Source organism: Micromonospora maritima (assembly GCF_902825405.1).
GTDB classification, from domain to species: Bacteria; Actinomycetota; Actinomycetes; order Mycobacteriales; family Micromonosporaceae; genus Micromonospora; species Micromonospora maritima.
Genome location: NZ_CADEAU010000001.1, coordinates 1 through 53,804, shown reverse-complemented (window position 1 = coordinate 53,804; position 53,804 = coordinate 1). Strand labels below are relative to the sequence as shown.

General features: G+C 71.5%; 57 protein-coding genes, 19 tRNA genes and 2 pseudogenes (1 of these 78 running past the window's edge). 57 read left to right on the top strand and 21 right to left on the bottom strand.

Annotated elements, in window-relative coordinates; genetic code table 11:
• Positions 1–911, bottom strand: partial view of a GlxA family transcriptional regulator gene (locus tag HUW36_RS00375; protein WP_174526210.1) — the 5' portion only. Its footprint begins 64 nt before the window's first position; the window shows 911 of its 975 coding nt (coding positions 1–911); it begins with the start codon at positions 909–911; its stop codon lies off the left edge, out of view.
• Positions 912–1,184: 273 nt separating this feature from the next.
• Between HUW36_RS00375 and HUW36_RS00370 the strand changes: the two genes are divergently transcribed.
• The 3 genes from HUW36_RS00370 to HUW36_RS00360 all read left to right on the top strand — a co-directional run bounded on the left by HUW36_RS00370 (position 1,185) and on the right by HUW36_RS00360 (position 3,752).
• On the top strand, positions 1,185–1,823 hold the full coding sequence (locus tag HUW36_RS00370) for an HD domain-containing protein (protein ID WP_174526209.1): 639 nt from the start codon (positions 1,185–1,187) through the stop codon (positions 1,821–1,823).
• A 50-nt stretch (positions 1,824–1,873) separates the two neighbouring features.
• Positions 1,874–2,812, top strand: a complete 939-nt coding sequence (locus HUW36_RS00365) for an NADP-dependent oxidoreductase (RefSeq protein WP_174526208.1) — start codon at positions 1,874–1,876, stop codon at positions 2,810–2,812.
• 106 nt (positions 2,813–2,918) lie between these two features.
• A complete protein-coding gene (locus tag HUW36_RS00360; RefSeq protein ID WP_174526207.1) occupies positions 2,919–3,752 on the top strand; it encodes an SDR family NAD(P)-dependent oxidoreductase in 834 nt (277 codons plus the stop codon).
• A gap of 110 nt (positions 3,753–3,862) precedes the next feature.
• On the opposite strand, the pseudogene HUW36_RS35410 reads toward HUW36_RS00360, so the two are convergent.
• Positions 3,863–4,029, bottom strand: a pseudogene (locus tag HUW36_RS35410) (site-specific integrase); the annotation flags it as partial.
• A gap of 83 nt (positions 4,030–4,112) precedes the next feature.
• Here HUW36_RS35410 and HUW36_RS00355 point away from each other — a divergent pair.
• Entirely contained in the window at positions 4,113–4,997 is an 885-nt protein-coding gene (locus tag HUW36_RS00355) for a hypothetical protein (RefSeq protein WP_174526206.1), read from the top strand.
• Positions 4,994–5,365 (top strand): GntR family transcriptional regulator, encoded by a 372-nt coding sequence (locus HUW36_RS00350; protein WP_174526205.1) that lies wholly within the window; start codon positions 4,994–4,996, stop codon positions 5,363–5,365. Before HUW36_RS00355 ends, HUW36_RS00350 begins: the two co-directional genes overlap by 4 nt.
• A gap of 391 nt (positions 5,366–5,756) precedes the next feature.
• Here HUW36_RS00350 and HUW36_RS00345 read toward each other — a convergent pair whose 3' ends face one another.
• Complete coding sequence (locus HUW36_RS00345) at positions 5,757–6,062, bottom strand: hypothetical protein (RefSeq protein ID WP_174526204.1); 306 nt, start codon at positions 6,060–6,062, stop codon at positions 5,757–5,759.
• 223 nt (positions 6,063–6,285) lie between these two features.
• On the opposite strand from HUW36_RS00345, the gene HUW36_RS00340 reads away from it, so the two are divergent.
• The 3 genes from HUW36_RS00340 (at position 6,286) to HUW36_RS00330 (ending at position 8,157) form a co-directional block, all read left to right on the top strand.
• Complete coding sequence (locus HUW36_RS00340) at positions 6,286–6,651, top strand: hypothetical protein (RefSeq protein ID WP_174526203.1); 366 nt, start codon at positions 6,286–6,288, stop codon at positions 6,649–6,651.
• Between the two features lie 161 nt (positions 6,652–6,812).
• Entirely contained in the window at positions 6,813–7,055 is a 243-nt protein-coding gene (locus tag HUW36_RS00335; RefSeq protein ID WP_174526202.1) for a hypothetical protein, read from the top strand.
• A gap of 196 nt (positions 7,056–7,251) precedes the next feature.
• Positions 7,252–8,157 (top strand): alpha/beta fold hydrolase, encoded by a 906-nt coding sequence (locus HUW36_RS00330; protein WP_174526201.1) that lies wholly within the window; start codon positions 7,252–7,254, stop codon positions 8,155–8,157.
• 43 nt (positions 8,158–8,200) lie between these two features.
• On the opposite strand, the gene HUW36_RS00325 is transcribed toward HUW36_RS00330, so the two are convergent.
• Positions 8,201–8,875 carry an HAD family hydrolase gene (locus tag HUW36_RS00325; RefSeq protein WP_174526200.1) on the bottom strand — a complete coding sequence of 225 codons (675 nt, stop codon included), beginning with the start codon at positions 8,873–8,875 and terminating at the stop codon, positions 8,201–8,203.
• Between the two features lie 141 nt (positions 8,876–9,016).
• Here HUW36_RS00325 and HUW36_RS00320 point away from each other — a divergent pair, with 141 nt between their 5' ends.
• The 7 genes from HUW36_RS00320 (at position 9,017) to HUW36_RS00290 (ending at position 16,327) form a co-directional block, all read left to right on the top strand.
• On the top strand, positions 9,017–9,556 hold the full coding sequence (locus tag HUW36_RS00320) for a DinB family protein (protein ID WP_246247744.1): 540 nt from the start codon (positions 9,017–9,019) through the stop codon (positions 9,554–9,556).
• A gap of 232 nt (positions 9,557–9,788) precedes the next feature.
• Positions 9,789–10,883 carry a hypothetical protein gene (locus HUW36_RS00315; protein ID WP_174526199.1) on the top strand — a complete coding sequence of 365 codons (1,095 nt, stop codon included), beginning with the start codon at positions 9,789–9,791 and terminating at the stop codon, positions 10,881–10,883.
• Between the two features lie 161 nt (positions 10,884–11,044).
• Entirely contained in the window at positions 11,045–11,344 is a 300-nt protein-coding gene (locus HUW36_RS00310) for a hypothetical protein (RefSeq protein ID WP_174526198.1), read from the top strand.
• 124 nt (positions 11,345–11,468) lie between these two features.
• Positions 11,469–14,321: a DUF2510 domain-containing protein gene (locus HUW36_RS00305; protein WP_174526197.1), complete on the top strand. Its 2,853-nt coding sequence runs from the start codon at positions 11,469–11,471 to the stop codon at positions 14,319–14,321.
• 695 nt (positions 14,322–15,016) lie between these two features.
• Positions 15,017–15,517, top strand: coding sequence for an SRPBCC family protein (locus HUW36_RS00300; protein WP_174526196.1), 501 nt, complete (start codon positions 15,017–15,019; stop codon positions 15,515–15,517).
• Between the two features lie 136 nt (positions 15,518–15,653).
• Positions 15,654–15,920 carry a hypothetical protein gene (locus tag HUW36_RS00295; protein ID WP_174526195.1) on the top strand — a complete coding sequence of 89 codons (267 nt, stop codon included), beginning with the start codon at positions 15,654–15,656 and terminating at the stop codon, positions 15,918–15,920.
• A gap of 41 nt (positions 15,921–15,961) precedes the next feature.
• Entirely contained in the window at positions 15,962–16,327 is a 366-nt protein-coding gene (locus tag HUW36_RS00290; protein ID WP_425487211.1) for a cyclic-phosphate processing receiver domain-containing protein, read from the top strand.
• Between the two features lie 29 nt (positions 16,328–16,356).
• Here HUW36_RS00290 and HUW36_RS00285 read toward each other — a convergent pair whose 3' ends face one another.
• Positions 16,357–16,923 carry a hypothetical protein gene (locus tag HUW36_RS00285; protein WP_174526193.1) on the bottom strand — a complete coding sequence of 189 codons (567 nt, stop codon included), beginning with the start codon at positions 16,921–16,923 and terminating at the stop codon, positions 16,357–16,359.
• 48 nt (positions 16,924–16,971) lie between these two features.
• Complete coding sequence (locus tag HUW36_RS00280) at positions 16,972–17,895, bottom strand: AEC family transporter (protein ID WP_174526192.1); 924 nt, start codon at positions 17,893–17,895, stop codon at positions 16,972–16,974.
• Positions 17,896–18,051: 156 nt separating this feature from the next.
• Here HUW36_RS00280 and HUW36_RS00275 point away from each other — a divergent pair, with 156 nt between their 5' ends.
• A complete protein-coding gene (locus tag HUW36_RS00275; RefSeq protein ID WP_174526191.1) occupies positions 18,052–19,002 on the top strand; it encodes a DUF7710 domain-containing protein in 951 nt (316 codons plus the stop codon).
• An 11-nt stretch (positions 19,003–19,013) separates the two neighbouring features.
• On the opposite strand, the gene HUW36_RS00270 is transcribed toward HUW36_RS00275, so the two are convergent.
• The 6 genes from HUW36_RS00270 to HUW36_RS00245 form a co-directional block, all read right to left on the bottom strand.
• Positions 19,014–19,898, bottom strand: a complete 885-nt coding sequence (locus HUW36_RS00270) for a class I SAM-dependent methyltransferase (RefSeq protein ID WP_174526190.1) — start codon at positions 19,896–19,898, stop codon at positions 19,014–19,016.
• A gap of 87 nt (positions 19,899–19,985) precedes the next feature.
• Complete coding sequence (locus HUW36_RS00265; protein WP_174526189.1) at positions 19,986–20,426, bottom strand: YybH family protein; 441 nt, start codon at positions 20,424–20,426, stop codon at positions 19,986–19,988.
• 135 nt (positions 20,427–20,561) lie between these two features.
• Positions 20,562–22,838 (bottom strand): glycoside hydrolase family 44 protein, encoded by a 2,277-nt coding sequence (locus HUW36_RS00260; protein ID WP_174526188.1) that lies wholly within the window; start codon positions 22,836–22,838, stop codon positions 20,562–20,564.
• Positions 22,839–22,949: 111 nt separating this feature from the next.
• The gene (locus tag HUW36_RS00255; RefSeq protein ID WP_174526187.1) at positions 22,950–24,053 is read right to left on the bottom strand and encodes an FUSC family protein; all 1,104 of its coding nucleotides are present in this window, start codon (positions 24,051–24,053) and stop codon (positions 22,950–22,952) included.
• A gap of 292 nt (positions 24,054–24,345) precedes the next feature.
• On the bottom strand, positions 24,346–25,029 hold the full coding sequence (locus HUW36_RS00250; protein ID WP_174526186.1) for a DUF4304 domain-containing protein: 684 nt from the start codon (positions 25,027–25,029) through the stop codon (positions 24,346–24,348).
• A 76-nt stretch (positions 25,030–25,105) separates the two neighbouring features.
• On the bottom strand, positions 25,106–25,294 hold the full coding sequence (locus tag HUW36_RS00245) for a hypothetical protein (protein ID WP_174526185.1): 189 nt from the start codon (positions 25,292–25,294) through the stop codon (positions 25,106–25,108).
• A gap of 322 nt (positions 25,295–25,616) precedes the next feature.
• On the opposite strand from HUW36_RS00245, the gene HUW36_RS00240 reads away from it, so the two are divergent.
• Together HUW36_RS00240 and HUW36_RS00235 are read left to right on the top strand one after the other, a co-directional pair.
• Positions 25,617–27,044 carry a hypothetical protein gene (locus HUW36_RS00240; protein ID WP_174526184.1) on the top strand — a complete coding sequence of 476 codons (1,428 nt, stop codon included), beginning with the start codon at positions 25,617–25,619 and terminating at the stop codon, positions 27,042–27,044.
• A complete protein-coding gene (locus tag HUW36_RS00235) occupies positions 27,041–28,192 on the top strand; it encodes an ARPP-2 domain-containing protein (protein ID WP_174526183.1) in 1,152 nt (383 codons plus the stop codon). Before HUW36_RS00240 ends, HUW36_RS00235 begins: the two co-directional genes overlap by 4 nt.
• Positions 28,193–28,218: 26 nt before the next feature.
• Here HUW36_RS00235 and HUW36_RS00230 read toward each other — a convergent pair whose 3' ends face one another.
• Positions 28,219–29,061 carry a hypothetical protein gene (locus tag HUW36_RS00230; protein WP_174526182.1) on the bottom strand — a complete coding sequence of 281 codons (843 nt, stop codon included), beginning with the start codon at positions 29,059–29,061 and terminating at the stop codon, positions 28,219–28,221.
• Positions 29,062–29,242: 181 nt separating this feature from the next.
• Here HUW36_RS00230 and HUW36_RS00225 point away from each other — a divergent pair, with 181 nt between their 5' ends.
• From HUW36_RS00225 to HUW36_RS00210, 5 genes are all read left to right on the top strand, one after another.
• Complete coding sequence (locus HUW36_RS00225) at positions 29,243–29,788, top strand: GNAT family N-acetyltransferase (protein ID WP_246247742.1); 546 nt, start codon at positions 29,243–29,245, stop codon at positions 29,786–29,788.
• Between the two features lie 195 nt (positions 29,789–29,983).
• Positions 29,984–31,180: a helix-turn-helix domain-containing protein gene (locus tag HUW36_RS00220; RefSeq protein WP_174526180.1), complete on the top strand. Its 1,197-nt coding sequence runs from the start codon at positions 29,984–29,986 to the stop codon at positions 31,178–31,180.
• A gap of 123 nt (positions 31,181–31,303) precedes the next feature.
• A complete protein-coding gene (locus HUW36_RS35055; RefSeq protein WP_246247740.1) occupies positions 31,304–31,672 on the top strand; it encodes a hypothetical protein in 369 nt (122 codons plus the stop codon).
• A complete protein-coding gene (locus HUW36_RS35050) occupies positions 31,669–31,845 on the top strand; it encodes a hypothetical protein (protein WP_246247738.1) in 177 nt (58 codons plus the stop codon). The genes HUW36_RS35055 and HUW36_RS35050 overlap by 4 nt, the downstream gene beginning before the upstream one ends.
• Positions 31,842–32,060 (top strand): hypothetical protein, encoded by a 219-nt coding sequence (locus HUW36_RS00210; RefSeq protein WP_174526179.1) that lies wholly within the window; start codon positions 31,842–31,844, stop codon positions 32,058–32,060. Before HUW36_RS35050 ends, HUW36_RS00210 begins: the two co-directional genes overlap by 4 nt.
• 19 nt (positions 32,061–32,079) lie before the next feature.
• Here the strand turns inward: HUW36_RS00210 and HUW36_RS34225 are convergent.
• Positions 32,080–32,409 (bottom strand): annotated as a pseudogene (locus tag HUW36_RS34225) (glycoside hydrolase family 15 protein); the annotation flags it as partial.
• Positions 32,410–32,570: 161 nt separating this feature from the next.
• Here HUW36_RS34225 and HUW36_RS00200 point away from each other — a divergent pair.
• Positions 32,571–33,122: a mycothiol transferase gene (locus HUW36_RS00200; protein WP_246247736.1), complete on the top strand. Its 552-nt coding sequence runs from the start codon at positions 32,571–32,573 to the stop codon at positions 33,120–33,122.
• Positions 33,123–33,127: 5 nt separating this feature from the next.
• On the opposite strand, the gene HUW36_RS00195 is transcribed toward HUW36_RS00200, so the two are convergent.
• Entirely contained in the window at positions 33,128–33,994 is an 867-nt protein-coding gene (locus HUW36_RS00195) for a DNA-3-methyladenine glycosylase family protein (RefSeq protein ID WP_174526176.1), read from the bottom strand.
• A gap of 10 nt (positions 33,995–34,004) precedes the next feature.
• Complete coding sequence (locus HUW36_RS00190; RefSeq protein ID WP_174526175.1) at positions 34,005–34,376, bottom strand: VOC family protein; 372 nt, start codon at positions 34,374–34,376, stop codon at positions 34,005–34,007.
• Positions 34,377–34,437: 61 nt separating this feature from the next.
• On the opposite strand from HUW36_RS00190, the gene HUW36_RS00185 reads away from it, so the two are divergent.
• From HUW36_RS00185 to HUW36_RS00080, 23 genes are all read left to right on the top strand, one after another.
• Positions 34,438–34,890, top strand: a complete 453-nt coding sequence (locus HUW36_RS00185; protein WP_217428725.1) for a MarR family winged helix-turn-helix transcriptional regulator — start codon at positions 34,438–34,440, stop codon at positions 34,888–34,890.
• A 94-nt stretch (positions 34,891–34,984) separates the two neighbouring features.
• Positions 34,985–35,722 carry an alpha/beta hydrolase gene (locus HUW36_RS00180; RefSeq protein WP_174526173.1) on the top strand — a complete coding sequence of 246 codons (738 nt, stop codon included), beginning with the start codon at positions 34,985–34,987 and terminating at the stop codon, positions 35,720–35,722.
• Between the two features lie 149 nt (positions 35,723–35,871).
• A complete protein-coding gene (locus HUW36_RS00175; protein ID WP_174526172.1) occupies positions 35,872–36,897 on the top strand; it encodes a hypothetical protein in 1,026 nt (341 codons plus the stop codon).
• A gap of 117 nt (positions 36,898–37,014) precedes the next feature.
• Complete coding sequence (locus HUW36_RS34810) at positions 37,015–37,146, top strand: hypothetical protein (protein WP_281357476.1); 132 nt, start codon at positions 37,015–37,017, stop codon at positions 37,144–37,146.
• Positions 37,147–37,214: 68 nt separating this feature from the next.
• Positions 37,215–37,287: transfer RNA gene (locus HUW36_RS00170), tRNA-Trp, on the top strand.
• 186 nt (positions 37,288–37,473) lie between these two features.
• Positions 37,474–37,546, top strand: a tRNA-Ala gene (locus HUW36_RS00165).
• Positions 37,547–37,589: 43 nt separating this feature from the next.
• Positions 37,590–37,662, top strand: a tRNA-Glu gene (locus HUW36_RS00160).
• A 15-nt stretch (positions 37,663–37,677) separates the two neighbouring features.
• A tRNA-Gly gene (locus tag HUW36_RS00155) sits at positions 37,678–37,750 on the top strand.
• 2 nt (positions 37,751–37,752) lie between these two features.
• Positions 37,753–37,825 (top strand) — tRNA-Gln (locus HUW36_RS00150).
• Between the two features lie 6 nt (positions 37,826–37,831).
• A tRNA-Leu gene (locus HUW36_RS00145) sits at positions 37,832–37,904 on the top strand.
• 4 nt (positions 37,905–37,908) lie between these two features.
• Positions 37,909–37,982, top strand: a tRNA-Met gene (locus HUW36_RS00140).
• A gap of 10 nt (positions 37,983–37,992) precedes the next feature.
• Positions 37,993–38,066 (top strand) — tRNA-Leu (locus tag HUW36_RS00135).
• A gap of 5 nt (positions 38,067–38,071) precedes the next feature.
• A tRNA-Ala gene (locus tag HUW36_RS00130) sits at positions 38,072–38,148 on the top strand.
• 1 nt (position 38,149) lies between these two features.
• Positions 38,150–38,221: transfer RNA gene (locus tag HUW36_RS00125), tRNA-Asp, on the top strand.
• A 5-nt stretch (positions 38,222–38,226) separates the two neighbouring features.
• A tRNA-Ser gene (locus HUW36_RS00120) sits at positions 38,227–38,313 on the top strand.
• Between the two features lies 1 nt (position 38,314).
• A tRNA-Ile gene (locus tag HUW36_RS00115) sits at positions 38,315–38,388 on the top strand.
• A 3-nt stretch (positions 38,389–38,391) separates the two neighbouring features.
• Positions 38,392–38,464, top strand: a tRNA-Arg gene (locus tag HUW36_RS00110).
• A 58-nt stretch (positions 38,465–38,522) separates the two neighbouring features.
• Positions 38,523–38,608, top strand: a tRNA-Ser gene (locus HUW36_RS00105).
• 4 nt (positions 38,609–38,612) lie between these two features.
• Positions 38,613–38,684 (top strand) — tRNA-Val (locus HUW36_RS00100).
• A 5-nt stretch (positions 38,685–38,689) separates the two neighbouring features.
• A tRNA-Glu gene (locus tag HUW36_RS00095) sits at positions 38,690–38,763 on the top strand.
• A gap of 38 nt (positions 38,764–38,801) precedes the next feature.
• Positions 38,802–38,873 (top strand) — tRNA-Val (locus tag HUW36_RS00090).
• Positions 38,874–38,890: 17 nt separating this feature from the next.
• Positions 38,891–38,974: transfer RNA gene (locus tag HUW36_RS00085), tRNA-Tyr, on the top strand.
• Between the two features lie 18 nt (positions 38,975–38,992).
• Positions 38,993–39,063: transfer RNA gene (locus tag HUW36_RS00080), tRNA-Cys, on the top strand.
• 20 nt (positions 39,064–39,083) lie between these two features.
• Here the strand turns inward: HUW36_RS00080 and HUW36_RS00075 are convergent.
• Positions 39,084–40,352, bottom strand: coding sequence for a DUF6357 family protein (locus HUW36_RS00075; protein ID WP_281357475.1), 1,269 nt, complete (start codon positions 40,350–40,352; stop codon positions 39,084–39,086).
• Positions 40,334–40,987 carry a DUF6357 family protein gene (locus HUW36_RS00070; protein ID WP_174526170.1) on the bottom strand — a complete coding sequence of 218 codons (654 nt, stop codon included), beginning with the start codon at positions 40,985–40,987 and terminating at the stop codon, positions 40,334–40,336. Before HUW36_RS00070 ends, HUW36_RS00075 begins: the two co-directional genes overlap by 19 nt.
• Positions 40,988–41,109: 122 nt before the next feature.
• On the opposite strand from HUW36_RS00070, the gene HUW36_RS00065 reads away from it, so the two are divergent.
• Positions 41,110–41,949 carry a helix-turn-helix domain-containing protein gene (locus tag HUW36_RS00065; RefSeq protein WP_246247734.1) on the top strand — a complete coding sequence of 280 codons (840 nt, stop codon included), beginning with the start codon at positions 41,110–41,112 and terminating at the stop codon, positions 41,947–41,949.
• A 66-nt stretch (positions 41,950–42,015) separates the two neighbouring features.
• Positions 42,016–42,606: a dihydrofolate reductase family protein gene (locus tag HUW36_RS00060; protein ID WP_174526169.1), complete on the top strand. Its 591-nt coding sequence runs from the start codon at positions 42,016–42,018 to the stop codon at positions 42,604–42,606.
• Here the strand turns inward: HUW36_RS00060 and HUW36_RS00055 are convergent.
• The gene (locus HUW36_RS00055; RefSeq protein ID WP_174526168.1) at positions 42,592–43,773 is read right to left on the bottom strand and encodes a low temperature requirement protein A; all 1,182 of its coding nucleotides are present in this window, start codon (positions 43,771–43,773) and stop codon (positions 42,592–42,594) included. The two genes, HUW36_RS00060 and HUW36_RS00055, sit on opposite strands and share 15 nt — an antisense overlap.
• 62 nt (positions 43,774–43,835) lie before the next feature.
• Here HUW36_RS00055 and HUW36_RS00050 point away from each other — a divergent pair, with 62 nt between their 5' ends.
• Positions 43,836–44,474 carry a hypothetical protein gene (locus tag HUW36_RS00050; RefSeq protein WP_174526167.1) on the top strand — a complete coding sequence of 213 codons (639 nt, stop codon included), beginning with the start codon at positions 43,836–43,838 and terminating at the stop codon, positions 44,472–44,474.
• Positions 44,475–44,493: 19 nt separating this feature from the next.
• On the opposite strand, the gene HUW36_RS00045 is transcribed toward HUW36_RS00050, so the two are convergent.
• Both HUW36_RS00045 and HUW36_RS00040 read right to left on the bottom strand, forming a co-directional pair.
• Positions 44,494–45,279 (bottom strand): DUF5984 family protein, encoded by a 786-nt coding sequence (locus HUW36_RS00045; protein ID WP_174526166.1) that lies wholly within the window; start codon positions 45,277–45,279, stop codon positions 44,494–44,496.
• Positions 45,280–45,308: 29 nt separating this feature from the next.
• Positions 45,309–45,890 (bottom strand): TetR/AcrR family transcriptional regulator, encoded by a 582-nt coding sequence (locus HUW36_RS00040; RefSeq protein WP_174526165.1) that lies wholly within the window; start codon positions 45,888–45,890, stop codon positions 45,309–45,311.
• A gap of 63 nt (positions 45,891–45,953) precedes the next feature.
• Between HUW36_RS00040 and HUW36_RS00035 the strand changes: the two genes are divergently transcribed.
• The 7 genes from HUW36_RS00035 to HUW36_RS00005 form a co-directional block, all read left to right on the top strand.
• The gene (locus tag HUW36_RS00035; RefSeq protein WP_174526164.1) at positions 45,954–46,955 is read left to right on the top strand and encodes a glycoside hydrolase family 113 protein; all 1,002 of its coding nucleotides are present in this window, start codon (positions 45,954–45,956) and stop codon (positions 46,953–46,955) included.
• A 244-nt stretch (positions 46,956–47,199) separates the two neighbouring features.
• A complete protein-coding gene (locus tag HUW36_RS00030) occupies positions 47,200–48,528 on the top strand; it encodes an ABC transporter substrate-binding protein (protein WP_174526163.1) in 1,329 nt (442 codons plus the stop codon).
• On the top strand, positions 48,525–49,487 hold the full coding sequence (locus HUW36_RS00025; protein WP_217428724.1) for a carbohydrate ABC transporter permease: 963 nt from the start codon (positions 48,525–48,527) through the stop codon (positions 49,485–49,487). Before HUW36_RS00030 ends, HUW36_RS00025 begins: the two co-directional genes overlap by 4 nt.
• Entirely contained in the window at positions 49,487–50,323 is an 837-nt protein-coding gene (locus HUW36_RS00020) for a carbohydrate ABC transporter permease (protein WP_174526162.1), read from the top strand. The genes HUW36_RS00025 and HUW36_RS00020 overlap by 1 nt, the downstream gene beginning before the upstream one ends.
• 31 nt (positions 50,324–50,354) lie before the next feature.
• Positions 50,355–51,482 carry a glycoside hydrolase family 172 protein gene (locus HUW36_RS00015; RefSeq protein WP_174526161.1) on the top strand — a complete coding sequence of 376 codons (1,128 nt, stop codon included), beginning with the start codon at positions 50,355–50,357 and terminating at the stop codon, positions 51,480–51,482.
• 72 nt (positions 51,483–51,554) lie between these two features.
• Positions 51,555–52,589 carry a LacI family DNA-binding transcriptional regulator gene (locus tag HUW36_RS00010; protein ID WP_174526160.1) on the top strand — a complete coding sequence of 345 codons (1,035 nt, stop codon included), beginning with the start codon at positions 51,555–51,557 and terminating at the stop codon, positions 52,587–52,589.
• A gap of 141 nt (positions 52,590–52,730) precedes the next feature.
• On the top strand, positions 52,731–53,804 hold a 1,074-nt coding region (locus HUW36_RS00005; RefSeq protein WP_174526159.1), incomplete at its 3' end, for a glycoside hydrolase family protein.

The following is a 53,804-nucleotide window of genomic DNA, read 5'->3' as shown; positions in this document are numbered from 1 at the left end:
AGTTTCCGTGCGAAGACCCGTCGCATGCTCTCGTAGCTGGGAAACCCGGCGAGGGTCGCGGCCTGCGTCGCGTTGTGCCCCTGGTCGAGCAGTGCTCTGGCCATGTCGAACCGAATGTTCTCCACGTAGCGGGCCGGTGTCGTCGACAGCTCGTCCTGAAAGAGCCGGGTGAGGTGCCGGGTGCTCACGTGGAGATGTTTCGCCAGTTCGTCGAGCGAGTGGCTCCCGCGGGGGTTTGCCGTCACCAGGTCGGTGATCGTGCGCAGAGCCGGCGACCGGGGAGGCGGTCCCTGCAGCGGTGCGGAGAACTGGGACTGGCCGCCCGCACGCTGCATGTAGACCACGAGGGCGCGGGCGACGTCGCGTGCCACGTCGGGCCCGTGGTCCTCTTCGACGAGGGCGAGCGCCAGGTCGATCCCGGCCGTGACGCCTGCCGAGGTGTACGTCGTGCCGTCCCGGACGTAGATCGCGTCAGGGTCGACGCGAGTTGTCGGATACCGCGCCGCGAGTTCGTGCGCGACCTTCCAGTGCGTGGTCGCATGTTTGCCGTCGAGGAGGCCGGCGGCAGCGAGGACGAAAGCCCCGGTGCAGATCGACGCGACCCGACCGGCAGCGACCGCCGGTGCCCGTACGGCCTCCGCCAGGTCCGTCGGCACCTGGGCGCGCGGATAGCGATCGGACCCGGGCACCAGCAAGGTGTGGACGGCCGGCGACCGCGCGAGGGAACCGTCGGCCGCCATCCGGACTCCGAGGTTCGTGGTGACGTCCGCGCCGCTGGGCGACAGCAACAGGATGCCGTAGTCGGCGCCGAACCGGTTCGCCTCCTTGAACACCTCCGCGGGACCGGCGACGTCCAGCAACGTCACCCCGTCGTAGACGAGGATCGCCACCCGGTGGGTGCCGGCGGTCACCACTGCGGCTCCTCCGGAGCCGGATGGGCTCGGTGCGGGCCGGACGCCGGCGGCGCCGACCGCCGTCGGGTCGGCGTGACGGGAGGCTCGGACACCGCTCCTTCGTAACACGCGCCACCACCGGAGATCGCGGGATCCTCGGGGCCGGGCGGGTCACGTCATGTCCGGATCTGAGGGATTCCTGGCCGGACGAGGGCGGCGTCGTACGACGATCGGTGGGCAGCATGGGACCCGGACAGCAGCGGGCGGACATATCCGGGAAGGTTGAGGATCATGCCAGAGGTCATAGCGGGGTTGGCGATTCCGGAGACAGCAGCCGTCGCCGAGGCGACCGAGCGCATCCGGGAGACGACCAGCCCGCTCATCTACCACCACTCGCGGCGGGTCTTTCTCTTCGGCCTCATCCACGCAGACCGGCTCGGCGTGAAACCTGATCCGGAGCTGCTCTACCTGGCGGCCATGTTCCACGACACCGGCCTGCTGAGGCCCTTCTCCGACGCCGAACAGCGCTTCGAAGTCGACGGGGCCGACCACGCCCGCGCATTCCTCCTGGACCGGGGTTTCTCTACGGCCGCCGCGGAGACCGTATGGACGGCGATCGCGCTGCACACGACGCCGGGCATCCCCGACCGGATGGGCCCGGAGATCGCGACCACGTACCTCGGTGTCCTCACCGACGTGCTCGGCCTCGGCCTGGACGAACTGGACCGCGACCGGCTGGACGAGATCCTCGCCGTCCACCCGCGGGGCGACTTCAAGAACGAGTTCTTGCGGACCTACGTCGAGGGGCTGAAGAACCGGCCCGAGACCACGAACGGCACCGTGAACTCCGACGTGCTCGAACACTTCGTCCCCGGCTTTCGCCGGGTGACGACTGTTGAACGCATGCTCGGTTCTCCCTGGCCGAGCTGATCGGACCCATGACCACCCGACAATGACGAAGCCCCAGAAAGGATCCGGGCATGCGAGCAATCACCGTACGCGACCGTGCGGCAGGCGTCAGTGGACTCACCCTGACCGACCTGCCCTACCCGCAGGCTGCGGTGAACGACGTCATCGTGCGCGTACACGCCGCGGGCTTCACCCCCGGCGAGCTCGACTGGCCGACGACGTGGGCCGACCGCGCCGGTCGCGACCGCACGCCCAGCGTCCCCGGGCACGAGCTGTCCGGGGTCGTGGTCGAACTCGGCTACGGCACCACCGGCCTCACCGTCGGCCAGCGCGTGTTCGGACCGACCGACTGGGCCCGCGACGGCTCCCTGGCCGAGTACACCGCGGTGGAGGCGCGCAACCTCGCCCCCCTCCCGGCCGACATCGACCACACCATGGCCGCCGCGCTGCCCATCTCCGGACTGACCGCGTGGCAGGGGCTGTTCGATCACGGCCAGCTCACGACCGGCCAGACCGTCCTCATCCACGGTGCGGCGGGCGGGGTCGGCTCGCTCGCCGTCCAGCTCGCGCGGGAGGCGGGTGCCCGCGTGATCGGCACCGGCCGGGCCGGCGACCGTGACCTCGCGCTCGACCTCGGCGCGCACACCTTCCTCGACCTGGATGCCGGCGAGCTGCGGCTCGCCGGCGAGGTGGACCTGGTGCTCGACGTCATCGGCGGCGACGTCCTCGCGCGCTCGACCGAACTGGTACGCCCGGGCGGCACCGTCGTCACCATCGCCGCGCCGCCCGCCGTACAGCCGACAGGCGGGCGAGCCGTCTTCTTCGTCGTCGAGCCCGATCGCGTCCGGCTGGCCGACCTTGCCCGGCGGGTGCGGGCCGGACGGCTCAAGCCCGTCATCGGCGCCGTGCGCCCGCTGTCCGAGGCGACCTCCGCGTTCGCCCGCGGCCGCCGCGCGCCGGGCAAGACGATCATCCAGGTGGCGGACGAGCAGGGTGCGGCGCAGTCGTGACCGGCCCGCGGACGCCAGCGGCCCGCCGATCGCCGGCATCTTCTCGCGTCCGGTCGCGGGCCGGAGCCGGACGCCCGCGATCTTCTCGATTGGAACGGAGCCTCCGATGAGTTCTCCCCGCCTCGACCTTCAGGGACGCCGCATCCTCATCACCGGGGCCGGCAGCGGGATCGGTCGCTCCCTGGCCCTCGCGCTGGCCTCCCGCCACAGCACACTGGCCCTGGCCGGCCGGCGGCCCGAACCACTCGCCGAGACCGCCGCACTGGTCGTCGAGCGCGGCGGCACCGCGTGCACGGTCACCACCGACCTCACCGCCGACGGGGAGCCCGAACGGGTGGTCACAGCGGCCGTCGCCGAACTCGGCGGCCTCGACATATTGATCAACAACGCCGGAAACGTACGGGCCTCGGCGCTCGAAGACATCGACGTCGTCGACATCCAGGCCATGATCCAGCTCAACCTGCTCGCACCCATCCTCCTGACCCGGGCGGCGCTGCCGTACCTGCGCGCCGCCGGCGCCCGACACGGTCACGCCGCCCTGGTCGGCATCGCCTCGGCCTCCGCCCTGGTCGGCACGCCCTACTACGCCACCTACGCGGCCACCAAGGCCGGCCTCGCCCGCTTCGACGAAGCGCTACGTCGCGAGCTGTACGGCAGCGGCATCCACGTGGCCACCGTCTTCCCCGGCCCGGTCGACACGCCCATGATGGCAACCACTCAGGCCGGCCCGGACCTGGGCTACGGACTGCGTCCCGTCGACGACGTGGTCGCCGAGATCGTGGCCGGCCTCGAGAACCGTCAGATCGACATCAACACCCAGCTGCCCGAGCGCCGCGCGATGGAGGACCTCAACGTACGCGATCCGCTCGCCGTCGACGCAGCCCTCGCGCCGAAGCTCGCCGAGCTGCGAGCCGCCATCAGCAGTCACCGCAGCATCTGACCCCACGGCGGCGGCCGGGACGACATCTCCGGCCGCACGGCGCTGTCACCTGTCGTGCCCGGGCCGACCGCACCTCCGCTCCACGCCACTCGCCGGACTGCCGCACTACCGCGGGCCCGCGACGTGCCCTGGGCGCAGCACTGGCAGGTCCGGACCACCTGGTTGATCCAGGTCTGCACGTCCCGGGACTGGAGCCGGTCGAGCCGCTTGGTCCCTGGGCTGGGGCGATGTAGCGGCGGACGAACGTCTCGTAGGTGGCGTAAGGCGTGGCGGCTCGGATGTGTACCAACCTCTTGACACAAACTCACGGGCGTAGAGACCATCATTGTGTCAAGCAAGCGGTACAAGCCGGAGGTCTCCATGGGCGGAATTCCGATCACCGTGACCGTGCTGTATCTCGTCGTCGCCGCGGTCGCCCTCACCGTGGCGTGGCTGCGGGCGCGCCCGTCCCGCCGGCCGCCGGACGACCCGCGCCAGCGGGCGATCCGGCGTACGACGAGGTGGCGATGGGCCGGGGTGGCCGTCGGGGCGACGCTCGGCGTCGCGGTGGCCGCCGCCGATCCCCTCGACCTGGGCGCGCTGCTGGCTGCCCCGGTGTTCGGGATCTGCGTGCTGGTGGGTGTGCTGATCGGCGAGATCAGCGTCGCCCCGCCGGGCGGCCCGACGCGGACGGCGGCCCTGGAGGTCCGCACCGTTCGGGACTACCTGCCACGCCGGATGAGTCGGGCGGTCGCGGTCGCGGCGGTCGGGTTGCTGGCTCTGCTGGTCGTCACCTCGGCCAACAGCGGCCCCGACGATGCCGGGAATCCCGGCCGGGCCCTGGATCTGCGTTGCCCACCCACCACCGCCGAGGAGCACGGCCCGTGGCCAGGGACGTTCTACTCGGTGCCGCTGGCAGTCGTCGTGCTGCTCGGTCTGGTCGTCGCCTACGTCGTACTCCGCAACATCGTTCGGCGGCCACGGCCGGGCGGCACCCCCGACCTGATCGCCGTCGACGACGCGTCGCGGCGGCGGACCGCCCGTGCCGTGACCGGCGCCGTCGGGATCCTGGTCGGCCTACCACTGGCCGGAGTCGCCGCGACGGCGTCCTGGGCGCTGCTCTCCACCGCCTGCGGCCCCGCCTGGGGCCGGCCGGTGGGCTGGTTCCTGCTGGCCGCGTGGCCGGTGGTGATCGCCCTGACCGTCTGGTGGACCACGGCGGTCCTCGTTCCGAAGCGGGCCACCGCGGCGGGAGTCGCGTCGTGACCGACCGGCCGACCCTCACCGTCGACACCGACGACCCGACCCCGCCGTACGAGCAACTGCGCCGGCAACTCACGGACCTGATCGAGTACGGGGTGCTCGCGCCGGACGACCGCCTGCCGCCGCTGCGCCAACTCGCCGCCGACCTGGGCCTGGCGGTCGGCACCGTGGCCCGGACGTACCGTGAACTGGAGTCGGCCGGCTTGATCGTCTCGCGGCGGGGTGGGGGCACCCGGGTGGCCGCCGCCCGGGCCCGCCCACCCGCCGCCGTCCTGCACGAGCGGGCCGCCGCCTTCGTCCGCGACGCCCGGCTGCTCGGCGCGGACGACGAGCAGATCCGCGCGGCCGTCGCGGCGGCACTGGGCCCCTGACCTACCGAGCCGGGCGGACGACGAGTAGATCCATCCGCTCGGCCACCGCGGCGGCGCTGGGCCCTCGGTCCCACCTGACCGATGTCCTGGTCCGCGAGTCCACGCCACCGTCCGAACCTGCCGCTGCCATGACGGGTATCCCTCGAGTGTGGTCGGGGCGGCGAGGCGTGGGGTCAGGTCGGGAGCGCCTGAGGGTAACGGGCCGCGGGCCCCGCGTCGGCGCTGGCCAGGGCCAATCGGGCCCGCCACCACGGCGAGCACCCTGCGGGACAGTTCATGTCAGCGTGCCAGCAGCGGCCAGATCACGAAGCCCGGGGTCCGGCGAGCAGGTTGGGAGCAACAGGGTGCACTGGACGGCGTTCAACCGCACCGAATGGCAACCGACGGCGTGTCACTGCACCCACCACACCGATTCGCGGTTCATGAGCGAACTCCCCTCGCGTAGGCGACGTCGCTCGTCCGCGACGGCCTCCACGAATGCTGTCAGTATCGGCAACGGCAGGCCACACTCGGTCAGCAGAGCGTCGTCCTCATCGGCATCGGCATCGGCATCGGCGAGCAGGACCGTGACGAGAGCCGGACCCAGTTCGCCGTTCACCAGTTCGGCAAGTTCAAGTGCCGGACCGTCGTGCCGTATCGCGTCGTGGTAGGCCATGACGTGGAACTGTCGGCCGCCGTGTTCCAGCAGGAGCGTCACTGGCGGATCCTTGCACGGACAGGGGCAGCCCGCCGCCGTGCGGCCGCGGAGATTCGCGATCGGATTCCGGGACCCGTGCACCGCCGGTCGATCGAGGGACGACCGCTGGCCCGCCTGTCCTTTGTCGGCTGATCTGCGACACGCGTCCGCCAACTGATCGGCGACACCTGACGCGCTGATCGCGACCGACGAGGGCAGGCCCGCCGTCCCTATAGTGCAGGCCATGGGGATGTACGCGTCGGTCCGAGGCTGGATTGAGATCGACTTCCAGCAGCGTGTCGCCGCTGAGCAGATAATCGCGCAACACCGTCACGAGCTGTACTCGGGTGGCTGGGCATTCCCGTCGGCGCCGTTCAACTGGACGCTGTACCTGTTCTACGGTGGCGACGTCCGGCAGAGCCACCTGCAGTGGCTACGGGGCCAGGTCGAGCAGCTGGCGGTGATGTCGCCCGTCGACGACGACAACGACTTTCCGAGAGGCCTGTTCCTCGTCACGACCGACGAGCGCGAGGGAGCGGAGTGGTGGCAGATCCGCGAGGGACGCCTGGATGAGTCGCCCGCTCCGGACCTGTCCTGGCTCGGCGAGTAGGCCGCCACAGAGAGGTGCCGCGAAGCCCGCTGCCCGGGGGGCACTTGACCGCGCTGGAGTTCGGTGACTCCTTTTGCCCGGCAGGCTGCGCTGGATCACCACGACATGGCGGTGTTGCATCAGGGTTTCCGCAGACGGCGACGGCGCCCGCAGTTCGGGCCGTGACCGCGCTGCTCGCCGAGGGGCGAGCCCACCCGGACACCGTCGAATCATTTCTGGAGTTCCTCGGCGATGCGGCTACGAGCGTGAGCGACCTCGCTGACGATCTCTACTTCACCGAAATACCGCGGATCCCGTCGATGCCGTGGCTGATCCTGGCCGCGCCGGCGGAGCCACCATCGCCGGGAGGGCGCCAGTTCGCGCTCCTCGCCGCGGCGATCACCGGCGATCCGCGTCGCCGCTGACTTCGACGAGATCGCCACGGCTGCCGTCAGGGGGCCGGTCGGGGCAGTTGGGCCGGCTTCGATGACGGCTGGGGTACGTCGGTGCGGAACCGAGCCACTACGGTGCCTCTTGTATCGATGGCTGCTGGCGTGCTCGTGTGCCGAAGATGAATCTCGGGCGACGTTCCGTCAGGCAGTAGGCCGGGGGAGGCAAGAGGTGCGGGATCTCGTCATCGAGGCGCTGACCGAACTCGTTCCAGTTCGCGTCAGCCGGCAGGAACTGATGCGTGGCAGCCGTCGGCTGCGTTGGGCAGAAGCCGGCGTGGGTTGGCCGACCATCGTCCTGGTGGCTGGCTGCGGTGAGGTGGCACTGGATTGGGCGAGCATCATGCCGAAATTGGCGGAATGCTCCCGGGTCATCGCCTATGACCGGGCGGGACTCGGCGAGAGCGAGCCGGCCGTATCGCTCACCCTCGAAACCCAGATCGAGGACTTGGCGGCGTTGCTCGATGAGGTGGGCCCCGCCGTGGTGGTCGGACATAGTTGGGGAGGGTTGCTCGCCCAGTTGGTGGCCTTCAGCCACCCCCATCGGATCGCCGGTCTGGTGCTGATCGATCCGAGCCACGAGGACCTTGAGACCTGGTGGGCCACGGCGGCCGAGGTGGCGATGGCGACCGGGGTCGTGTCGCTGAAGTCGGTTGGGCTCTTCGGCAAGGCGGCCAGAGGAATGGGGCGAAGTCTGGCAGCGCGCTGCACCGATGACGATCGGCTCCGCGGCTTGATCGCTGACGCCTACGTGGCGTCGTATGCGAGTCGACAGCAGGTGCGAATGATCCGCACGGAAGCACTGCTGGCAGCCAGGAGTGCGCCAGTCGCGCGTGAGGCACGAGGTCGTTCGGTGTTGCCCGACGTGCCGGTCGTCATACTGAGCGCAGCTCGGGGAAAACCACGTAGCCTCCAGGAGCGCTCTGCTTCCCTGATGCGAGAAATCGCGGCTTCCACGCCCCGGGGGCGTCACTCCGTCGTCGACGACGCCGGGCACTATATCCACCATGATCGACCCGAGGTGGTCATCGAGGCGATCGTCGACCTCGTCGCGGTGATCCGGACCGAGTCCGAGTGAGCCCTTCCGCGCGACGTGGTGATCACGGGGTGTGACGGACCTGTCAGGGCGGCACCTGGGCAAGCCTGAGCACGTGTTCGAAGCCGCGTTTCTGCGCGGGCGAATCCACCATGGGCAGGATCAGCGCCGGTATGCCGGCGGAAACCGATCCGCCGTCGCCGGCGGGATGATCACCGACCATCAGGGTCTGGTCCGGTGCGGCGTGGAGGGCTTCGAGGGCGACGCCCCAGATCCGAGGGTCCGGTTTGACGAAGCCGACCTCGTAGGACAGGACGAACGCGTCGACATGGACCTCGAGTCCGTGCCGCGCGAAGCATGTGCGGATGTCCCAGCCGACGTTGCTGACGACGCCGATGCGGACACCGCTGTCATGCAATGCGGACAGGGTACCGACGGTGTCGGCGTACGGCTCGATCGCTTCGGCGTGTGTGTCGTGCAAGACCGATGCCAGCGCCTGGTCCACCCCGGGAATCTGTTCCAGCACGGCGAGGATCGCCCGATCCCAGACTCGCGGATCCAGATCTCGGGCGATGTGGGCCGGGTCCGTGGCCGTCTCCCGCAACAGATCCGCGAAGTCGCCAGCAACACGGTGCGCCTCGCCGGCAGCCAGTGTCCGGTCGATCGATGCCGCCGCGTTGCCCACCCAGCGCTCCGAGTTCCTGGCGAACAGAGTCCAGGCGAAGTCGAACAGTACCGTCGTCACGGGCTTGGCGGTCATCGCGTCACCCTAGATCAACACGACGAGTTCTGTGGGCCCGTCCGATAGGCGAGTGGCGATCGAATTGCTTGTGGTGGTCGTCGAAGTTGGGGCGCTGCAACTCACTTGACCGGTGTAGTCAGACCGCGATTGGGTGTCGTCGTGAGTAAACTGTGGACCGCCCCCGAGGACGATCCCAGGACTTTCGGTGAGCCCGTCGGCGAGAAGGCGACCTACCGGGAGTACCTCGGCAACTACCGTCTGACCATTGAGATGAAGTGCGACGGACTGGACGCCGAGCAGCTCGGTCGTCGCTCGGTGCCGCCCAGCACCCTGAGCTTGCTCGGCCTGGTCCGCCACTTGGCTCAGATGGAGAACCACTGGTTCCAGCGTGTGCTGCAGGGGCGGACCGACGCACCGTGCCTTTACCCCCACGAGGACGACCCAGACTGGGACTTCGGGGGCGCAGACCCCGACCCAGCGGTGGTGCAGGACGCCTTTGCGACCTGGAAGGCCGAGATCGCCAAGGCGGATGAATGGCTCGACGCCCTCGAGGAGGCCGACCTGGGCCGCGAGGTGCCGGCCGACGGTGGCAGCCACGCCACGCGCGACGTACTTGTCCACGTGATCGAGGAGTATGCGCGGCACGCGGGCCACGCCGACCTCCTGCGCGAGTGCATCGATGGGCGAACCGGCCTGTGAACCACCGGCACGGTGGGTCAGCCGGGGACCGCCGTCAGGAGCCGGCTTCACCGTGAGGATCGGCGGTGATGCAGAGCCGGGGCATCGCATGCTCGGAGGCCATCTGGCGCCTGCGTCGGAGAGGCGGACGCCCGGCTGCCCCGGACAGCAGCGGCGACCAGGACGCGTCTCACTCCGCGCGGGACGCCGGCTGGCCACCAGCGGGCGGAACGTCTTCCCCTAGCCTGGTCACGTGCCTGAGCGGTGGTCCGTCCTGACGGAGTCCGAGGTGCTGTCGTACGCCGGCGCGCAAGCGCACGTGCTGCCAGCCGGCGATGTCAGCTACGTGGTCGGGCCGTCGGCGACGCTGGTCGTCGTTCGTGCCGGGGACCGGCCCGACGGCAGCGCGGTGCGGAACTTCGACGACCTGACGCTGCACGAGCCCTTCCCCGAAGGTGTGGAAGCGCGGTTGGTCGACTCCGAACCTCCGAAGCTCGGATTCGTCCGCCTTCCGGAGGGATTCATGCCGCTGGGCAGACTGCGGCAGGCGGTCAGCCGCCACGCCCCGGGCGCCCTGGCAGAGGACAGCCCGTTTCCGTACCGCCTGCCCGGCAGGCTCACCCTCTGCCGGCTGCACCTCGCCGACCGTCTGCCGTTTCACGTTCTCGACCGGGTGCGGCCCACACCTCAGTATCCGCTTGCCGGCCTCGACTGGCTCCGGACCCTGCCCCACGACCGTGTCGCCGCGATGCGGGAGTTCGTGGCCGGTTGGTATGCCGACCTCCCACGAGGCGACGACGCGCCCGCCGACGTGGACCGCCCTCTTCCCGGACCGCTGCTTGCCTTCTACCGGGCGGCTGCCGGCCGTGCAGAGGTGTACGGGTTGCACAACCAGCTTTACACCGCCGACGAGCTGGAGGACAAGGACGACGGGCTGGTGGAGTTCGGGGCGGAGAACCAGGGCGTCTTCGGGATGTTGCTGGATCCGACCGAGGCAGACCCGACAGTGCGGTACCGCGGGCTTCACGCGGACCACGAGCGAGAGCCCTTGAGTGCCTTTCTGCTGCAGTTCCTACTTGGCGAGGCGTCGTACAGCAGTCCCTTCGGCGGCTTTGCCACCGTTGCTGGCGAGCAGGCGCGCCGGCTGGTCGAACCGCTGCATCAGGTACCTCTGCGACCCCTGCGATGGCCGGGCGACCCCACCCGGCACTACGTGGCACCCGGCCTCGTCGTCACGACCGCAGCCTCCCCCGACGGCTCGCTGGAGGTGTACGCCGGCAGCCGGCACCGGGTGGCGCTCCGCCCGCTGCGCGATCCGGATTTCACCTGGGAACGCTTCGACGGCTAGCCTCGCCCACACTCCCGCCCAAGAGGTCGCTGCCCACGGTCCACGCGGCCAGCACCATCGACGTGCCCGAAGCTGAGGCGGCAGAGAAGCGAGAGTGATGACAAGATCGGCATGTCGCTCGATGCTGCCTCCTGCAGCCGAGCAAACCTCCGGGAGGTCTCGTGTCGGGCGCGCTGAACTGGCTGGCGGGTCTGGGCTGCCTCGGATTCGGTGTGCTGTTGGCGCTGCACGGGTTGCGGCGTCTGCGGGCAGAGCGACGCCAGGGCCAGCAGCCGCTGCGCAGTGAGCTGATCAGCGGGCGCGAGTTTGTCTGGGAAGGGCTCGCCGCGGCCCTGTTGGGGACCGCCAACATGCTCGGAAAGCCCTGGACGCTCCTGTCCATTCCGGCCGTGATCGTATTCGCCGTGCTCGGCGTGCGCATCTTCCTGCGCTTGATCCGTGAACGGCGGAGCACTGGCTGAACAAGCGGTCCGTTGGACATGACCAAGGCAAGGGAGACCTCTCTGTTGTCCTCGGTCTGTCACGTGGAGGGGCCGTGAGATCCACAGGCCCGCGTTAGCATGTGGACACGCGGGGGGACGATCGATGGCAGAGCAGGCTCAGGGCTGGTATCAGTGCCCCTCGGAGCTGCCGCTGGAGCGGTACTTCGATGGCCGCTGCTGGACCGATCGCACTCGTGTGGCTCGCCGAGCCGGCCATGCGGGATGGCATTCGGTCGCGGCAGCCTTCCAGAAAATGGACAGGGACCGGACGGCCGGTGAACCCGGCCGAGTGCCGCGTCAGACCTCGGGAACGAGGCTCTACGTACCGGTTCGGGCCGGCGAACCTCCGCCTGCGCTGACGGCGGGCGAGGACGAGGCGCACGGCGCTGGTTTCCTCGCCTCCCGGGTCCGGGCCACGAACGTGGTCGCCCAGGTCCTGCTGGTGTCCGCCGTGGCTGCCTGTTCCTTGCTGGTCTCGGCGATGGTCGCCTACCTCGTGGCTGTCAGCATGCGCCCGACCTGGGGGCTGCTGGTGCTGGCGGCATGGCCGGCTGCTGCCGTCCTACAGTTCGCGTGGTGGAAGCTCGGGGAGTGGGACTGGCTGCCGGAGAGCCGCCTCCCGACGGAGCGTGAAGATGCCGTCCTTCGGCCGGCGTGGGCCCTCGTGGCGGCGCGCGCAGCCAAGGATCTGCGGCGTTGTCAGGTCCGGATCGCCGATGACGACGGTATCGATGCCTACTCGCGGCCGGGTCGCATGGTCGTCGTCACCCGGGGGGCGCTGGAGCAGCTCCCTCAGTCGGAACTGGCGGCTCTGCTGGGGCGGGGTGTCGGCTTCCATCTCACCGGTCAAGTGCGACTGCGAATGCTCCGATCGATGCTGCGGCTCCCCTGCACAGCGGCGATCGCCCTGTTTCACGCAGCCGGATGGGTCGAGCGCGCGATCGTCAACACAGTCAATGTTGTCTGGAAGATCATTGCGGGGGAGGGCGACGGGTTCGAATTCATCGACTTTGTCTTCCGGGGCATTGTCTCGTTTGCTCGCATCATTTTCTACGGGACGTTGTTCCTCTTTCTCGGCCCTCCGCTCCTGGTGGCACTCGTCGGCCGGAAGGCGGCCGATCTCGCCGAACAGAGCAGCGCGTACCAGGCCGACAGGGCGGTTGCCACGATGGGAATGGGCGAGGACCTCTTGTCCATCCTCCGCCGGGCGGGCGACGCGGGTCAGCCTCGCTACGATCGTCTCGTCATGCAGGTGGCGGGGCCCACGGTCGACGTCGAACCGCGTTTCGAGCAGGAGGGGGACGGGGGTGTCCCTCTTGAGGGGCCGGTCGGCGGGCTCCGCGGCGAACTGCTCGCCTGCCTGAACCGGGTGCGGGATCGTCAGCTGCTGAGCGACGTCGACTACGTACGCATCGGCGCTTCACTTCGTGACCGGCCCGACGATCGGCTGAACGCGGCTCTGTACAAGTTGATGCAGCAGGGATCGGCCGCGTACTGCCACCCGTCCGGCCAACGCGACCTCGAGCCGCGCGTCGCCCACCACCGGCTCGCGCGCGGCGAAGTCCTGCTCGGCCGGGTGGCAGGGGATCCTCACAACATCGCAGCCATGCCCGATTCGCCCTTCGTGCTGGACGTCTCCATGCTGCGCACCAGCATGCTGGTGGTCGGGCCGCCGGGAGCGGGTAAGACGCGAAGCGTCGCCACACCGATCGTGGAACATCTCGCACTGCAGGCACTGGCCGGCCAGGCCTCCGTGGTCGTCATCGACCCCAAGGGCGACGACTTCGGCCAGCCCGGTCACTTCGACGTCGACATCGACCTGTCGAACCCCGACGGGTCATTCAGCTTCGACCTGTACGGCGGCGCCGCCGACCCCGAGGAAGCGGCAGACCGACTCGCGGCAGCGCTCCTGCCCGTCGGGGTCAGCGCCGACAAGACCTACTTCATGGACGCGTCGAAGAACTCGTTGTACTGGGCGCTCGCGTGCTTCCACGCCGCACACGACGAGTACCCGACGGTCCGCCAGCTCCTCGACGTGCTCGCCGGCGCCGAGACCGCCCATCAGTCGCTGCGGGACAGGCTGAAGAACAAGGGCCGCGTACGGGACTTCGAAGCTCTGCTCGCCGCGCTGCGCCGGCAACACTCTCGCCGGGAGGACCCGGCCGCCTCCATGGTCGAGCGGCTCACCCTCCTCGATCGGCCCAGCCTCACGCAGATGCTCGACGGTAGGAAGAAGCGCTTCGCCATGCGGGACATCAACCGCCCCTTGCGGGTCCGCATCGCGCTCGCCGAGGGAACCCTGCCGGAGGCGTCCCGGATCCTCGCCCGACTCGCCGTCGCCCAGTTCGTGCAGGCCTGCTCCGCGCCATCGGCGAACAAGTCCATCTTCAAGGGCCTCGTCATCGACGAAGCCGGCCGCTACGTCGACGAGTACGTCGCCCACGGCGTGCAACGACTCCGATCACGCAACGCCGGCCTGGTCATGCTCACGCAGTCGCTCAGTGACCTCCAACCGGACATCCGACCCAGCCTGTTCGCCGCCACCGGCTGCAAGGCCGTCTTCGCGGGCGGCAACCCCACCGACGCCGCCTACCTCGCGGACTACTGGGGAACCGAATGGGTGGACGAGGTGACCGTCCACACCGGTTCGGGCAGCACCGGGTCCACCACGACAAGCGAAGCCTCGTACGCCTCGAGCCAGAGCACAGGCACCAGCTCCATGTCGTCCGGGGGCGCCACCAGCAGCAGTTCGTCCACGGAAACCGTCAGCCACCCGGGCCGCCAACACGGACAGAGCCAGAGCCGCCAGTACGGGCGAACCGTCCGCTCGGTCGAACGTCCCATCTGGTCGGCATCCGACCTTCTCAACGGCATACCGACCGGCCACGCCGTCATCAGCCTGGCCCGACCCGACGGCGAACGCACCCCGCCGACCCTGGTCAGCCTCCGCGCCTGATCTGCCTCCCCTTGCTGAGCGTGTCTCAGGCTGAGACCCGCCTGTGCTGGATCGCAGATCGGCCCGGGGTCCCTGAATCGGGAGCAGCGACAGCGGCTAGGCCTGCCCAAAAGTGATAAAAGGCTTCGCCGCTGCCGCTGGCGCGCCCCTGCCGACGGGTAGCGAATCCGCCGCTTCCAAGGAGGGGCTTACGCACCGCCCAGGCTAGCACGCGACCCCATCGACGGGTTATGATGAGGGTTCAATAAACCGAGCTGGCATTCGCTGGTTCGGCTTGCTGTACCCACCGAGAGTGGGTGGCAGCGAGTCGGACTAGCGATCCGTTCGCTGCTGCTCGCTCTCCCTTCTTATTGGAGGAAGAGTGCCCAAAAGTGAACGGGTCCGGGAATCGGTCTTGCGTAACCAAGATTGGTTCCACAAGGTCCTCGTCAAGCTGGAGAGGGACTTCCGGGTGATCGGAAGGATCTGTGTTCACACGACCTTCATCGTCACCCAGATCTCCCTTCTGGCCGGCGCGATCCGACTGGCAGTCGCCGGGATGGAATCGCTGCTGTAGGGGATCTGCCTGCCAGCTCCCGATAGGCCTCCCTCGGGGGGCCTATCGGCCTTTTCGGGGAGGCCCGGGTCGGCGTCCGAAAGTCTCGTGAAGCGCCAGCCGACCGAGCCGCGTCGGTCGCCGAGGCTACGGTGGCGCTGTGCCGCGTATTGAGCTGACCACTGACGTTCGGGCAGCCCCGGAGACCGTCTTCGACGCCTGCCTCGACGTCGGTACGCATACCGAGTCCATGGGGAGCGCCGCCGAACGGGCGGTCGGCGGCATGACGACGGGCCGGTTGACGGCCGGTGATGCCGTCACCTGGGAAGCCCGGCACTTCGGCCTTCCCTGGCGGATGACCGTGCGGATCACCGACTACCGGCGGCCGTACGGCTTCACCGACGAGCAGATCAGCGGCCCGTTCGGCCGATGGCACCACGAGCACAGCTTCGCGCCGGATCCGGCTGGCTCCTCGGCCACCCGCATGCGTGATGTCATCGACTTCACCGCGCCGATGGGTCCCCTCGGTGGCCTGGTGGCCATCCTCGTCCTGCGGCCGTATCTGCGCCGCCTGATCGCACGCCGCAACGCCTATCTCGCCGCCACCCTGGCAGAGCCCAGGCGTGGGGAGTGGGCACGAGATCCGCGCCAAGAAGAATGACCGGGCCTGGTACCGATGGTGCGTCGGGTGTCGGCCCTGGTCGGGGTTCGGTGCTCCGAGAGAACGCAACGGCGTTCCGCCGTCGTGGGCCGATGGCCGGCTACCGTCCGGGGTTTCGGACGCTAGCCTTCGAGCCGTGAGATTCGCTGCCGGGCCACCGAGCCGTTGGGTTGTCGAGCTGCATTCCGGGACGACCATCGAACTGGCGGCCGACGGGTACAGCAAGGCCGACGGTGATCTCCTGTTCTCCGTCCTGGCGGACGCCACGATCGCCGAGCAGGCCGAGGTGCGGGTGCTCGGGCGAGCGCCGGCCGACCCCGAGCGGGTGATCGTTCTCGTCGCGCGCATCCCAGAACGGGAGGTTGCCGGTCTGCACGGCGGCGAGCCCTGGCCGACCGTGTGAGGGTCGGGTCTTCGAAGGCCTCTCGGGAGGGTGGTGCCGTGGTGAGCGAGAAGCTGCCGGGAATCGTGCTGGTCGACGACCTGCGCTCGTTCGTCGACGGCCGGGTGGCACACGTGGCCCGTACGAGCAGTGCCGGCATCGCGGCGCTGGAGTCCTACCGCGGACGGCGACTGGACGAGCTGTGGCTGGATCACGACCTCGGTGAGGACGACACGATCTGGCCGGTCGTCGAGGTGTTGGAGCGGGCCGCGTTCGAGAGGCGCCCGTTCGACGTCGGCGTGGTCTACGTCCACTCCGCGAATCCCGCCGGCGCGGAGAAGGTCATGCAGGCGTTGCGTCGGTGGGGATACCACGTGCGCTCGGCGGTCGGGTCACCGCATGTCGGCTACCTGGCCGGGGCCGAGTAGCGATACCGGGAAGCCGGCCACCGGCCGGGTCAGGCCGGCGGATCGTCCCGGAAGAGGTCGCCCTTCACGCCTCGGCCGCCCCAGCGGGTGGCGACGAGTCCGGGACGAGGGCGGGTCGGCTCGGGCAGCCAGCGGTGTCGCCGGGTGTCGGGCGCGGGGCGGTCCCAGTCGGCGATCAGCGCGAAGGGATCGCCGGCCTGCCCCGGCTCATCGTCACACCGCTCCCGGACGACCATCGCGGGAAGGAAGCGCAGGTCCTGCGCCATCCCGCAGTCGTCCGTACGCGAGGCGACCACCGCGCCGCAGCCCTGGCACGCGACGCAGGGGACCCATCCCACCAGGGACCAGCAGCCCGTCTGGACGAGGTCATGGACGAAGCGGGTTCCGCGTACGTCGCCGGGGGAGAGGACGAAGGTGCCGGTGACCTGGTCACGGCCGTAGGCGGCCTCGTCGATCGCGTACGAGCCGGGGTCGAGGAGCGGCGGGTTCACGTGGTGGCAGTCCAGGAGCGACCGGGGCGGTCCCGCCGGCAGGTCCACCAACCGGACCGGGACGCTCAGTGTGTTCCCGCAGTTGGCACACCGGAAGCGCTCCACCGCCGCAGTGTCGCATCCGTATCTGCCGCGACGCGTCGGGTGGCGGACCTACCCGAGCAGTGTCGCCGCCAGGGCGAGGGTGGCCAGTGACAGCGTCGTGGTGACCACCACCGCCCGGCTTGCCAACTCCTCGCCGACGCCGTACTCCTGGGCGAAGATGAACGTGTTCTGCGCCGTCGGCAGGCCCGCGCACACCACTGCGGCCAGCAACTGCGGCGCGGACAGGTGCAGGGCCAGTCCGGCCGCGTACGCGATGATCGGCTGTGCGACGAGCTTCAGCGCGGTGATCACGGCCAGCTCGGCGGGCTCGGCCCGCTCGGCCGGTGACGGGCCCGTGCGGTGCAGGGACGCGCCGAGCGCGACCAGGGCGGCCGGGACCGCGGCGCCCGCCAGCAGGGTGAGTGACGCGTCGGCCGCGGCCGGCAGGCGCAGGCCGGCAGCCGAGCACGCGAGACCGAGGAGCGACGCCAGGATCACCGGGTTGCGCACCGGCAGGGAGGCGATCCGGCGGACCCGGATCCGCCCTGCCGGGTCGGCGTGCCGGTCCAGGGCGACCAGGATCACCGGCGTCACCACCAGCACCTGGAACAGCACCACCTCCGCCAGGAACGACACGTTGCCCAGAACCTGCGTGGCGATCGGGATGCCGAGGTTCGCCGAGTTCACGTACCCGGCGGCCATGCCCCGGATCGGCCGTTCGCCGGGCGCGCGACCGGACAGCCGGCCCGCACCCGCCCAGCCGATCCCGACGACCACGGCCGTGCTCAGCCCGAAGGCGAGCAGCGGGCGGCCGTCGAACCCGGAGAGCGGCATGCGGGACAGGGTGAGGAACAGGGCGGCCGGCATCGCCAGGTGGAACACGAACCGGCCGAGCACGGACGCCGCCGCCTCGCCGAGCAGACCCCGACGACAGGCCGCGTAGCCGACCGCGGTGAGGACCCAGATCGGTACGAACGCCGACACCAGGCTCATGCGGTGGTCACCGGCGGGCGGCAGTCGCGCGGGCCCGGGCACCGGCGGGCGTACGGGTCGAGGAACCAGGCGACAGTCTCCACCCGGGCGAGGATGTCATCGACCGGCCGACCGGCGCGTGGCCGGGGCCCCGACGAGGTGTCATGATCGGCGGCGATGAGCGGCGACGAAGCGTCCGGATCCGGCCTCCACGAGGCACGGCGACACCACCTGACGGAGGTGAACGGGGTCCTGCGTCGGCCCGGCATGTACGGCCGGGACGAGATGGCCGAACGGCTTCTGCTGGAGGCGATGGCGGCCGTGGACGGTTGCCTGGAGCGATGGTGGGCGGAGTGCGACGGACTCCGCGATCGCGACGCGTTCACTCCGACGGGTGTCCGGGGCGCCTACAGCGCTGTCCTTCCGGCGGATGCCCTGCGTGACGCCACGGCCTCGGTGTACGCGGAGATCGCCGACCGCCTCGGCTGGCTCGAACTGGACCGGGCGTTGTCCGAGGCCGAGTTCCGGCGGTTGGGTACGGAGGTCGGCGACTGGGTGACGCGGGACCGGACGTTGTCCGAGGTCGTCGAGGCGTTCGGCCCGCCGTCGCTGTGGATCGGCGGAGCCAACCCCTTCTTTCCCAAGACGCTCGTCTACACCACGGCCGATCCCGCCCACGGGCTGATCTGCTTCCACCTGTGGAACGCCTTCGCGGAGATCCCCAGCAGCGAGGGGCTCAAAGGCGTACACCCCGAACCGGTGCTCCTCGCCGTCCGTCACCGGTCCGGCAGCTTCCCCGACTCGTTCTCGTTCACCCCGGAGGGCCGGCACCGCAGGCCGACCGCCGACCAGTTGGGCCGACTCCGGCCGACCGTCTGGGTCTTCCACGGTGACCGCGCCCGATACGCCTCCGGGGTGTTCGAGACCCTCGATTCGGGACTCGCGTGGGCGGGCGGGCACCGGCTGACCGGAACCCTGGCCGAGTATGCCGTCGGGGGCGCCTACGACATCGCCGTCGACGAGGACCGCTTCACGCCGTCGCAACCGCACCACGGCACCGCGGAGCATGTGGCCGCCTTCGGCCCGGGACTGCGTCACGTGCACCTGACCGACGGCCGTCGCGACTGACCGGCTACGTCTCAGGGGTTCCGGTCTGGGCGCCGTGCGCGCAGGAACGCCGTGGCCGCCGTGCGCCGCGTCGGCGTGCCGGCGGCCGCCAGGGCGGTCATGCGCGCGTCGAGGCGCTCGCGCTCGTCGTCGGTGAGCGCGGCGGCAATGGCTTCGCCGTACGTCGGGGCCAGGGGGTTGGGGGCGGTGCGCTTGAGCGCCTCCCAGTCGCTGATCGGCTCGGCGGGTGCGTCGAGCCGGGCGCGGTAGTCCAGTTCGATCGCCTCGAACCCTGAGGCCTCCGCCCACGCCACGAGGTCGCGCTCGTCGAAGTCGACCATCGGCCGCTCGGCCGTTTCGGTTCGGGCCCGGTAGACGTCGCTGACCTTGGCCACCAGGTCGTCGACCGGTGTGCCACCCCAGCCGAACAGATCGTCGGGGCGGTGCCGCAGCGCGAAGCTGTTGATCGGTTCGAAGAGGGAGAGCCTTCCGCCCGGGCGGAGCACGCGGATGAACTCCGCGAACGCGGTGGCCTTGCGGTCGGAGTAGATGAGGACCGACCGGGTGGTGACGACGTCGACGGCGGCATCGGCGACGCCGGCGAGGTCCTCGGCCGGCGCCTGGACGAAGCTGCATCGCTCATCGCCGTCGGCGGTCCGTCGGCACTGGTCGAGCAGGTCCGGCGAGACGTCGCTGAAGATGACCCGGCCGTCCGGACCGAGACGGTCGAGCGCGCCGAACCCGATCAGCCCGGTCCCGCATCCGACGTCGAGGAGGACGTCGCCGGGCTTCAGATCGGCTCGGTCGAGAACCCCGTCGCGGAACCAGGTCAGGTCTGTGGCGTGCCGGGCGCGCAGACCGGCGTCACCGCCGTCTCGGCGCGCCAGCAGCCACCGGGCCCACCTGTCGGTCGTCATCGGGTCACGATAGTGCCGGACCGGGCGTCGTACCGGCCCGTCACACGGCCGACGGATCGCGGCTGTGCCCAGGGCGCCAGGAGCTTGTCATCCATCGGGGTCGAGGTCGGCCAGACCCTGACCGGTCTCCGGGTCCCACGGAATCGACTCGTGGTCGTGGACGACGACCCATCGCCCGTCGCGCCTGCGGCACACCAGGGTGGCGCGTACCCACATGGACACGTCCGTGCCCGACCGCAAGGTCCCGGTGACGTGGTAGAGGAAGGCGCAGTAGCCGAGGTCGCCGTCGGCGTCGACATGCAGGTCCCGAACCTCGTATCCCGGCCCGTCGGCGTACGCGTCGAACCACGCCTCGGTCTGCGGCGCCATCTGGTCGGCACCCCGCAGTCGCAGCGGGGGCAGGACGTTGAAGGCGAGCACGTCCGCGGCCTGGTGAGCGGCAAGCGCCCCGGCGTCCCGGCGCGCCACTGCCGCCACGCGCTTGTCGATCAGCTCCCGCAACTCCTGCTTCGCCTGGTCGGTCGTCATTCCCTCGTCGTACCCGGGGCATGGGGGCGCTAACGCGATTCACGCGATCGTGGACGCAGCGGTCGATGTCGATCTCCGCCGGCCACCTCCGACCCTGCTCCGCCGGTCCGGCCGGCGGAGCAGAGTCGTCTCGGGTCAGCCGCAGCGCTGACCGTTGAGGGTGAAGGCGGACGGTGCCGGGTTGGTGCCGGTCCAGGTGCCGTTGACGCCGATGCTGGTGGTGGCGCCGGGAGCGAGTCTGCCGTTCCAGCTCATGCTCTCGGCGGTGACGCTGGTTCCCTCCTGCTTCCAGGTGGCCGACCAGCCCTGGCCGATCTTCTGGCCGGTGGTGGGGAAGTCGAACGCGAGTTTCCAGCCGTCGACGGCGGTGGTCCCGGTGTTCCTGATGGTGACGGTGGCGGTGAAGCCGCCGGGCCAGTTGTTCGCCGTCCAGCCGACCGTGCAGCGGCCGGTCGGGGCGGCGGGTGCGGTCCGCACGGTCAGGCCGGGCGAGGCCGTCGAGACGTTGCCCGCCGCGTCGCGGGCGGTCACCACGAAGGTGTACGAGGTGTCCGCGGTCAACCCGCTCACCGTGTACGAGGTGCCGGTGGCGCTGCCCACCTTCACCGTGCCGGTGGCGTCGACCCGGTGCACGTCGTAGCCGGTCACGCCGGTGTCGTCGGTGGACGGCGTCCAGGTCAGCGCGACGCTGTCGGCGGTGACCGCGCCGGCTGTCGGCTTGCCGGGGGTGGTCGGCGCCGTGGTGTCGCCGGGTGTGGTGCCGCGCGGCAGCACCAGGTGGGTGATCGAGTTGGCCGGGAAGGTGGCGGTCAGGCCGCCGGCGGTCACCGGTTGGTCGGCCTCCCGGACGACGCCGGTGAGGTCCGCCGCGCTGTAGCGGTAGACCTGGGCGGTGCCGGCGGCGGCGCCGGTGAGGGCGATCGGGCTGGTCAGGTCGTCGCCGGTCTTGTTCACCACGACCAGGGTGAGCGCCCGGTCGGCGGTGCGCTCGGCCGCGTACACGGCCAGCCTGCCCTGGTCGGCGCTCGTGGCCCGGACGGAGGTCTCGCCGAACGCCCCGCCCCGGCCGTCGTAGTTGCGGTAGATGCGGAAGGCGTCGGCCACCGGCTGGTCGGCCCCGGGTGCGGTCCAGAGGGTGGCCAGGTCCAGCCCTTCGCGGCCGAAGATGCCGAGCACGTCGGCCTGGGCGAGTGCGCCGTTGAGCGACCCGTGGCCGCCCCAGTTGTACTCGGTCATCGCGATCTTGGTGCCCGGGTAGTGCTGGTCGACCAGTTCCCGCATCCGGGGGATGAAGCGGACCGGCTGGTTGATCCAGCTCTCGTCGGTGTACGTCGGGTCCCAGAGCTGGCGGGTCGAGCGCAGCCGCAGCGCCTGGGTGTCGGCGTCGCCGGCGGCGTCACCGAACACGCCCGACTGCTGGGGGTAGAGGTGGACGTCGAAGTAGTCGAGGATCCGGGTGCCGTGCTGCTGCTCGTACTCCCGCATCCGGTCCAGGTACCACGGGCCGAGGTCCTGGCCGCCGTGCGCGGCCTTGTCCGGGGGGTTCGACCAGCATCCGGTGCGCGAGCAGGTGTCCTGGTCCAGCCCCGAGTAGAAGATCGAGTTCAGACCCCAGCCGACCGGGCCGAGCGTCTTCGCGCCGGGGTCGGCTGCCTTGATCGCGGCGGCGTACCGGTAGGTGCGGTCGCGCAGCTCGTCGTAGCCCAGCCCGACCGGGCGGACGTCGCGGTGGGTGGCGTGCCAGAGGTCCGGCTCGTTGTCCAGGTTGTAGAACTGGACCCCGCCGTCGGCGGCGGCGCCGAACTGCCCCTTGAGGTGGTCGACGAGGTCGGTGGCGTACTCCGGACCGACCGCGACGCTCGTGTCCTTCGGGTCGTTGCCGGTGACGAGGCTGCCGTCGGGCTTCCTGCCGTTGCCGCAGTCGGGCGCCCAGGGGTCGGTGGACTGCTGCGGACCGTACTTGGCCACGCTGAAGCCGCACGCCTTCGCCCGGTCCTTGGCGATCCAGCCGAGCATCGGCACCGTCATGACCGTGGCGGCGCCGGTGGCCTTGTTCTGCTGCACGAACCGGTCGGTCTCCGAGCCCTTCGGCAGATCGGCCGGACTCGGGTTGTCGTTCGGGATGTTCTCGAAGTACCAGTCCGAGGCCCGGTTGGTGGTGTCGTTGCGGAAGTTGTAGCGGGTGGTGGCATTGCCGCCGTAGCGGTGCACGGGCAGCCTCAGCTCCCGGGCAAGGGCCTGGTCGGCGAAGTTCATGCCGTAGACGTACGGACTGATCGGGTGCCGGTCGGCGGTGACGTCGACGGCCAGTGCCGGGCCGGGGGCGGCCAGTGCGGGCTCCGGCAGGGCCAGACCGCCGAGGGCCGCGGCCAGCACGACCGGGAGCAGTGCGGTGGTGGGACGCACGAGCATTCCTTCCCTGACGTGAATAGAAGCTCGACGATGGGAGCGCTTCCACAGGCTTCCGCCTCGCGGGCCCCGAGTCAACCCGGGGGGAGGCCGTTCGTCAGGGTGGTGCGGGCGTCACGCCTGGCTCAGGCCGAGTGCCTCGTCCACCCGGTCCAGCACCGTCACGTCGTCGTGGCCGACGCCGCGCAGCAGGTCGATCGCGGTCGCCCGGATCTGACCGACGATCATGGTGACCGGCAGCGGCGGATCGGTCCGCAGCAGGCCCGCGGCGACCCGGACCGCCTCCAGGGCCGCCGCGTCGGCCCGCTGCGCGTGCCGGTCGGCGTCGGCGCCGCTGAGGTCGTGGGCCAGAGCCTCCCCGGCCGACCGTACGGCGGCGGTCAGCGCACCGATCGCCGTGTCCAGCTCCGGCGGCGTGGCGGTGTGCCGGCGGGTCAGGGTCACGCCGGCCCGGGCCAGCACCCGGATGTTGCGGGCGGCGTAGTCGAGCTGCCGCAGCGTCGCCTCCACGTCGGCGAGCTTGCCCAGGTGCCGGCGGCGCAGCCCCAGCCGCAGCGTCTCCCCGGTGGCGAGCACGGCGGCCTGCATCTGGGCGACGCAGTCGTCCACCTGCCGGGCCTGGTCCAGCGCCGCGCGGGCGGCCTCCTCGTCGCAGCTCCGCAGCGCCCCGTTCACCTGGTCGAGCAGGTCGGCGAGGTCGGTGTAGCTGCGCCGGGCCTGCGCCACCAGCGGCTCCAGCGGGTCGCGGGCGGCCATCACCTGGCTGGCGGCCAGCGCCACCGCGCCGCCGATGAGCGCGTCGACGAAACGGAACGGCATCAGCGTCCCGCTCGGCGCGGCGACCACGACCAGGTACATGGCCGAGACGCTGGCCTGCACGACCAGGGCGCGGCGGGCCCCGAACGCCACGAGCGTCGTGGTGGTCAGCACCAGCACCAGCAGGACCGTGCCGGTGCCCGGACCCAGCGCGTACACCAACAGTTCCGCCATGAGCACGGCGGCAGCCACGGCGAGCAGGATCTCGACGGTCTGCCGCAGCCGTCGCCCGCGGGACTCGCCGAGCACGACGAGCGCGGCGGTCGGGGCGAAGAACGGGTCCGGGTGACGGATCACCACCGCCGCCACGATCCAGGCGACCACGGCGGCGCTTGTCAGCTCGACCACGGTCATGCCGTCGCCCCGCAACCGCGCGACGGCGTCGCGCCCCCAGCTTCGCACCGGTGGTACCCCTCTCGCCGGGCGGACCGGTACCGGCCGCCGAATGATCATCCGCGAGGAGGGGCACTACCCCGGCGGTGACCTGCTCAATCGCTCCGGTGCAGGCGGCGACCGGGGCGGGTGGTCGGCCACCGCCACCACCCGACGCAGTGGCACGAAGGCGCGGTCGCCCCGTGAAGACCGACTGCGCGACCGCGGGCGCTGCTGTCTCCCGCGCCACGCCGTGGGCCCGGTCGCCGGGCGACGCAGACTTGGGCGCGCGACTCGACGACGTAGGCGAAACGCCCTTAGGTCATCCCCGTCGTTCGGCACGACGCCGGTGGGCGACCGCCAGCGCGTCGGCGGCCAACGAGTCGGGGCCGCCGGCGCGCCAACTCGCGGTCTCGGCCGCGACCGCGTCCACGTCGCCGCGTTCGGCGTGCGCGTAGGCGCGGATGACGGCGCCGCTCCACTCCCCGTCCGGCCAGCGGCCGGCCCTCCACCGGCCGGAGGCGAGTTGCTCGGCGCGGGCCTGGGCGGCTCGTTCGCGGTCCTCCTCGATCGCGGCGAGCATCGCCTCGACGTCGCCCAGCCAGGTCTCCATGCGGGGCAGGTTCTGCGCCAGCCAGGTCCGCACGACGGTGGCGGCGCGTTCCACGTCGGCTTGGGCGGACAGCGAGAACCTGTGGTCGGGCATCGCCGCGTCGTCGTCGGTCGCCACCAGGCGATGACGCCAGACGCCGTGGTGCGGCGTCGCGGCGCGGCGCGGATCGTGCTCTCCGAAGAAGTACCGCAGGTGCGGCGCGAGCAACACCCCGACATTGATGAAGAACTCGACCTCACCCCCCAGCGCGGCGGTGCGTTGGATGTCGAGAGCAATCCCGTTGCCCTCTGGGGCGAAATGCCGGAAGACCAGCCCTCGGCGGACGAAGCCGGCGGCTGTCAGGTCGGCTTCGACGAGCTCGACGAACCGCCGCAGCAAGGCGTTCACGAGCACGCAGAGTACCGTCCCCGCCTGCCGGCCTCGGGCCCTGCTCGGAACGGGAACTCGTGCGGATCGAGCTACGGAGCCGTCAAGCCGTGGGGTCGCTGGTGACTCCGGCGCTCAGCCGGAAGGCGAGCAGGTCTGCGGCGTGGGGTAGCCGGATCGGCGGGTCGCACGCCCGCATCGCCAGGAGACCGGACATCACACCGCGGCGTATCGCGGCGTCGATCGCCTCCCGCGTGTCGGCCGGCAGACGGTCCCAGGTCTCGGCGGCCACGCAGGAAGAGCAGGGGGTGCCGACGCGGTCTGGAAGACTCGTCCCGCACCGTCGGCCGCAGGCCGGGCAGGCATAGGCGAACATGCGCTTCAGTCTCGGGGTCGTCGTCGTCGCGGCCAACCGGATGGCGGCTGTCCGGTGCCTCCGAGCTGCCCGGCGAAATCCCGCTTCAGCGTCGGGACCGGGACGGGTATCGTGGCCGAGCCGGCCGCGGGACTTGAGTGCGACTTCCGGAACCCGCCTCTGAAGCGATGCTTCGCAGTTCGTGCTCCCATTCCCCGGCCGGCCTCTCGGTCATCGTCTCGAGGAGTTGCGTCGCGGCATGTCACGGGCGGATCGGGTGGCGTGCGAGGACGTGGTCATGTTCGTCAACGCCGCGATCACCTCGACGGGCCAGCGTGAGTTCCGGTCCACAGCCGCCGCGCAGCGCCTGTCGCTGGCGTTCCTGCACGAGTACGTGTTGGGCAACTACCGCGACCTGTACGCCGCGACCCTGGCCCTGGACGTCAACCACCTCAACGCCGCCATGGTCGTGACGAACCTGCTCCGCACCGCGAGGGAGGCCGGCGCCGCGCAGCGCGCGGTCGAGGGGCGGCTGATCGCGGCGCGACTGCGGTCGCTGCCACCGCAGCGGGTGTACGGCGTGTTCCGCGAGCTGCGCCGGCTGAGGATCAACAACCGGCGTACCCGGGCGATCGTGCGGGACTGGGTGGCGGCCCGACCGGACCCGGCCTTCGACGCGGTCAAGTACCGCCGGTCCCTGTCGGTCGCCGCGCGTCACGCCCATCTGCGTCTTCCCGGCGAGGTCGGTACGGCGCTGTTCGACTGGCGCCGCCCGAAGCGCTACCAGACCCCGATCCTGGAGGCGTGGCGGCGCGCCCACTACGAGCAGCGGGCCCTGTACGAGCTGCCGTACACCGTCGCGGAAGGACTCGCCGCCCGGCACGGCATCGACCGGGCCCGGTTCCTCTCCGGCATCGCGCCGAAGCTCACCGCCGGCGAACGGCTACGGCTGCAGGCGAGCGGTGCCCGGCACCGCGTCGAGGCGCTCGTGCTCGACCTCGCCACCGCGCCCCTGACCCGCCTCGCGATCTACGTGCTGTCGCTGCCCCGCGCGGAACGCGTCAGGCGTCGCGACGAACTCACCGACGCCCTGCGGGCCGGTGCGCGCCGCGCCGCCCGCCGGCAGGCGGGCACCTGGGGCCGGGTGGTGGCCGTCCTCGACGACAGCTACTCCGCCGCCGGCTCCGGCGTGAAGCGCCGCCGGCCGCTCGCCGTCGCCCTGGCCGCGCACCATCTGCTGGAGGTCCTCGCCGCCGACTACACCGGGCTGTGGCTGCACCACCGCGGCGACCCGCTGCTCGTGCACCCCATCGGCCCCACCGGCCTGGGAACGCGACTCGTCGACGCCCTCGAACGCCGTCCCGACCGGCTCGTCGTCGTCTCCGACGGCTGGGACAACGACCCACCCGGGCAGGCCGCCGAGGTGTTGCGGGTCTGGCGTACCCGCCTCGATCCACACCGGGCCACAAGCGTCGTACACCTGAACCCGGTCTACGACGCCGACACCTTCGACGTGCGCCGTCTCGCCGCCGGGGTGGCCACCGTCGGCGTCCGCGACGCCGAGGACGTGGCCGCGCTCGTCGAGCTGGCCCGCTTCGCCACCGGCGAGGCCGGCTTCGAGGAGCTACGCCGGCACCTCGCCGACCGGGTCGACCGCTTCCTCGACGCCGAGCGGGCAGCGTCGTGACGGCCGCCGTCGGTGGGATCGACCTGACCGGGCTGACGACCGGCCCCGCCCAGACGTGGGGCGCGCTCCGCCTCGTCCCGCTCCTGCGGCCGGCCCCCGTCACCGATCTGCGCCTGCACGCCCGCCTCCACGCCCCGGACGCCCTGTCGATCGTCAGCACCGGACCCCGTACCTCCTATGTCTCCTACGTGCCGCACGCGTTCGTGGCCACGTGGAGCACCGACGGCACCCCGGCCGCCGCGTACGGCACCCAGTTCCACGCCCCCGGTGACGCCGGCGCTCCCGACGGCGTCCGCCTGACGTTCCGCCGCCGACTGGCCCGCCGTGAGAATCGGCAGCGGCTGCGTTTCCTGCCGCTGCACCTGGCCCTGGAGGGCTACCTGATGCTCCAGTTCGGCGGTCCGCCCGTCGCCTGGCAGGAGTGGACCCGCGCCGCCGTCACCCGGGGCCTGTCCCCACGCGTGGAGGCCAGCTACACCGGCACCGCCGTCACCGGCCTCGACGACGCGCTGCGTGTCTTCGAGATCCACCCCGACCAGTGCGGCATGGTGCTGTACGTCGCCGACGCCCTCGCCGCCGCGTTCGTCGTGCCGCACCCGGACGACTACCGCGCCCTGCACCCCACGCTGTTGCAGGACTTCTACGGCGACCTGCTGTTCCACTACGCCTACCTGTATCCCGCCGTGCCCGGCTTCGTGGCCCGGCTCGACGACACCGGCATCGGCAGCGTCGCCGACCTACGAGATGAGATGGCCCGGGCGGAGGCCGAGTGGAGGGCCCAGCACGCGGTCATGGCCGACGGGCTGCTGGGCACCGAGCGTCCGACCGTCACGCCGGTGCGTCGGATGGGTCGGTTCACGCTGTCCCGGTTTCTGCCGGCCTTCGACCCCGACGTGGAGAACCACATCGGCGAGACCATCACCGACGAGGCCGGCCGGACGGCCTACCTCAAGACGTTCCGCCTGTCGGCCGCCCAGACCCGCCGGGGACATCTGCTGTCCCAGCTCGCCGCGACCGACTGGAACCTGGACGCCACTGCCGCCGCGCTGCGCACCGATCGTGACGGCCTGGTCGGCCGCCTCGACCGCGCCGGATTCGGTCATCTGCTGCGCCCCGACATCATCGACGCCGTCCGCAGGCGCCACTGATACCGGCCGGTCGGTCCGCTCGCGGATCAGTGGTCCGGTTGCCGTGGGGGGAGCCGGTCGGTGCGCGCGAGCGCCCGGCGACGAGCCCACCGGGCGAGCAGGTTCAACCCCAGGGCGTACGCGGCGGCGCTCACCAGCAGGGCGACGCCGGCGCCGCACCCCCCGTCACCCACCACCACCGGGGGTACGGCCCAGACGTCCGTCGACAGTCCGGCCAGCGCGATCGCCGTGCCGGCCGCGATCGGTGAGACGGCCCACAACAGGCCGGACGGCGCCCCGAACCGGTCGTCCTGCACCAGCCCGGTCAGGGTGGCGGCGAACCAGCCGAGCAGGAACAGCAGCACGAGCGGCCAGCGCGTCGCGGGTCGCCGCAGGCGCCCTCGAAGCAGCGCGCCGAGGCCGACGCCGCCCGCCGCGTAGAGCGGGTAGGCGGCCACCTCGCACAGGACGACCCGCACCAGGACCGGGTCGTCGAGCGCGCCGGTCGGGAAGAAGACCCCCTCGCGGGCCCGGGCGAGCGGGTACGCGACCGTGACGGCCACCCCGGCCAGGAGCGCCGCGAGCGGGACCGCCGCCGCCAGCGCCCTGGCCTGCGTGTTCCGCACGGCGAGGGCGGCGCCGGCCAGCAACGCCAACGCCTGCCCACAGAGGACGCCCGAGGTGTACCGGAAGATGCGCGTGGTGTGGAGCAGCTCGTACTGCTGCGCGTCACCCTGCGCGTCGTAGTTGACCCAGAAGGTGTAGAACCCGTCGTTGAACGGCATCGCCACGAGCACCAGCAGCGCCGTCGCCGGCACCGACCAGACGCCCGGGTGCGCCACGGCACGCCGGAGCGTCGGCGGACGACGGCCGGCCATCCCCGCTGACATGAGCCAAGCTTGTCCGTCACGGCCACGGCCGGGCAAGGTGGTCGCCCGCCCCGGTCGGTCCGACCCTCGTCGAGCCTGCGGGGCGTCACCGCTCGCACCAGGTCGGACCCTTCGCGGCGGTCGGTTGCTTCCCGGCCTGATGATCCATCGCCTCGTGCTCGCCGACGTGCTAGGAAGGGATGTGCCCAACCTGGCAAGCTCCGGTGACGCGGCATCCCTGGAGACTCCGCGGCTGCTGCTGCGCCGCTGGCGGGACGAGGATCTCGACGGGATCGCCGCGGTCAACGCGCAGCCCGAGGTGATGCGTCACATCCATGGGGGCCGCACGCTGGACCGGGCCGAGACGGCAGAGCGCCTGGCCACCTATCGACGACACTGGGACGAGTACGGCTTCGGCCTGTACGCGGTGGAACTCCGGGAGACCGGCGAGCTGGCCGGGTTCACCGGCTTGGCGGTGCCGACCTTCCTGCCCGAGATCATGCCGGCGGTGGAGATCGGCTGGCGGCTCGGCCAGGCTCACTGGGGCCGGGGCTTCGCCACGGAGGCCGCTCGGGCCGTGGTCGCCCACACGCGTGCCGAGCTGGGCCTGCGGCGGCTGGTCAGCATTCACGTCGTCGGCAACGAGGCGTCCGCGCGGGTGATGGTCAAGCTGGGCATGTCGCTGGAGCGAGAGACGGTGCAGCCGGACACCGGCCGCCGGGTCCGGGTCTACGCGATGGACCTGTAGGTCGAGGCGTCGCGCTCCGGACCGACTCCGCCGCGGGCCGGCGGGCACGGCCTCTCACCGCGACGCTGCTTGAGGCTCCGTGGTACGCCTGCGACGCGCATCCGTGAGGTCATCGGACGTGCGACGAGGCGCGGTACCGTCGAGGGGGCGGTGGCCGGGTGAGTTCGTCTGGCCCCTTGAGCTTGGAGCGGCGCTATGGCCTCGTTCGTCGATCCGCGCTTCGGCGCAGTTCTGCGTGAGTTCCGGGAACGGCGTGGTCTGTCGCTTCGAGCACTCGGGCAGCTCGCCCATCGGAGCAAGAGCCATCTGCACGAGTTGGAGGCAGGTCTCAAGACCCCGACGGCCGACACGGCGAGGCACCTCGACCAGCTTCTCGAAGCGGGGGGTGTGCTGGCTCGCCTGGTCGATGCGCCCGTCGACCATACGGCCGAGGCCGGCGAGCTACGGGCGCGAGTTGCCGCCAGCGATGTCAGCGCAGACGTACTCGAACGGATCGAGCAGAGCGTCGACGACCTCGCCAGCTCCTATCCGACGTTGGCGCCGGCTGATCTTCTGCCCTTGGTGCGGCGGCACCTCGCCTACGTGGTCAGGCTGCTGGACGGACGAGTGACGCTCGCCCAGCAACGACGGCTGTTGGTTGCCGGCGGTTGGTTGGCGGTGCTGCGCGCCACCGTCCACATCGACCTACGCCAGCGAAGGGCCGCGGCTGCCCATCTGCGCGCCGCTCGCGATCTTGCCGAACACGCGGAACACAGCGAGATCCAGGCATGGTGTCTGGAGACCCGAGCCTGGGACGTGTTGACCCAAGGTGACTACAGGACGGCACTCGAACTCTCCCGCCAAGCTCAGCGGGTCGCTCCGAAGGGCAGCTCGGCCAGGATCCAGGCGACCGCTCAGGAAGCTCGTGCGTGGGCGCGAATCGGGGATGTTCCTGCTACCCGGCGATCCCTGGACCGGGTGGAGCGGCTGACGGCGAACCTGCCCGTTCCTGCGCGAGCCGAGCATCACTACCGCTACGACCCGGCCAAGGCCGCCGCGTACGCCGCGACGACGTTGGCCTGGGCCGGTGACCCGGGCGCCGAGCAGGTGGCGCGGGCGGTGCTGGCCGACCTCGACCCGCGCGGCGACGGGGGAGCGCGGCCGCGTCGATCTGCGTCGGCCCGTCTCGACCTCGGCCTTGCCCTGGTCGCCGCAGGGCAACCGGACGAGGCGGCCGCGGTCGGGGCGCGGGCTGTGGCCTCCGGCCGGGTGGTGCCGTCGAACTGGTGGCGTGCTGCGGAACTGCTGTCGAAGGTGGAGCAGTCGGGGGCGCCAGAGGCCGCCGCGTTGCGTGAACTGTGCATGGAGCACGCCCCCGGACGCCTGCCACCAGCGGACAGCACACCCGGTTAGCGGACACTCACCTTCTGGATCGCCGACGCGCGTGGCGTGACGCTGGACCTCACTGCACGCGGGCGCGGAACGAGGCACATCAGCAGGTGCCCTCCGTGCCCCGACGACGGAGGGGCCGGACACATGACAGCGGATGGCGGGTTTCTGCGGCTGATCCTCAGCCGATTCGATCCTTCGCAGCTGGTTCTCTCCGATTTCGGGCAGCGGATCCAGACGATCGAGCAGGAGGCCGCTCGGCGGCGGCTGCTGATCCAGGCGCGAGGCGGACAGCAGGAGACGGAGGCCCGAGAGGGCGTCCCGATGTCGCCACCTCGGCGCGTCTCGTACGACGAGTACCTCTCGGCAACGGCGTTGACTCTCGCGCGGCGGCATCGGCCGGCGTGGTCGTGGCGGCGGTGGCGGTGGGTGTGCCGCTGCGGTGCCGAGCTGCCGTGCCGGGTCCGGCACCGCGTTCCGATCGGTGCCGTGCACTGGCCGGGGGAGCGGCGGTGAGCGGTCAGGAGCAGCGCATCCTGCGCGTACACGTGCGGGGTCTGGACGGGATGTGCGTGGGCTGCCGGGTGTGGTGGGGGCGGCTCACGCCGTACCCGTGCTGGCAGGTGAAGTGGGTGACCAGCCGGCAGGCGCGGCATCTCACCGCGACCCTGCTCGGGGGCCGCGGGTGAGCACGCACGGGCCGGTGCTGCCGGTGTGGAGCTGTGGCGGCTGCGCGGCTCCCTGGCCGTGCGAGACGCGGCGGCGGGAGCTGCGGGCGGAGTTCGCGGGCGCGCGGGTGTCGCTGGCGTTGTACATGGGTGCGCAGCTGGCGCGGGCGGCGGAGGACCTGCACTGGGTGCCGGCGGGGCTGCTGCACCGGCGCTTCCTGGGGTGGCTGCGGTGAGCGTCCTGCGGTCCGGTGCTCACGCCCCGCTGTCCCACGGGATCCGGCGGCCCGGCCCGGGAGGCAGCTCCCGGTGCCCGGCGTCGAGGTCACCGAGGCCACCGGCGGCGTTGATCAGACCGATGTGGGAGAACGCCTGCGGGAAGTTTCCCAGCGCGGCGCCGTCGCGCGGGTCCACCTGCTCGGAGAACAGGCCGAGGTCGTTGGTACGCCCCGCGAGTCGCTCGAACAGGTGGCCTGCCTCGTCGCGCTCGCCGGCGAGGGCCAGGCAACCCACGAGCCAGAACGAACAGATCAGGAAGCCCGCGGGATCGGTGTCCCAGCGCCGGACCAGTTGACCGAACCGTCCCGGTCCACCAGGGCTGCGCTGTGGCCGTCCGCCAAGAGGCCGTGGTCGGCGATGCGGGCATGCGTCACCGGGCCGGACTACCCGCGACGCGCCCGCCCAGTCGCGCTGGCGCAGCCGGAGGCGCCACCCTGGCCGGGCATCCATCGGCGGCCCGCAGGGTGGTGCGCGCTCCTTCGCCGGTCGGAATCGCGGACAATGACCTGATGGCATTGCCCTTTCCCTCGCCGACGACTCCGGCATCGGGACGCGCCGAGGTCTTCGTGAGATATCTGGACTACTTCCGGGAGATCCTCTTGGCGAAGGTGTCCGCTCTGTCCGACGACGAGGTGCGGCGCAGCCGGCTTCCCTCCGGGTGGACACCCCTCGAATTGCTCAAGCATCTGCGCTACGTCGAGCTTCGGTGGATCGAATGGGGATTCGAGGGGTGCGACGTCGACGATCCGTGGGGTGACCGGCGCGGGGACCGGTGGTACGTGGCGCCCGACGAGACACGCGACAGCCTGGCGGCGTCGCTCCGTGCCCAGGGAGCACACACCGCCTCCGTGGTCGCGAGCAGTGACCTGGCGGCGGTGGGGGCTCCCGGTCCGAGGTGGGACGGAGCGGCGCCGGCGACGTTGGAACGCGTGTTGTTCCACCTCGTCCAGGAGTACGCCCGCCACCTCGGGCATCTGGACGTCGTGGCCGAGCTCGCCGGTGGGTCGGTAGGCGAGTAGCACGGTCAGTCGACCCGGTGCCCGCCCGTGCCGATCTCGTGCGTACAACCCTCGCGCAGCGCGCGGAGCAGCACGGCGGCCCAGGTCCGATAGGGACGCCAGCGCTCGGACACCTCGTCGATCGTGGTCCCGTACCTCTCGGTCACCTCGGCGTTGAGCCGCTTGTCGTGGTGAGGAAGTCCGTCGGGGTGGTTCGCGCCCCTGAGCACGACGAGTTCCGCCGCGAAAGGCCCCAGGCCCTTCACGGCCTGTACGGCGGCGACGGCGGCCTCGGCGTCCAGGCCGCGCAGGTGCTCGCCGACGAGCAGACCGTCGAGGGCGGCGTCCGCGACGGCGTGCAGGTACTCGGTCTTGCGGCCCGGCAGGTCGAGGTCGAGGCGGCGCAGGCGGGCCGGCGCGGGGAAGCTACCGTCGCGGCCGTGCCGCCGGATCAGGGCCGCGCGCAGGCCGGTCGCCTGGGTGATGCGGATCCGCTGGGAGAGCACGGCCCAGCAGGCCGCCTCGTACGGCGAGTGGAAGCCGCACGGGCGCAGCCCCGGCAGTTGTCGCTGGGCCTCGCCGATGATCGGGTCGCGCGTGCCCACCGCGCTCCAGCCGGTCGCGTCGACGTCGAGGGCGAGGAAGCGGAGGGTCTGCGCCACGGCGGCGTCGAGGTCGCCGGTGCCGGTCACGGTGATGGCCGCGCTCTCGCGGTGTTGTCGTACCGACGCGGTGGCGGGCGTCCAGTCCCGCTCGTTCAGGAACGTGGTCGCGAGGACCTCCTCGTCGTCGTGTCCGGGGAGCGCGGCCGGGGCGAAGCCCTCCCAGAACCGCCGGGACGTGGTCAGCGACCACGGCCCGGCGATCGTGCGCTGTGCGGTGCGTCGGGTCACGTCGGTCGGCTCAGTTCCGGTCGTGGACGGTGACGGCGTAGCCGTCCGGGTCCCGGAAGGTGAAGGCGCGTCCGAACGGGGTGTCGGCGGGTGCGGCGACGATCGTCACTCCGGCGTCCGTGAGCTCGTCGTGCAGGGCCTGCGCGTCGTCGGCGCCCAGCCACAGGGCGACTCCGGCTCCGGCGTGCGGGCGTACGGCGTCGAGGTCGACGCCGGGGAGGGGTTCCCGGACGGCGAACGGCACCGGATCGGTGGCGAACACCACGGCGTGCGGCGGGCCGGTCGGGGCACGACGCAGGCCGAGCCGGGTCTCGTAGAAGGTGGCCGCGGCCTCCACGTCACGAACCTGCAGGGCGATGAAGTCGGGTCCGGTCACTGTCATGATCGCTCCTCGATCGCTTTGTCAGAGTGTTGACATGGACAGCATATGTCAGACTCCTGACATGGAGAAGGGTGCCCTGGATCTTGACCTCTCGGTCGGCTACGCGTTGAAGCGCGCCGCCGTGGCCCTGCGCGCGGCCATGGACCGGGAACTGCGCGCCGTGGGGCTCTCCGTGCCCCAGTACGCCTGCCTGAGACTGCTCGCCCACGGCACCGGGCTGTCCGGATCCGAGTTGGCCCGAGGGGCGTTCGTCACCCGGCAGTCGATGCACGTCCTGCTGCGGGGCCTGCAGGACCGGGGACTGCTCGCACGGGCGGCGGCCGCACCCCGCGGCCGGGCCCTGCCCGTCGCGCTGACCGAGGCGGGACGGGACGTGCTCACCCGGGCCGACGAGATCGTGGCCGGCGTCGAGCGCCGGATGACGTCGGTGCTCTCCGAGGGCGCCCGCCACCGACTGCTGGCTGACCTGGCGGCCTGCGTGGACGCGTTGGGCGGGCCGGGGCCCGACGACTGAGAGCCGTTCGCGTCGGCTGCCGCAGGCCGGTTGAGCCGGCACCGGACGGGAATGCGGGCGTCGAGTCCCTGACAGCGATGGAAGGAAACTCGCGATGACCAGCATGGCCTCAGCCGGCAACGGCAGCCCGACCGTCGTCCTGGTGCACGGTGCCTTCGCGGACAGCTCCGGGTGGAACGGCGTCGTCGAACGCCTCCAGGCCGCGAACGTCCCGGTGAAGTCCGTCTCCAACCCGTTGCGCGGGATCGAGGAGGACGCGGCATACGTCGCTTCCGCCCTGCAACAGACCGATGGTCCGGTGGTGGCCGTGGGCCACTCCTACGGGGGCGCGGTGATCACGAACGCGGCGTCCCGCGCCGACAACGTGGTCGGGCTCGGCTACGTCGCCGCGTTCGCCCCCGACGAGGGCGAGACGCTCATGGCGATCGAGGGCAACTCCCGCGACAGCGTCCTCACCTCGTCCCTGAACGAGGTGAAGTATCCGACGCAGCGGGGGATGGAGACCGAGTTCCTCATCGACGCGGCGAAGTTCCATGACGCGTTCGCCGCCGACGTCCCCGAGCGGCAGGCGGCCGTCATGGCGGCCACCCAACGGCCGGTGTCCTCACTGGCCTTCTCTCAGCCCAACGGGACGCCCGCCTGGCGGGACCGACCGGCCTGGGCCGCCGTGGCCACCGGCGACAAGGCCGCCGGCACCGACGTGGTGCACATGATGGCCGAGCGCGCCGGAGCGTCGATCTCCGAGGTCGAGGGTTCCCACGTCATCATGGTCAGCCAACCCCAGGCGGTCACCGACATGATCATGCAGGCGGTCGACGGGGTCCGTAAGTGAGGTGAGCCCGCCGTCCGCCCCGGCCCTCGCGGCCGGGGGGACGGCGGGCACCCGTTCGATACCGGCTTCGGTGGAACCTGACCGGCCGCGCGCGGCACGTTGCGCCGCTGGACGCGGCAGCGTTCGGTGGCTGCGTAGACTGCCGCGCCATGGGAGAGATCGTTCCGCTCGGTGAGGTCCGGTGCCCGTCCGGCCAGCTCGTGATCATCGACGGGGGAATGCTGGGCATGTGGTCGGGAAGCAGGCCGCCGAACGAGCTGGATCCACGCGGCCTGGGCTTCGAGGATCCGGTCCTGCTGGCCGAGGTCGCCGGATCCGCGGACTACACGGTGGTCGGTCCGGACGCGGAGTCCGCGAGTGCGTCGTTCCCGGTCCGGCGCGGGCGCTACCACTACGACGTTCCCGCCTCGCGTCAGGACGCCTGGGAGCAACGGTTCGACGACCACTGCCGGGAGCACGGGTGGACGGCCGCGGTGGAGCGCGCCGAGACGCAGGTGCCGCACCGGGAGCGGGCGCGCCGGTGCGCGGTCGAACGCCAGCCGGGGTTCACCGTCTTCGGGCTGCCCGCGGTGGCGGTGGACGGCCTTCCCGCCGCAGCCGTCACGGTGGAGGCGGAACGATCCGACGGGCCGTGGGACGGCTGGCACCAGATCGTCGTCCGGGTCCGTGACGCGCCCGTGGCCGCCACCGTCCAGATCGGCGTGGTCGGCGTCGACGCGGCTCGGCTGGCCTTCGCCGACCCGGACGCCCTCGCACTGTGGCGCCACGAGGAGCCGTCGGACGGCCTCGCCGACGTCGCGTTCTGGGGTGTCGACGCCCCGGAGGCCGCCGCGGAGTTCACCGCCGCACCGTTGACCGCACCGGGTGACGAGAGCTGCTTCGGCTGGACGGACCTGCCGCTGCGTTCGGCCCTGCGACGGGCGATGACGGTGCAGGCCTGGCGCGACGCCGAGCCCGGCCGGAAGATGGCGGTGGACTTCCGGCCGCACTCCCACCACTGGGAGGTGATGCGCCAGGTGCGCGCCAGCGACACGGAGAGCGGCACCCTCACGTTCGGCGACGCGCAGATCATGTTCGCCATGACCAGGTGGGGCGACGGAGTCTTCCCGGTCGAGGTCGACCACGACGTCGACGGGCACCTGCTCGCGGTCCGGATCATCCTGGCCGAGGCCTGAGCGGCGCGGCCGACCGAGATAGGCGAGCGTGACTCCGGAATATCCTTTGCCAACCCTCCGGCATCGGCCCTACTGTTGTCAGGGCAAGGTCAACCGGCACGAATCAAGGAGTTCCCCGTGAAGCAGTATGCGTCCACCGAAACCACGCGGCTCATGCCGCGCGGCGGTGTCGTGCTGCGCTCGATCGGGCGAGCCCGCGAGCTGTGTGCGAGTGAGCAGAACTGGAAGCCGGGGTGGCGGCGCGAATAGCGCCAGCGGAAGCTGACAAGCCGCCCACCCGAACGGGACAGGGCGGCTTTTTCGTTACCCGGACACACAGGGGCGTAGCTCAACGGGTAGAGCACCGGTCTCCAATACCGAAGGTCGCAGGTTCGAATCCTGTCGCCCCTGCTTTCGCCACGGCCACGGCCGGCGGCGTCGTCGATTCTCAACTCCACAGTGGACGGCATGAAGACGATCCCCGGCCGGCGCCTGTGCGGGCCGGCCGGGGGCGATTCCCTCCGGGACGAGGGAGACGGTAACCCGCCCGCTTTGGGAGCGGGAGAAACAGCGTTCGACTCGCTGGTCCCGGACCATGGGGTTGTAGCTCAGCTGGCAGAGCGCCGCCTCGGCAGGGCGGAGGTCAGGGGTTCGATTCCCCTCTTCTCCACGTTCGGACGCACCCCCGGCCACATCGGGGAGGGTGCGTCGGCGGGCCGTTGGAGCAATTGGCAGCTCATCCGGTTCTCAGCCGGACGGTTACGGGTTCGAGTCCCGTACGGCCTACGCACGGCATGTCATGCGGTCGTGGTGAACTCGGCGGACACGTCGGTCTTCCACACCGAAGCAGCGGGTTCGATGCCCGCCGGCCACCCTTCCCGGGTCGTCCAGTCAGGTAGGACGCCGCATTCTGGTTGCGGAGAGCTGGGTTCGAATCCTGGCCCGGGAGCGCAACGCCCTCGTAGCCCAACGGTAGAGGCCCGACGTTGAGGACGTCGCCAGTGCGCGTTCGACTCGCGCCGAGGGCACCGCGCCGACGTAGCTCAGACGGCCAGAGCGCTCCGCTCATGACGGAGAGGCCCCCGGTTCGAGGCCGGGCGTCGGCACGTAACACATGCCCGGGTAGCCCAACGGCAGGAGGCACCCCGTTCAGGGCGGGGACAGTGCGCGTTCGAATCGCGCTCCGGGTACGCATGGGGTCGTAGCTCAGGTGGTAGCAGCGCTTCGCTCGCACCGAAGAGGCCGGCGGTTCGACTCCGCCCGACTCCACCATGTCCCGTTGGCTCAGTGGGAGAGCATCCGCCTGTCGAGCGGAAGGTCGCCGGTTCGATCCCGGCACGGGGCGCGCACGGAGAGGTGGCCGAGTTGGCAAGGCAGCGGGTTGCTAACCCGTAACGGGTCACACCGTCGGGGGTTCGAGTCCCTCCCTCTCCGCCAGGTCGTCGTGGCTCAGCAGGTCAGAGCGTTTCCCTGATGAGGAAGAGGTCGGTGGTTCGAGTCCGCCCGACGACACATGCCCCCGTGGCTCAGCGGACAGAGCACTGGATTACGAATCCAGGGGTCGCGCGTTCGAATCGCGCCGGGGGCACGCATCGGGATGTCGCGCACGGTCCGGGAAACCGGCGGGCGTGACCGGCCCGACTCGCGGTGAGGCCACCCGACCGGCGACGGGCGCCGCCTCGAAAGCGGACAGGGCCGCAGGGCCTTGGGGGTTCGACTCCCTCCCTCACCGCAACGCCCCGGTAGCTCAGCGGGAGAGCGTCGGCTCGACAAGCCGAAGGCCGCTGGTTCGACACCAGCCCGGGGCACGCGACGCGCGTTCGGTCATGGGTAGGCCCCCAGCCTTTCACGCTGGTGAAGCGGGTTCGAGTCCCGCACGCGCGACCATTGCGGCGAGGGGGGCGGATCCCACCCCTCTCGCGTACGCCCGCGTAGCTCAACGGGAGAGCACCTGGTCCACACCCAGGAGGTCGGAGGTTCGACACCTTCCGCGGGCACCGGCCTCCGGGTCGAGGGGAGCGCGCCACCGACGGTGAGGTGGGCCGGCCTGTAAAACCGGTGCGTTCGCGCTGAGCGAGTTCGAATCTCGCCGCTCCCACGCAATGCCCTGTGTCCTGGTCGTGTGCCCGAGTGGTCAGGGAGCGGTCTGCAAAACCGCGTACGCCGGTTCGAATCCGGTCACGGCCTCGAAGTGCCATCCACTGTGACTACCGGTCGGCGCGGCGACGGCGTGCGCGCTCGAACTCGGCGACGTCCGACATCCAGGGACCGTACCGGTCGAGTGCGGCACAGCCGCCGCCGACGAAGGCGTCCACCAGGCTCCGGTACCCGGCGAGCCCGTCGACCAGCCGGTACTCCACCCGGTACTGCGGATCCGACCCGGCCTCCCCGGGGCGCACGGTGGTGATCCGGGCGATCGAGTCCGCGTAGAAGTGCAGCTGGACGCCCTCGCCCATCGCCTCGTCCTCGATGGTGAACACCTCGTTGTCCGTGCCGGAGCGATCGGCGACGAACTGCCAGAACTCGGCGGAGGCGGTGCGCGGACCGTCGCGTCGCCACGACTTCTCGCCGCCCTTGTCGTCGGTGAACGTCAGGGCCGCCTTCGCGCTCTCACCGAGGTCGGCGTGGCCGTCCTCCACCGGGGTGCTCCTGGACCGGTCCGCGACCTCCGCGCACATCAGAAAGCTCACCGTACGCACCGCGTCGTCGACGAGTTCGGGATGCGCGCGGCGGACGGCCACGTCGACGGTGGCCGCCGTCCGATCCCATTCGTGCTTGTCCGTGGCCCGGTTCCCCCGCCGCGGATCGAGGTCGATCCGCATCCCCGCACACGCCTGCTCGGCGGTGGCGATCACCCGCATGACCTCGGGCAGCAGCGCGGGGTCGACGGCGTCGGGCGTCCGCCGTGGAACGGTCGCGCCGTGCAGGTACTGGCCCGTGTACCGCAGGATCGCCGCGTCGAGCGGCCCGAGGACCGTCCCGCGCGCGGCGCGACGGCGGTTCGCGTGATCCTCCTGGGCACGCTTCTCGTTCGGCACCTCCGTCGCCGTGCGCATCGCCTCGCAGACCCGACCGCGCTCCAGGAGGGCGATGTCGGCGCCGTGGGCGACGAGCCGGCTCCGGTCCCACCGGATCCGGCGGAAGAGCGCGTCGACGTCCGCGGGTGCGGAGAGCAGGACCGGGTCCAGCAGCGCGACGGCGGCGTCCTCGTCGAGTCGCCCCCGGGTGCCGGCGGCGTCGCACAGCGGCAGGACCGCGCTCCACAGCAGGAGGTGCCGGGCCAGATCCTCGCGGATCACCGCGAGGTGGGCCTCCCCGATCGGGAACGTGAACGTGCGGGGCTCGTGGTTGGCGTCGGCGCCGGCGGCGAGCATCAGCCTCAGCTCGCCGTCCTCGCGGATCACGGTCGGCATCCAGCCGCTGCCACGCGTGAAGACGACGTCTCTCGTGGCGCGGTTCACGACCACCTGGCGCATTCCGCGTCGAGGCGCGGGTCGGCGCGTACCCAGACTTCGCCCTCGGCTGCCCCGGCCGGGGCGTCGACCCGTTCGAGACCGAGGAACTCGATCAGCTGGAGCAGTTCGGCCCGTTCGGCGCGGTCGTCGTCGGCGCCGTGCGAGTCGAAGAAGATGTAGAACTGGTCCGTCGGGTCGACGTAGCCCGAATCCGCCCAGATCCGCATGACCTCGTCGATCGCCGCTGCTTCGGTCGTGATCGTGGCGGCGCGGGCGGCACCGCGGGCCTCCGGTGACGCGTCGACGTCGGAGAGGTCGGACAGCCACTGGCCGAAGTGGTCGAGGCCGGCGTATCCGTTCTCGAAGAACAGCATCGCGCTGGGGAGATAGCGGTTGCCCCGCTCGACCCGGAGATGTTCCGAGCGAGGCTGGCCCGTGTCCCTGAACCGGGAGATCATCCCGAGCAGCGGCATGAGCACCAGACGCTGCCCCGCGGGCTCGTCCTCGATGGTGTAGGTGTCCGATTCGCGATCGCGGATGAACTCCGCCAACGCCTCGTAGGCCTCCTGTGGGTCGGCCACCGAGACGCGTTGGTCGTTGCCGTCGCCGACGGCGAAGACGAACTGTTTCGGTCCGGGACGGTACGGGCGGGCCATGGGCGTCCTCAGGTCGGGTGTGACGGCTCCACCAGCCTAGTGGATCACCGCAATCTCGCCCCGGCCCCGACGGTGGGCGCGCGGTGCTGGCGGGGCCGGTGGGCGTCGGCGAAGCTGTGGGCGTGGAGTACGTGTCCCGGGTGCCGCGACCGCCGCTGGACGGGCTGATCGACGACCTCTACTACCTGGAGGGCGCGCCGCCGTACGCCAGGCTGACGCTGCCGCCGATGCCGGCGGCATTGCTCGTGGTCAACCTCGGGGCCCCGTTCCGTATCCGCGCCGGCACCGACGTCGATGCGGCCGAGTACGCCGACGGCTGCGTGATCACCACGCCCACCCGCGCCTTCGAGTTCGGCTATCCGCCGGCGACCCGGTCCGTCGGCGTGCACGTCAAGCCGTGGGGGCTGGCGCCGTTCCTGCCGATGCCGGCGGTCGAGCTGCGCGACCGGCCGGTGACGCTGGAGCAGGTCTGGGGCCGGGCCGCCGTCGCCGAGCTGCGGGACCGGCTGGCCACCGCGGCCGGGCCGCACGAGATGCTGACGCTGCTCGAGGAGGACCTGCTGCGACGCCTGGGCGAGACCGCCGGCCTGGGGCTGGTCCGCCGGACGAGCGGCGTCATCGCGGCGACCGGCGGCGCGGTGGCGATCGGCGACCTCACCGTGGCGGCCGGCGTCAGCAGCACCCATCTGGCGCAGCGGTTCAAGGCGCTCGTCGGTGTCACGCCGAAGCGGCTGGCCCGCACCTACCGCTTCGCCGCGGCCGTGTTCGCGATCGATCCCGCCGGGCCGGTCGACTGGGGCGACCTCGCCGGCCGGGCCGGCTACTTCGACCAGGCCCACTTCGGCCACGAGTTCCGGGCGTTCACCGGACTCACACCGACCCGGTACGTGGAGGTCCGGCGGCGCTTCCTGCACGAGCACCCCGGCCACGCGATGGACGGCTGGCCGCTGCCGGCCGATTGATTTCCTACAAGAACGGCAGCTCACGGCACGCTAGCTTGGGGGCACCCGAGGCAGAGGAGAGCCGGAGTGGGCACGGTGGTCATGTACAGCTCGGTGTCGGTCGACGGCTTCGTCGCGGACGAGAACGACCAGCCCGGGCCGCTGTTCGACTGGTTGTCCAGCGGCGACGTCCCGTTGGACTCCAGCGGCGCGCTCACGGTGTCGCAGGCGTCCTACGACTACGTCCGGCCGTACTGGGACCAGATCGGCGTGACGGTCGTCGGCCGCCACGTCTTCGACCTGACGGACGGCTGGGACGGGACGCCGCCGAGCGGGGTCGACCACGTGGTCGTCGTGACGCACCGGCCGGAGCCCGAGGGTTGGGACCGCGAGGCGCCGTTCCACTTCGTCGACGGCGTCGAGGCAGCCGTGGCCATGGCGCAGGAGCTCGCGGGTGACCGCGTCGTGGAGGTCGCCGCCGGCGACGTCGGAGGCCAGGTGCTCGCCGCCGGCCTGGTCGACGAGGTACGCATGGACGTCGTACCGGTGGTGTTCGGGTCCGGCAAGCGCTACTTCGGGTCGGTCGACGCGCAGCACCTGCTGGCCGACCCGGACGTGGTGATCCAGGGCGACCGGGTGCTCCACCTGCGCTACCGGGTACGCCTAGCGGGGCGGTGACGGCGGCTCGGGCGGCCGTCCGTGGGCGCGGGCCATGTCGGACAGGGCGACCCCGGTCAGCACGACAGCGGCGGCGCCGGCGACCACGACCGGCGGCACGAGCAGCATCGCCGGTGCCAGGACGGCCAGCGCGAGGACGCCGAGCGGCCGGGACCGGGACACGCGTCCGAACACGGCGTGCTCGAAGCGGGCGCGCCCGGCCAGGTACAGCGCGGGTCCGCCGAGGAGGACGGCGATCCAGGCCGGTGGGGTGTGTCCCAGTGGATGTGCGATGACGAGTTCGTCGCCGACGGCGGTGACGACCACACCGGCCACCATGGCCAGGTGGGTGTACGACGCCGACCGGGCGAGACGGACCGGGTCGGGGGAGGCGACGATCGCCTCCGCCAGGACCTCACCGGCGCGGTAGATGTAGATCCGCCACAGCAGCACCGTGGTCGCGACGGACACCGCGAACGCGGCAGCTCCGGCAGGCGCGAAGCCGCTGCTGCTCAGCGACAGTCCGGTGACCAGGATCAGCTCGCCCAGGGCGATGATGAAGAACTGCCGGTAGCGCTCGGACAGGTGCTCGCCGGAGATCACGAGGTCGCGGCCGGGGACCCGACCTGCACCGGGGGTGGGGAAGCCGATTCTGCCCGCCGTGTGGTCGAGGACCACCGCGAGTGCCCACAGCGCTCCGCGCGCCGCGCCGTGCGTGAGCGCCCCGGCGATCCACGGCAGCGCCGACAGGCCGTACCAGATCAGCCCGCGCATGGCGTTGCGCTGCAGGTCCTGGCCGCGCAGGACGGCGGTCAGGACGATCCCGCGGCTCAGTTGCACGGCGACGTACGCGCCCGCGAAGATCAGGCCGGTTTCCCCGAACGCCTCGGGCACCGCGGCGGCCATCACCAGGCTGCCGACCATGGTGGTGACGACGAGCGCCTGGATCACCGGTCGTTGCGGGTCGGTCCGGTCGGTAAGCCACGCGGTGCTGGACCAGACCCACCACATGGCGCCCAGCAGGACCAGCGCCCGGAAGGCACCACCCCATCCGAGGTCCTCGGCCAGGGTGCGCGAGAGTTGGGCGAGCGCGAGGACGAACACCAGGTCGAAGAAGAGTTCCAGGAACGTGGCCCGCTGCGGTTCCCCGGGCCTCCGCAGCAGCTCGGCCGCCCTGCTCGTCGTCATCGGTTCGCCCGCTTCGCCGCTTTGCTCCAGGTCTGGTGGCATTCTGCCATGCGATCGTGGGGGTGACGCGTCAGCCGGTGCTGTCGACCGGCCAGGCCCGGATCAGGGATCCTGGCGCGGTGACGAGCGCGGACGACATGACCGACGACGAGAACTGGACGGGTGGCTTCTACGAACTCTGCCTGCTCCTCGGCGCAGCCGACGACGACACCGTGGACCGGGCCCTGCTGTCGCTGTGGCGTGCCGCCGGCGTGCGCGGCTGCCACGTGCGCCGGGCCGACGGGCCCGGGTTCGCGGCCGCCGAGCCCGGCGTGGCCGCCCTCCACGAGCACGGTCACCTCCTCGGAACGCTGACGCTGCCCTCGGGCGCCCGGGTCGTCTGCGGCAGCCTCCTGTTCCGGTACGAGAACGTGGACACGCTGGAGTTCTATCTGCCTTTGGGCGCGTTGGCGCGCGTCGACGACCGGATCGGCGGCTACCCCTTCGACCGGTCCAGCGGCGTGGAGTCGTTGTCGTGGCGCGGTGCGCTCGACAGGTGGTTGGCGGACGTGGCCGTGGCCGTGCACGGCGAGGTGCCGTTCCACCGGGCGCTCATCGGCTTCGAGGTCGACGGGGACCACGAGGTCACCGCCGGCAGGCGGTACGCCGCAGTCGTTGCGCCGGGCGTGGACGGCGTGGAGTACCACCCGGCCGACGCCTGACGGGTCCCGGCGGGCGACGTCAGGGGAGTGGCGAGGCGAGCAGCAGGCGGGCGCCGTGGCGGACCGCCGCCCAGTCGGTCGTCGGACGGCGGTCGAGGTTGCGGGACAGCCAGTGCCGCCGGTCCTCGTGCTCGCGCCGCAACGCGACGAGATCGAGGTCCACGCCCGATGGCCCACCGCGCCGCTCCAGCTCCTCGACCCGTTGCCCCATGGCGTCCATCAGCTCGCGGTCGAGGGTGTGCACGGCGTCGAGGTACGCGGTGGTCGGGACGCGGAGCCGGACCTCGGCCCCGGCCGTGAAGCCGATCTCGCCGTCGTCCTCGTGCCGCCAGTCCACGGTGACCTCGTCGCGGTCGTCCCGGACGGTGCGCCAGAACCGGAGCCGGGGCGGGTTGCGCAGGTATCCGAGGTCCAGGTGGTGCTCGCCGTGCCAGATCGCCGCCGTGACGGCGGGGTGGTCGGGCCGGTCCGCCTCGCCGCCGATGGTCCGGTGGTCCTCCGGCTCGAACTCGAACGGGTCGCGGGTCCACTGCCCGCGACGGGACTCGACGAAGGACACCAGATCCGCGGGCACCGGCTCCCGTACGTCGGGGGTGAGGGCGATGACGTCCTCCCAGAGCCGGGCCAGGTAGTAGTCGACGTAGGGACGTGGTCCCGGGTGCCGGGTGCGGCGCAGCAGCTCCCGCCCGCCTGCTTCGAGCCAGTACCAGCCCTCGGTGAGCCCGAACCAGTGGAGTGTCGGGCGGTCGCCGCCCCACGGCGACACCTCGTCCAGGGGGCACAGCGCGAAGCGGAACCTGATCATCGAAGCAGTATCCACCGGCCGGCGTCGCGTCAGCCGCGACCGCGTACCAGGGGCAGGAACACCTCGTCGACGATGTCGACGAGCACCTCGTCGGGGACCGAGGGGATGCCCCGCATGGCGTACTCGGCGCGGAGCAGCATCATCGGCGTGGTCGCCACCCGGGGACGGACGGCCGCCGCCGGCGCCTCGCCCCGGGCCACGGCCCGTTCGAGCATGGCGATCCAGGCCAGGTCCATGGCGTCGGCGCCGGACCGGGCGCGCATGAGGGTGAGCAGTTCCGGATCGTCGGCCGCGGCGGCGAGCAGGCCGCGCAGGATGGCTCCGTGCGGCGACGACCACGTCTCGTTGGCCCGCCGCAGCATCTCCAGCGCGTCGCCGCGCAGCGTGCCGGTGTCCGGGCTCGGCAGGGCGGCGTCGGACAGGTGGCGGTACGCCGCGATGCCCAGCGCCGCCCGGTGCGGCCACCGACGGTAGATGGCGTTCTTGTTGGTTCCGGCACGGGCGGCGACCCGGTCCATCGTCATGCCCGCGTATCCGGACTCGCGCATCACCTCCGCGGCGGCCCGCAGGATCGCCTGTTCCAGTTCCTCACCCCGACGCCGCGTGCCCATGCCTTGTAGGGTACCCGCCGTACCTTGTAGGGTACGCAACGTACCTTGGAGAGGGGTTGCCTGATGCGCGTCTTCGGCATGAACTACGACACCGGCTTCGTGAGCGCCGGGTCCACCACCCACGAGCCGTTCGACCCCGAGACCGTACGCAGCGACCTGCGGGTCATCCGCGACGAGCTGCACTGCGACGCGGTACGGATCACCGGCGGCGTCCAGGACCGGCTGGAGCTGACCGCGCGGCTGGCGGCCGAGGCGGGGCTCGAGGTGTGGTACTGCCCGTTCACCAACGGGCTCGATCGCGACGGGCTCCTGGAGTTCCTGCTCGACGGCGCCGAGCGCGCCGAGCGGCTGCGGCGTGGCGGCGCCCCGGTCGTGTACCTCACCGGCTCCGAGATCTCCATGTTCACCGACGGCTTCCTCCCCGGCCGTGACCTGGCCGAGCGGATGGCGCTGTTCACCGACCCGATGCGGATGCGGGAGGCGGTCCCGGCCGCCCGCGCCGCGGTACGCGACTTCCTCGCGCGGGCGGTCCCCGCGGTCCGCGAGCGCTTCGGTGGCCCCGTCGGGTACGCCTCGATCCCGCTGGAGGACGTCGACTGGGCGCTGTTCGACATCATCGCCAGCGACGCCGGCTACCGCGACGCGACGAACGCCGAGGCGTTCCCGCGGAGCCTGGCGGCGGCGGTGGGGCAGGGCAAGCCGTACGCCGCGACGGAGTTCGGGTGCTGCACGTACCGGGGCGCGGCCGACGTCGCGGGCGCGACGGAGCCGGTGACCTACGACGACCACGGCCGGGCGGCGACGCTCACCCGGACGCTGGAGCGCGACGAGGAGGGCCAGGCCCGCTACCTCGTCGACCTGCTGCGCGACTACGAGGCCGGCGGGGTGGAGGCGGCCTTCGTGTACACGTTCGCGAACCGGCACCTGCCGACCACCGACGACCCCGAGCACGACTACGACCTGGCCTCGCGGGGGATCGTGCGGGTGCTGCCGGACGGCTCGTGGACCCCCAAGGCCGCGTTCCACGCCCTCGCCGAGTACGGCCGTTCCCGCCGGGCGGCCTGAGCGGGAGAACCGCCTCGACCATGCCGAGCCCTGGTGCGCCCGCCGTCCGTGCCGCTGACGGCGCCGACGGTCCGGGCCGGACACGTCGTCGTCACAGATTCGACACTTGACTGCTACGAAGGGCGCTCCTAGATTGTGCCAAAAGCTTTTGCCAAAAGGTTTTGGCACCCACGGCGATCGATTCCCCCACGCGCTCCGGCGCGCGCCCCCACGCGCCCGGCGATCCCTGAACGGAGCACAGATCATGGCCCTCGACGGCATCCCGGCGACAACCGGCGGCTGGCCCCGCCGCGGTTTCCTCGGTCTCGGCATCGGCGCCGGCACGGCGGCGCTGCTCGGCACCGCCGCGTGTGGCGCGGGTGGTGGCGGCACCGGCGACTCCGGCGGCGACAAGACCCTCACCGTGGCCTGCGAGGGCGGCGGCAAGATCGAGCTTCAGCCGGTGGCGGACACGTTCACGAAGGACACCGGCACCACCGTCAACCTGGTCGAGCTGCCCTACGAGGGCCTGTTCAACCGGCTCACCAGCGAGCTGTCCAGCGGCAAGCCGTCGTTCGACGTCTGCGCCGTCGACGCGGTCTGGATCCCGCTGTTCGCCGCCAAGCTCGACAAGCTGGACGACCTCTTCACCGCCGACGTGAAGAACGACCTCTTCCCCGCACTGGTCCAGGAGGCCCAGTCCGACGGCCGGTTCATCGGCATGCCGGTCTGGACCAACAGCGAGATCCTCTTCTACCGCAAGGATCTGTTCGAGGACAGCAAGGAGAAGGCCGCCTTTCAGCGCAGGTACGGCTACCCGCTCGCCCCGCCCACCACGTGGCAGCAGTTCACCGACATCGCCACCTTCTTCACCCGGCCCGAGCAGAAGCTCTACGGCACCGACGTCAAGGGCGCGGTGGAGACCGAGTGGTTGGCCCACGTCCTGCAGGCCGGTTCGCCCGGCGTGGTCCTCGACGACAGCGGCAACGTCATCGTCGACAACGCGCAGCACCTTGCCGCGCTCACCTTCTACGCCGACCTGAACAACAAGCACAAAGTCGCCCCGGCGGGCGCGGCGCAGACCGACTGGAACGCCGCGCAGAACCTGTTCAACCAGGGCCAGACCGCGATGACCCGGTTCTGGGCACACGCGTACCGGCAGATCCCGGCCGACGCCAAGGTCGCCGGCAAGGTCGGCGCGGCCCCCATGATCGGTGGCACCGCCGGCGTGGCCGGCATCCCCGGCCCGTGGTACCTCTCCATCCCGCAGGGCGGCGGCAAGGCCGACCTGGCCAAGCAGTTCATCAAGGCGGCGTACGACAACAACGCACTGAGCATCGAGACCAGCCTCGGCCTGGCCGCCCGCAAGTCGGCGTACCAGTCGTTCGCCGAGAAGCCCGGTTTCGAGTCGTTCGGCCCGCTGCTGGCCACCCTGAACGCCAGTGCCACCAGGCCGCGTCCGGCCAGCCCGCACTGGCAGCGGATCGTCGACAGCGTCCTGGTGCCGACCATCCAGAAGGCGCTCACCCCGGGCGCCGACTACGCCGCCCTGCTCAAGGCCGCCCGTACCCAGATCGAGGGCATCGTCAAGTGAGCCCGACAGCGCAGGCAGCACCGCCGCGGACCGCACCGTCCCCGCCACCCGGGGCCGGCCGGCGCCGTACCCGCCGGGGGCTGTCGGACGCCGGGTACGCGGCCCTGCTCACCGCGCCGGCCGCGGTGGTGCTGCTCGCGCTGGTCGGCTGGCCGCTGGTCAAGCTGGCCGCGGACAGCCTCTACACCGGCTCCGGGCTGGGGGACGGGCGCAGCTTCGCCGGGCTCGACAACTACGTCACGGCGCTGACCGACCCGGGCATCCGGGCGGCGGCCGGGCGGACCGTCGCGTACACGGTCGTCGTGGTCGCCGCCGAACTGCTGCTCGGCCTCGCCGTGGCGCTGCTGTTCCACCGGCTCGGGCCGAAGGCCCGGATCCTGCAGACGCTCTTCCTCTATCCGCTGATGATCGCGCCGGTGGTCGCCGGTCTGCTCTGGCGGTTCCTGATGATCGACAACGTCGGCATCGTCAACGAGCTGCTCACCCGGGTCGGCGTCCTGGGCGACCCCGGGGACGTCTCCTGGCTCAGCGACCCCGACCTGGTGCTCTTCTCGGTTGCCCTGCCGGACATCTGGCTCACCACCTCGTTCATGACCCTGGTGCTCTACGCCGGCCTGCAGGCCATCCCGCCGGACCTGTACGAGGCGGCCCGTCTCGACGGGGCCCGTGGACTGCGGCTGCTGGTCAGCGTGACCCTGCCGCTGCTGCGACCGGTGATCGCGGTGGCGCTGATCATCCGGGGCGTGGACGCCGCCCGGGCGTTCGACGTGATCCTCATCCAGACCGACGGTGGCCCCCAGTCGGCCTCGGAGACGTTGAGCCTGACCATCTACAAGACGATGGTCGGCTACAACGACCCGGGCACGGCCGCCGCCACCAGCACGCTGTTCATGATCGTGATGATGGTGGTCGCGATGGTCGCGGTGCTGACCATCTGGCGACCGGGCAAGGAGTCCTGATGTCGCACCTGCTCGCCGCCAGAATCCGTACCGGGCTGCTCTGGGCCGCCGCCGTCGCCGTCGTGGTGATCTACGGCTTCCCCTTCGTCTACCTGGTGCTCACCTCGTTCAAGCCGGCCGTCGACGCGATCGCGGTGCCGCCGACCGTGCTGCCGCAGCGGTTCAGCCTGGAGAACTACGTCGCCGCGCTGAACCGGCCCGGGGTGACCGCCTCGTTCGTCAACAGCGTCAGCACCGCGACGATCGCCACGCTGCTGTCGATGGCGCTGGCCGTCCCGGCCGCCTGGGGCATCACCCGCTACCGGACCCGCGCCGGCCGGGTGCTGATGGCGGGCTCGCTGCTGGTGCGGATGGCGCCCGCGGTGGCGATCGGCATCCCGCTGGTCACCATCCTCGGCGCGGTCGGGCTCACCGACACCCCCACCGGTCTCGCGCTGGCCCAGACCACCGTCGCGCTGCCGCTGTCGATCTGGCTGCTGGCCAGCTTCTTCGAGGGCGTACCGCGGGAGATCGAGGAGGCGGCGCTGGTGGACGGCTGCGACCGGTTCACCGCGCTGCTGCGGGTGATCCTGCCGGTGGTCTCCGGCGGCGTCGCGGTCACCGCCATCTTCGCGTTCCTCGCCTCCTGGAACGAGTTCCTCTTCGCCCTGCTGCTCACCTCGATCCGGGCGCAGACCACCCCGATCGCGATCGCCAACTTCCAGAGCCAGTTCGGGCTCGACTGGGGCCCGATGACGGCGCTGGCCACCCTCTACTCCCTACCCGCGGTCGTGCTGACGCTGCTGCTGCAGCGGCGGATCGTCGCGGGACTCAGCCTCGGCGCCGTCAAGGGCTGACGCACCACCTCACCCCCTGAAAGGAACCACCATGTCGTTCTGGCGACCCACCAGCCCACTCGCGGGCCTCACCCGGGTCAAGGCCGGCCGCTCCAAGCGGGAGTCGAGCTGGGACCGCACCGGAGGCAACCGTGACTTCGCGGTCGTGCCGCCGGGCGAGACCCACGTCCTGGCCGACATCACCGGCACCGGCGTGATCGAGCACATCTGGCTGACCACCCGCTGCTACTCCGAGAAGTACCTGCGCAAGCTGGTCATCGAGATGTACTGGGACGGCGAGGAGAACCCGAGCGTCCGCTCCCCGCTGGGCGACTTCTTCGGGGTCGGGCACGCCACCTGCACGCACTACGTGTCGTTGCCGCTGAGCATGGTGTTCGGCCCGCGTCGCGGCCCGAAGGGCCCGTTCGCCGCCGCGATGAACTCCTACTTCCCGATGCCGTTCGGCAGCAGCGCGAAGATCGTGATCCGCAACGAGTCGGACAAGCCGATCGAGAACCTGTTCTACTACGTCGACTACGACCTGACCGACGAGGCGAAGCCGGACGACGTGGCGTACTTCCACGCGTACTACCGGCAGGAGAAGCCGTGTACGCCGGTGCCGAACGGCCTCGCCCCCGGCGAGGTGCCGGCGCCCTGGGACCTGCCCGGGGTCAACCTCACCGGCGAGGACAACTACGTCATCCTCGACACCGACGGCGGCGCCGGGCACTACGTCGGCTGCGTGCTCAGCATCGACAACCACAACGCGTCCAACCAGCCGTACACCTGGCCGGGCGAGGGCGACGACATGATCTTCATCGACGGCGAGCAGTGGCCGCCGTCGTTGCACGGCACCGGCACCGAGGACTACTTCAACGCCGCGTGGGGCTTCCCGAGCGGGGCGTACGCCGGTCCGTACCACGGCATCAGCCTGGCCAGCAGCCCGCAGGAGCACTTCGGGCTGTGGAGCATGTACCGGTTCCACATCGAGGACCCGGTGCGCTTCTCGAAGTCGATCAAGGTGACCATCGAGCACGGACACGCCAACGACCAGGGCAACGACTTCTCGTCGGTGGCCTACTGGTACCAGCACCACCCGCACAAGCCGCTGCCCGAGCTGCCGCCGGTCGAGGAGCGTCTGCCGCGCCGCTGGCCCGAGCACGGCCTGTGGGACGAGTGACCTGTCCGATACCGTGTGCCGGTCGTCGAATCCGGACGGTCCGACCCCCGCGACCAGTGCGATGGTGAGCTGATGGGAACCAAGGTGAGCATCCGGGACGTCGCCGCGGCGGCGGGCGTCTCGGTGACCACGGTGTCCCACGTGCTGAACAACAAGTCCGGCACCCGGGTCAGCCCGGAGACCCGCGAACGCGTCGAGTCGGCGGCCCGCCAGCTCGGCTACGCGGCGAACGGGCTGGCCCGGGGGCTGCGGTTGCAGCGCTCACACACCCTGGGTCTGCTCAGCGACGTCATCGCCACCACCCCGCACGCCGGTCGGATCATCCTCGGCGCGCAGGAGACGGCATCGGCGCGCGGCTGGGTGCTCATGCTGCTCACCACCGGGGGCGACCCCGAGGTGGAGCGACGCGAGATCCAGGCCCTGGCCCAGCACCGGGTCGACGGGGTCCTCTACGCCACCATGTACCACCGGGAGGTCGCGCTCCCCGACGAGCTGCGCCCGATGCCGGTGGTGCTGCTCGACGCGTCCAGCGGCGATCCGACCGTGCCGTCGGTGGTTCCGGACGAGACCGGTGGCGGGCGGGTCGCCGTCCAGGAGCTGCTCGACGCCGGCCACCGCCGGATCGGTTTCGTGACCAACACCGACGACATCCCGGCCACCCGGGGTCGGCTGCGCGGCTACCGGGAGGCGCTGCGCGGCGCGGGCCTGCCGTTCCGGCCCGAGCTGGTGCTCGCCGAGGTCTCCGACACCCACGGGGGCCACCGGGCGGCCCGGGCGCTGCTGGACCGCCCCGACCGGCCCACCGCGCTGTTCTGCTTCAACGACCGGATGGCGATGGGCGCCTACCGGGCCGCGACCGAACTCGGCCTGCGGATCCCCGACGACCTGTCGGTGATCGGCTTCGACAACCAGGAACTCATCGCGGAAGGGCTGTTCCCCGGCCTGACCACCGTGGCGCTGCCGCACTACGAGATGGGCGCCTGGGCCGTGGAGACCATGGTCGAGATGCTCGACCAGCCCAAGGGGGCCCGACGGCGGACCGCCCGGCAGGTCGTGATGCCCTGCCCGCTGGTCCGCCGCCGGTCGGTCGCCGCCGCTCCGCACTGATCGTCCCCGCCGGACCCCACCCCCGTACCCCCGCCGCGCCGACCCCCACGCCGCGCGGCGGACCACCGCACCGCCGCCGCGACCGTCGTGGCGGCGACGCACCGCCGCCGGACGAACGGCGGCCGAGCCAAAGGACCCACCGTGCTGCGACTTCCCGACGCCTGGATCTGGGACTTCTGGTTCGCCCGTGAGGGCGACACCCACCACCTCTACTTCCTGCGCGCGTCCCGGGCCCTGGGCGATCCCGACCGGCGGCACTTCCGCGCCAGCGTCGGCCACGCGGTCTCCACCGACCTGCGGGACTGGACCCAGCTCGCCGACGCCCTGGTCCCCGCCGACCGGCCCGCCTTCGACGACGTGGCCACATGGACCGGCTCCGTGCTGCCCGGCCCGGACGGCCGCTGGCACATGTTCTACACCGGCGCCGGCAGCACGGAACGGGCTCTGGTCCAGCGGATCGGCCTCGCCACCTCGGCCGACCTGGTCACCTGGGAGCGGCACCCGAGCTCCCCGGTGCTCACCGCCGCCGGCCGCTGGTACGAGCGCTTCGGCGACTCCACGTGGCAGGACGAGGCGTGGCGGGACCCGTGGGTGTTCCCCGACCCGGACGGCGACGGCTGGCACATGCTGATCACCGCGCGGTCCAACGAGGGACCGGTCGACGACCGGGGCGTGATCGCCCACGCCCGCTCCCACGACCTGGTGCACTGGGAGGCGCAGCCGCCGGTCACCGCGCCGGGCAGCGGCTTCGGTCACCTGGAGGTGCCGCAGGTCGAGATCGTCGACGGCCGGCCGATCCTGATCTTCTCCTGCCTGCGCGACCACCTCGCCGAGCGGCGCCGCGACGCCCGCGCCTGCGGGGTGTGGGCGGTGCCCGGCGACTCGCTGCTCGGCCCGTTCGACGCCGGCAGGGCACAGCGGTTGACCGACGACAGCCTCTACAGCGGACGGCTGGTCCGCGACACCGACGGCGCCTGGCAGCTGCTCGCCTTCCTCAACCACGACGAGGACGGCCGGTTCGTCGGCGAGCTGAGCGACCCGATCCCGGTCCGGGTGCTCGCCGACGGCACCGTGCTGCTCGGTGACGCCGAACCCGGCACGCCGTACTCGGTTCGTGGCCGCCGGCACGTCGCGCCGGACCCGGCGCAGGCCGGCCCGACCGCGCCCACCCGGGCGCAGGCCGACGAGGTGGGCGCGGACGTGCTGGCGGCGGGG

What these genes read in the sequence shown, in the direction of transcription:
- HUW36_RS00370 (WP_174526209.1), top strand. Translation starts at nt 1,185, where the DNA reads ATGCCAGAGGTCATAGCGGGGTTGGCGATTCCGGAGACAGCAGCCGTC.
- HUW36_RS00365 (WP_174526208.1), top strand. Translation starts at nt 1,874, where the DNA reads ATGCGAGCAATCACCGTACGCGACCGTGCGGCAGGCGTCAGTGGACTC.
- HUW36_RS00360 (WP_174526207.1), top strand. Translation starts at nt 2,919, where the DNA reads ATGAGTTCTCCCCGCCTCGACCTTCAGGGACGCCGCATCCTCATCACC.
- HUW36_RS00355 (WP_174526206.1), top strand. Translation starts at nt 4,113, where the DNA reads ATGGGCGGAATTCCGATCACCGTGACCGTGCTGTATCTCGTCGTCGCC.
- HUW36_RS00340 (WP_174526203.1), top strand. Translation starts at nt 6,286, where the DNA reads ATGGGGATGTACGCGTCGGTCCGAGGCTGGATTGAGATCGACTTCCAG.
- HUW36_RS00325 (WP_174526200.1), bottom strand. Translation starts at nt 8,875, where the DNA reads ATGACCGCCAAGCCCGTGACGACGGTACTGTTCGACTTCGCCTGGACT.
- HUW36_RS00305 (WP_174526197.1), top strand. Translation starts at nt 11,469, where the DNA reads ATGGCAGAGCAGGCTCAGGGCTGGTATCAGTGCCCCTCGGAGCTGCCG.
- HUW36_RS00280 (WP_174526192.1), bottom strand. Translation starts at nt 17,895, where the DNA reads ATGAGCCTGGTGTCGGCGTTCGTACCGATCTGGGTCCTCACCGCGGTC.
- HUW36_RS00275 (WP_174526191.1), top strand. Translation starts at nt 18,052, where the DNA reads ATGAGCGGCGACGAAGCGTCCGGATCCGGCCTCCACGAGGCACGGCGA.
- HUW36_RS00270 (WP_174526190.1), bottom strand. Translation starts at nt 19,898, where the DNA reads ATGACGACCGACAGGTGGGCCCGGTGGCTGCTGGCGCGCCGAGACGGC.
- HUW36_RS00265 (WP_174526189.1), bottom strand. Translation starts at nt 20,426, where the DNA reads ATGACGACCGACCAGGCGAAGCAGGAGTTGCGGGAGCTGATCGACAAG.
- HUW36_RS00260 (WP_174526188.1), bottom strand. Translation starts at nt 22,838, where the DNA reads ATGCTCGTGCGTCCCACCACCGCACTGCTCCCGGTCGTGCTGGCCGCG.
- HUW36_RS00240 (WP_174526184.1), top strand. Translation starts at nt 25,617, where the DNA reads ATGTCACGGGCGGATCGGGTGGCGTGCGAGGACGTGGTCATGTTCGTC.
- HUW36_RS00230 (WP_174526182.1), bottom strand. Translation starts at nt 29,061, where the DNA reads ATGTCAGCGGGGATGGCCGGCCGTCGTCCGCCGACGCTCCGGCGTGCC.
- HUW36_RS00220 (WP_174526180.1), top strand. Translation starts at nt 29,984, where the DNA reads ATGGCCTCGTTCGTCGATCCGCGCTTCGGCGCAGTTCTGCGTGAGTTC.
- HUW36_RS35055 (WP_246247740.1), top strand. Translation starts at nt 31,304, where the DNA reads ATGACAGCGGATGGCGGGTTTCTGCGGCTGATCCTCAGCCGATTCGAT.
- HUW36_RS00190 (WP_174526175.1), bottom strand. Translation starts at nt 34,376, where the DNA reads ATGACAGTGACCGGACCCGACTTCATCGCCCTGCAGGTTCGTGACGTG.
- HUW36_RS00185 (WP_217428725.1), top strand. Translation starts at nt 34,438, where the DNA reads ATGGAGAAGGGTGCCCTGGATCTTGACCTCTCGGTCGGCTACGCGTTG.
- HUW36_RS00180 (WP_174526173.1), top strand. Translation starts at nt 34,985, where the DNA reads ATGACCAGCATGGCCTCAGCCGGCAACGGCAGCCCGACCGTCGTCCTG.
- HUW36_RS00175 (WP_174526172.1), top strand. Translation starts at nt 35,872, where the DNA reads ATGGGAGAGATCGTTCCGCTCGGTGAGGTCCGGTGCCCGTCCGGCCAG.
- HUW36_RS00075 (WP_281357475.1), bottom strand. Translation starts at nt 40,352, where the DNA reads ATGCGCCAGGTGGTCGTGAACCGCGCCACGAGAGACGTCGTCTTCACG.
- HUW36_RS00070 (WP_174526170.1), bottom strand. Translation starts at nt 40,987, where the DNA reads ATGGCCCGCCCGTACCGTCCCGGACCGAAACAGTTCGTCTTCGCCGTC.
- HUW36_RS00055 (WP_174526168.1), bottom strand. Translation starts at nt 43,773, where the DNA reads ATGACGACGAGCAGGGCGGCCGAGCTGCTGCGGAGGCCCGGGGAACCG.
- HUW36_RS00045 (WP_174526166.1), bottom strand. Translation starts at nt 45,279, where the DNA reads ATGATCAGGTTCCGCTTCGCGCTGTGCCCCCTGGACGAGGTGTCGCCG.
- HUW36_RS00040 (WP_174526165.1), bottom strand. Translation starts at nt 45,890, where the DNA reads ATGGGCACGCGGCGTCGGGGTGAGGAACTGGAACAGGCGATCCTGCGG.
- HUW36_RS00035 (WP_174526164.1), top strand. Translation starts at nt 45,954, where the DNA reads ATGCGCGTCTTCGGCATGAACTACGACACCGGCTTCGTGAGCGCCGGG.
- HUW36_RS00030 (WP_174526163.1), top strand. Translation starts at nt 47,200, where the DNA reads ATGGCCCTCGACGGCATCCCGGCGACAACCGGCGGCTGGCCCCGCCGC.
- HUW36_RS00020 (WP_174526162.1), top strand. Translation starts at nt 49,487, where the DNA reads ATGTCGCACCTGCTCGCCGCCAGAATCCGTACCGGGCTGCTCTGGGCC.
- HUW36_RS00015 (WP_174526161.1), top strand. Translation starts at nt 50,355, where the DNA reads ATGTCGTTCTGGCGACCCACCAGCCCACTCGCGGGCCTCACCCGGGTC.
- HUW36_RS00010 (WP_174526160.1), top strand. Translation starts at nt 51,555, where the DNA reads ATGGGAACCAAGGTGAGCATCCGGGACGTCGCCGCGGCGGCGGGCGTC.